This window comes from Nocardioides sp. LS1, assembly GCF_003865225.1.
Taxonomy (GTDB): Bacteria; Actinomycetota; Actinomycetes; order Propionibacteriales; family Nocardioidaceae; genus Nocardioides; species Nocardioides ginsengisegetis.
In genome coordinates this window covers 1,405,778-1,462,039 of the sequence record NZ_BIFF01000002.1, presented here as the reverse complement: position 1 = coordinate 1,462,039, position 56,262 = coordinate 1,405,778, and the positions used below count along the sequence as shown (strand labels likewise).

General features: G+C 72.6%; 51 protein-coding genes (2 of these 51 only partly in view). 20 read left to right on the top strand and 31 right to left on the bottom strand.

The genetic code is table 11. The features are described from left to right. From EJF31_RS11810 to EJF31_RS11775, 8 genes are all read left to right on the top strand, one after another. On the top strand, positions 1-42 hold the final stretch of the coding sequence (locus EJF31_RS11810; RefSeq protein WP_125037221.1) for a molybdopterin-dependent oxidoreductase. It extends 1,488 nt beyond the left edge of the window; 42 of the gene's 1,530 nt are visible here — the last part of the coding sequence; its start codon lies off the left edge, out of view; it ends in the stop codon at positions 40-42. 115 nt (positions 43-157) lie between these two features. Beyond that, on the top strand, positions 158-793 hold the full coding sequence (locus EJF31_RS11805; RefSeq protein WP_125037220.1) for a fasciclin domain-containing protein: 636 nt from the start codon (positions 158-160) through the stop codon (positions 791-793). A gap of 37 nt (positions 794-830) precedes the next feature. Then, positions 831-1,433 carry an ECF RNA polymerase sigma factor SigK gene (gene sigK / locus EJF31_RS11800; RefSeq protein ID WP_125037219.1) on the top strand — a complete coding sequence of 201 codons (603 nt, stop codon included), beginning with the start codon at positions 831-833 and terminating at the stop codon, positions 1,431-1,433. After that, entirely contained in the window at positions 1,430-2,221 is a 792-nt protein-coding gene (locus tag EJF31_RS11795) for an anti-sigma factor domain-containing protein (protein ID WP_125037218.1), read from the top strand. Before sigK ends, EJF31_RS11795 begins: the two co-directional genes overlap by 4 nt. Then, a complete protein-coding gene (locus tag EJF31_RS11790; protein ID WP_125037217.1) occupies positions 2,221-4,245 on the top strand; it encodes an FAD-dependent oxidoreductase in 2,025 nt (674 codons plus the stop codon). The genes EJF31_RS11795 and EJF31_RS11790 overlap by 1 nt, the downstream gene beginning before the upstream one ends. Continuing rightward, a complete protein-coding gene (locus EJF31_RS11785) occupies positions 4,242-5,555 on the top strand; it encodes a cyclopropane-fatty-acyl-phospholipid synthase family protein (RefSeq protein ID WP_125037216.1) in 1,314 nt (437 codons plus the stop codon). Before EJF31_RS11790 ends, EJF31_RS11785 begins: the two co-directional genes overlap by 4 nt. Then, positions 5,552-6,859 (top strand): cyclopropane-fatty-acyl-phospholipid synthase family protein, encoded by a 1,308-nt coding sequence (locus EJF31_RS11780; protein WP_125037215.1) that lies wholly within the window; start codon positions 5,552-5,554, stop codon positions 6,857-6,859. Before EJF31_RS11785 ends, EJF31_RS11780 begins: the two co-directional genes overlap by 4 nt. Before the next feature lie 19 nt (positions 6,860-6,878). Continuing rightward, entirely contained in the window at positions 6,879-7,667 is a 789-nt protein-coding gene (locus tag EJF31_RS11775) for a DUF1295 domain-containing protein (RefSeq protein WP_260430794.1), read from the top strand. On the opposite strand, the gene EJF31_RS11770 is transcribed toward EJF31_RS11775, so the two are convergent. Next, entirely contained in the window at positions 7,664-8,086 is a 423-nt protein-coding gene (locus EJF31_RS11770; RefSeq protein ID WP_260430793.1) for a PLD nuclease N-terminal domain-containing protein, read from the bottom strand. The two genes, EJF31_RS11775 and EJF31_RS11770, sit on opposite strands and share 4 nt — an antisense overlap. Before the next feature lie 87 nt (positions 8,087-8,173). Here EJF31_RS11770 and EJF31_RS11765 point away from each other — a divergent pair, with 87 nt between their 5' ends. Beyond that, the gene (locus tag EJF31_RS11765) at positions 8,174-8,980 is read left to right on the top strand and encodes a tyrosine-protein phosphatase (RefSeq protein ID WP_185736218.1); all 807 of its coding nucleotides are present in this window, start codon (positions 8,174-8,176) and stop codon (positions 8,978-8,980) included. Between the two features lies 1 nt (position 8,981). Here EJF31_RS11765 and EJF31_RS11760 read toward each other — a convergent pair whose 3' ends face one another. From EJF31_RS11760 to EJF31_RS11715, 10 genes are all read right to left on the bottom strand, one after another. Then, on the bottom strand, positions 8,982-10,145 hold the full coding sequence (locus tag EJF31_RS11760) for an acyl-CoA dehydrogenase family protein (RefSeq protein WP_125037212.1): 1,164 nt from the start codon (positions 10,143-10,145) through the stop codon (positions 8,982-8,984). After that, a complete protein-coding gene (locus EJF31_RS11755; RefSeq protein WP_125037211.1) occupies positions 10,142-12,127 on the bottom strand; it encodes a biotin carboxylase N-terminal domain-containing protein in 1,986 nt (661 codons plus the stop codon). The genes EJF31_RS11760 and EJF31_RS11755 overlap by 4 nt, the downstream gene beginning before the upstream one ends. Before the next feature lie 89 nt (positions 12,128-12,216). Then, entirely contained in the window at positions 12,217-13,824 is a 1,608-nt protein-coding gene (locus tag EJF31_RS11750; RefSeq protein WP_125037210.1) for an acyl-CoA carboxylase subunit beta, read from the bottom strand. Further along, complete coding sequence (locus EJF31_RS11745) at positions 13,821-14,939, bottom strand: acyl-CoA dehydrogenase family protein (protein WP_307718973.1); 1,119 nt, start codon at positions 14,937-14,939, stop codon at positions 13,821-13,823. The genes EJF31_RS11750 and EJF31_RS11745 overlap by 4 nt, the downstream gene beginning before the upstream one ends. Next, on the bottom strand, positions 14,936-16,684 hold the full coding sequence (locus EJF31_RS11740; protein ID WP_125037209.1) for an acyclic terpene utilization AtuA family protein: 1,749 nt from the start codon (positions 16,682-16,684) through the stop codon (positions 14,936-14,938). Before EJF31_RS11740 ends, EJF31_RS11745 begins: the two co-directional genes overlap by 4 nt. Then, positions 16,681-17,463: a TIGR03084 family metal-binding protein gene (locus EJF31_RS11735; protein ID WP_125037208.1), complete on the bottom strand. Its 783-nt coding sequence runs from the start codon at positions 17,461-17,463 to the stop codon at positions 16,681-16,683. The genes EJF31_RS11740 and EJF31_RS11735 overlap by 4 nt, the downstream gene beginning before the upstream one ends. After that, positions 17,460-18,083, bottom strand: coding sequence for a TetR/AcrR family transcriptional regulator (locus EJF31_RS11730; RefSeq protein ID WP_260430792.1), 624 nt, complete (start codon positions 18,081-18,083; stop codon positions 17,460-17,462). Before EJF31_RS11730 ends, EJF31_RS11735 begins: the two co-directional genes overlap by 4 nt. Before the next feature lie 139 nt (positions 18,084-18,222). Beyond that, a complete protein-coding gene (locus EJF31_RS11725; RefSeq protein WP_125037207.1) occupies positions 18,223-20,862 on the bottom strand; it encodes an FtsX-like permease family protein in 2,640 nt (879 codons plus the stop codon). Next, on the bottom strand, positions 20,859-21,578 hold the full coding sequence (locus EJF31_RS11720) for an ABC transporter ATP-binding protein (protein WP_125037206.1): 720 nt from the start codon (positions 21,576-21,578) through the stop codon (positions 20,859-20,861). Before EJF31_RS11720 ends, EJF31_RS11725 begins: the two co-directional genes overlap by 4 nt. Then, positions 21,575-22,168, bottom strand: coding sequence for a PadR family transcriptional regulator (locus tag EJF31_RS11715; protein ID WP_125037205.1), 594 nt, complete (start codon positions 22,166-22,168; stop codon positions 21,575-21,577). Before EJF31_RS11715 ends, EJF31_RS11720 begins: the two co-directional genes overlap by 4 nt. A 213-nt stretch (positions 22,169-22,381) precedes the next feature. On the opposite strand from EJF31_RS11715, the gene EJF31_RS11710 reads away from it, so the two are divergent. Further along, complete coding sequence (locus EJF31_RS11710) at positions 22,382-22,966, top strand: RDD family protein (protein WP_125037204.1); 585 nt, start codon at positions 22,382-22,384, stop codon at positions 22,964-22,966. Positions 22,967-22,981: 15 nt separating this feature from the next. Here EJF31_RS11710 and EJF31_RS11705 read toward each other — a convergent pair whose 3' ends face one another. After that, complete coding sequence (locus EJF31_RS11705; RefSeq protein ID WP_221767531.1) at positions 22,982-24,334, bottom strand: NAD(P)/FAD-dependent oxidoreductase; 1,353 nt, start codon at positions 24,332-24,334, stop codon at positions 22,982-22,984. Beyond that, the gene (locus EJF31_RS11700) at positions 24,319-24,693 is read right to left on the bottom strand and encodes a VOC family protein (RefSeq protein WP_125037203.1); all 375 of its coding nucleotides are present in this window, start codon (positions 24,691-24,693) and stop codon (positions 24,319-24,321) included. The genes EJF31_RS11705 and EJF31_RS11700 overlap by 16 nt, the downstream gene beginning before the upstream one ends. Positions 24,694-24,723: 30 nt before the next feature. Here EJF31_RS11700 and EJF31_RS11695 point away from each other — a divergent pair, with 30 nt between their 5' ends. Then, positions 24,724-25,485, top strand: coding sequence for an SDR family oxidoreductase (locus tag EJF31_RS11695; RefSeq protein ID WP_125037202.1), 762 nt, complete (start codon positions 24,724-24,726; stop codon positions 25,483-25,485). Between the two features lie 10 nt (positions 25,486-25,495). On the opposite strand, the gene EJF31_RS11690 is transcribed toward EJF31_RS11695, so the two are convergent. Genes EJF31_RS11690 through EJF31_RS11675 form a run of 4 tightly spaced genes read right to left on the bottom strand, consistent with a single transcriptional unit; the run spans position 25,496 to position 29,318 of the window. After that, positions 25,496-26,176, bottom strand: a complete 681-nt coding sequence (locus tag EJF31_RS11690) for a histidine phosphatase family protein (RefSeq protein ID WP_221767530.1) — start codon at positions 26,174-26,176, stop codon at positions 25,496-25,498. 5 nt (positions 26,177-26,181) lie between these two features. Beyond that, positions 26,182-27,291, bottom strand: a complete 1,110-nt coding sequence (locus tag EJF31_RS11685; RefSeq protein WP_125037200.1) for a phosphotransferase family protein — start codon at positions 27,289-27,291, stop codon at positions 26,182-26,184. Beyond that, entirely contained in the window at positions 27,292-28,065 is a 774-nt protein-coding gene (locus tag EJF31_RS11680) for an SDR family NAD(P)-dependent oxidoreductase (RefSeq protein WP_125037199.1), read from the bottom strand. Beyond that, positions 28,062-29,318, bottom strand: a complete 1,257-nt coding sequence (locus EJF31_RS11675) for an acyl-CoA dehydrogenase family protein (protein WP_125037198.1) — start codon at positions 29,316-29,318, stop codon at positions 28,062-28,064. Before EJF31_RS11675 ends, EJF31_RS11680 begins: the two co-directional genes overlap by 4 nt. Before the next feature lie 24 nt (positions 29,319-29,342). On the opposite strand from EJF31_RS11675, the gene EJF31_RS11670 reads away from it, so the two are divergent. Further along, a complete protein-coding gene (locus EJF31_RS11670; protein WP_125037197.1) occupies positions 29,343-29,885 on the top strand; it encodes a hypothetical protein in 543 nt (180 codons plus the stop codon). Positions 29,886-29,963: 78 nt separating this feature from the next. Next, a complete protein-coding gene (locus EJF31_RS11665) occupies positions 29,964-30,605 on the top strand; it encodes a hypothetical protein (protein WP_260430791.1) in 642 nt (213 codons plus the stop codon). Between the two features lie 24 nt (positions 30,606-30,629). Here EJF31_RS11665 and EJF31_RS11660 read toward each other — a convergent pair whose 3' ends face one another. The 4 genes from EJF31_RS11660 to EJF31_RS11645 form a co-directional block, all read right to left on the bottom strand. Next, complete coding sequence (locus tag EJF31_RS11660) at positions 30,630-32,177, bottom strand: hypothetical protein (protein ID WP_125037196.1); 1,548 nt, start codon at positions 32,175-32,177, stop codon at positions 30,630-30,632. After that, positions 32,152-32,865 (bottom strand): ABC transporter ATP-binding protein, encoded by a 714-nt coding sequence (locus EJF31_RS11655; protein WP_125037195.1) that lies wholly within the window; start codon positions 32,863-32,865, stop codon positions 32,152-32,154. Before EJF31_RS11655 ends, EJF31_RS11660 begins: the two co-directional genes overlap by 26 nt. A 127-nt stretch (positions 32,866-32,992) precedes the next feature. Then, positions 32,993-35,197, bottom strand: a complete 2,205-nt coding sequence (locus EJF31_RS11650; protein ID WP_125037194.1) for a 3-hydroxyacyl-CoA dehydrogenase NAD-binding domain-containing protein — start codon at positions 35,195-35,197, stop codon at positions 32,993-32,995. 35 nt (positions 35,198-35,232) lie between these two features. Beyond that, the gene (locus EJF31_RS11645) at positions 35,233-36,444 is read right to left on the bottom strand and encodes an acetyl-CoA C-acetyltransferase (RefSeq protein ID WP_125037193.1); all 1,212 of its coding nucleotides are present in this window, start codon (positions 36,442-36,444) and stop codon (positions 35,233-35,235) included. 150 nt (positions 36,445-36,594) lie between these two features. Between EJF31_RS11645 and EJF31_RS11640 the strand changes: the two genes are divergently transcribed. Beyond that, positions 36,595-37,320: a MerR family transcriptional regulator gene (locus EJF31_RS11640; RefSeq protein WP_260430789.1), complete on the top strand. Its 726-nt coding sequence runs from the start codon at positions 36,595-36,597 to the stop codon at positions 37,318-37,320. Here EJF31_RS11640 and EJF31_RS11635 read toward each other — a convergent pair. Further along, complete coding sequence (locus EJF31_RS11635) at positions 37,317-38,075, bottom strand: 2-keto-4-pentenoate hydratase (protein WP_125037191.1); 759 nt, start codon at positions 38,073-38,075, stop codon at positions 37,317-37,319. The two genes, EJF31_RS11640 and EJF31_RS11635, sit on opposite strands and share 4 nt — an antisense overlap. Before the next feature lie 115 nt (positions 38,076-38,190). Here EJF31_RS11635 and EJF31_RS11630 point away from each other — a divergent pair, with 115 nt between their 5' ends. Then, positions 38,191-39,090: an NAD(P)H-binding protein gene (locus tag EJF31_RS11630; protein ID WP_125037190.1), complete on the top strand. Its 900-nt coding sequence runs from the start codon at positions 38,191-38,193 to the stop codon at positions 39,088-39,090. A 6-nt stretch (positions 39,091-39,096) separates the two neighbouring features. On the opposite strand, the gene EJF31_RS11625 is transcribed toward EJF31_RS11630, so the two are convergent. From EJF31_RS11625 to EJF31_RS11600, 6 genes are all read right to left on the bottom strand, one after another. Then, the gene (locus EJF31_RS11625) at positions 39,097-39,783 is read right to left on the bottom strand and encodes a CPBP family intramembrane glutamic endopeptidase (RefSeq protein ID WP_125037189.1); all 687 of its coding nucleotides are present in this window, start codon (positions 39,781-39,783) and stop codon (positions 39,097-39,099) included. A gap of 101 nt (positions 39,784-39,884) precedes the next feature. Continuing rightward, a complete protein-coding gene (locus EJF31_RS11620) occupies positions 39,885-41,399 on the bottom strand; it encodes a DEAD/DEAH box helicase (protein ID WP_125037188.1) in 1,515 nt (504 codons plus the stop codon). A 233-nt stretch (positions 41,400-41,632) separates the two neighbouring features. Beyond that, positions 41,633-41,827 carry a CsbD family protein gene (locus EJF31_RS11615; RefSeq protein WP_125037187.1) on the bottom strand — a complete coding sequence of 65 codons (195 nt, stop codon included), beginning with the start codon at positions 41,825-41,827 and terminating at the stop codon, positions 41,633-41,635. Between the two features lie 99 nt (positions 41,828-41,926). Then, positions 41,927-43,375: an NAD(P)/FAD-dependent oxidoreductase gene (locus EJF31_RS11610; RefSeq protein ID WP_125037186.1), complete on the bottom strand. Its 1,449-nt coding sequence runs from the start codon at positions 43,373-43,375 to the stop codon at positions 41,927-41,929. An 84-nt stretch (positions 43,376-43,459) separates the two neighbouring features. Further along, positions 43,460-44,191: a glutamine amidotransferase gene (locus EJF31_RS11605; protein ID WP_125037185.1), complete on the bottom strand. Its 732-nt coding sequence runs from the start codon at positions 44,189-44,191 to the stop codon at positions 43,460-43,462. Beyond that, a complete protein-coding gene (locus tag EJF31_RS11600) occupies positions 44,188-45,351 on the bottom strand; it encodes a CaiB/BaiF CoA-transferase family protein (RefSeq protein WP_125037184.1) in 1,164 nt (387 codons plus the stop codon). Before EJF31_RS11600 ends, EJF31_RS11605 begins: the two co-directional genes overlap by 4 nt. 280 nt (positions 45,352-45,631) lie before the next feature. On the opposite strand from EJF31_RS11600, the gene EJF31_RS11595 reads away from it, so the two are divergent. Beyond that, entirely contained in the window at positions 45,632-46,579 is a 948-nt protein-coding gene (locus EJF31_RS11595) for a hypothetical protein (protein WP_125037183.1), read from the top strand. Positions 46,580-46,693: 114 nt separating this feature from the next. On the opposite strand, the gene EJF31_RS11590 is transcribed toward EJF31_RS11595, so the two are convergent. Then, positions 46,694-47,146, bottom strand: a complete 453-nt coding sequence (locus EJF31_RS11590; RefSeq protein ID WP_125037182.1) for a DUF4396 domain-containing protein — start codon at positions 47,144-47,146, stop codon at positions 46,694-46,696. Between the two features lie 93 nt (positions 47,147-47,239). Here EJF31_RS11590 and EJF31_RS11585 point away from each other — a divergent pair, with 93 nt between their 5' ends. The 3 genes from EJF31_RS11585 to EJF31_RS11575 are packed head-to-tail and all read left to right on the top strand — an operon-like array spanning position 47,240 to position 50,967. Next, positions 47,240-47,773, top strand: coding sequence for a PadR family transcriptional regulator (locus tag EJF31_RS11585; protein WP_125037181.1), 534 nt, complete (start codon positions 47,240-47,242; stop codon positions 47,771-47,773). Continuing rightward, positions 47,770-49,791, top strand: coding sequence for an FAD-dependent oxidoreductase (locus EJF31_RS11580; RefSeq protein ID WP_125037180.1), 2,022 nt, complete (start codon positions 47,770-47,772; stop codon positions 49,789-49,791). Before EJF31_RS11585 ends, EJF31_RS11580 begins: the two co-directional genes overlap by 4 nt. Positions 49,792-49,821: 30 nt before the next feature. Continuing rightward, positions 49,822-50,967, top strand: a complete 1,146-nt coding sequence (locus EJF31_RS11575) for a MalY/PatB family protein (RefSeq protein WP_125037179.1) — start codon at positions 49,822-49,824, stop codon at positions 50,965-50,967. Here the strand turns inward: EJF31_RS11575 and EJF31_RS21855 are convergent. Together EJF31_RS21855 and EJF31_RS11565 are read right to left on the bottom strand one after the other, a co-directional pair. Beyond that, the gene (locus EJF31_RS21855; RefSeq protein WP_185736217.1) at positions 50,964-53,942 is read right to left on the bottom strand and encodes a glycosyltransferase; all 2,979 of its coding nucleotides are present in this window, start codon (positions 53,940-53,942) and stop codon (positions 50,964-50,966) included. The two genes, EJF31_RS11575 and EJF31_RS21855, sit on opposite strands and share 4 nt — an antisense overlap. A 4-nt stretch (positions 53,943-53,946) precedes the next feature. After that, positions 53,947-55,053, bottom strand: a complete 1,107-nt coding sequence (locus EJF31_RS11565; protein ID WP_125037178.1) for a sulfotransferase family protein — start codon at positions 55,051-55,053, stop codon at positions 53,947-53,949. Between the two features lie 84 nt (positions 55,054-55,137). On the opposite strand from EJF31_RS11565, the gene EJF31_RS11560 reads away from it, so the two are divergent. Next, positions 55,138-56,262, top strand: the 5' portion of a protein-coding gene (locus EJF31_RS11560; protein ID WP_125037177.1) for a glycosyltransferase. 780 nt of this gene lie beyond the right edge of the window; the window shows 1,125 of its 1,905 coding nt (coding positions 1-1,125); it begins with the start codon at positions 55,138-55,140; its stop codon lies beyond the right edge, outside the window.

Here is a 56,262-nt window from a genome sequence, read left to right as displayed (position 1 = left end):
GGCTCGTCGGGCATCCAGGAGGTCGTCGTCACCGTCGCGTGACGCGGGTCACCAGAAGTTTCCGCAAATCGGGCACATCCGCCCAATCCGCCGGTCCCCCGGCACCGAAGACCAGATGTCACCAACACACCACCGCACCACAACGGAAGGTCCCACCATGAAGCGCACCAACCTCCGCAAGGCCACCGGCATCGCCGCCCTGGCGCTCACCGCTTCCTTCGGCCTCGCTGCCTGCGGTTCCGACAACTCGAGCGCCAAGGCCTCCGACGACTCGATGGGCAGCAGCACCTCGGCCTCCGCCGACGACGCGGGCTCGCAGACGTTCGGCCCCGGCTGCTCCGCCATCCCGGCCTCCGGTGACGGCTCCTTCAACGGCATGGCCACCGCTCCGGTCGCCTCCGCCGCGAGCGCCAACCCGCTCCTGAAGACCCTGGTCGCCGCGGTGACCAAGGCCGGCCTCGTCGACACCCTGAACTCCGCCGACGCGCTGACCGTGTTCGCGCCGACCGACGACGCGTTCGCGAAGATCCCGGCCGCCACCCTCAACAAGGTGCTCGCCGACAAGGCCACGCTGACCGCGATCCTCACGCACCACGTGCTCGCCGGCCAGCTCGACCCGTCCGCGGTCGTCGGCACGCACGACACGCTCAACAAGGACCAGGTCACCGTCGACGGCGACACGAACGGCATGACGGTCGAGAACGGCGACACCGCGGCCAACGTGCTCTGCGGCAACATCCCGACCTCGAACGCCACGGTCTACGTCATCGACTCCGTCCTGATGCCGTCCTGACGTTCCGATCCCGGGACAAACACGCAAGGATCACTCCGTGAACCAGATCCGGCCTGTGGCCTCCGGCGCTCCCTCCGAGGGGGGAGCGCCGGTGGCGCCCGACCTCGCCGAGCTGCTCAAGCTCTCCGGGCGGGGCGACGAGGCCGCCTTCGCCCAGCTGTACGACGCCACCTCCACGCGGGTCTTCGGGCTCGCGGTGCGCGTGGTCCGGGACCGGGCCCAGGCCGAGGAGGTCGCCCAGGAGGCCTTCACGGAGATCTGGCGTACGTCGGGCCGGTTCGACCCCGCCAAGGGCAGCCCGCTCGCGTGGATGCTCACGATCGTCCACCGCAAGGCGGTCGACCGGGTGAGGTCCGCCGAGGCGTCCACCCGACGCGACACGTCGTACCACCAGCAGAACCAGCCGGTCGACCACGACTCGACCGCCGAGGCCGCACACGCCTCGCTCGAGGCACACCGGGTCCGCAGCGCGCTGGCCACCCTCACCGAGGTCCAGCGCGAGGCACTGGAGCTGGCGTACTTCGGGGGATACACCCACACCGAGGTGGCGAGCATGCTCGACCTGCCGGTCGGCACCGCCAAGACCCGAATACGGGACGGCCTCATCAGACTCAGAGACACGATGGGAGTAGGAGCATGATCGACATCCACGCGCTGTCCGGCGCCTACGCCATCGACGCCCTCGACGACATCGAGCGCCCCCAGTTCGAGCGGCACCTCGCGGTGTGCGCCGACTGCCAGGCCGAGGTCGACAGCCTCCGCGAGGCCTCGGCACTGCTGCCCGAGACCACGATGGCTGCTCCGCCGGAGGGCCTCCGGGCCCGGGTCCTGGCCGACATCGCCGCGGTCCGCCCGCTGCCGCCGCTGACCGGCACCACCCTCCAGCCCGTCCCCGAGCCCGTCACCGGGCCGGTCGGCGAGGAGTCCGCCGCACCTTCGGCCCCCGGCACCGTCGTGCCGCTGCGCCGTCCGCTGCGCCGTCGCCTCACCGGCCTGGTCGCCGCCGCGGCCGCCGTGGCCGCGATCGGCACCGGCGCCGTCTGGCAGCCCTGGCACGACTCCAGCAGCCAGACCCAGCCCAGTGCCGCCGACCGGATCCGCAACGCTCCGGACGCGGTGACCGTGACCCAGCGCGTCGACGGCGGCCAGGCCACCGTGATCGCGTCCAAGTCGCTGAACCAGCTCCTCGTCAGCACCGAGGGCCTGCCCCCGCTGCCGGCGGGGAAGGTCTACGAGATGTGGCTCCAGGACGCCGACGAAGGCATGGTCCCGGTGCCCGGCGGGCTGATGACCGCGGCCGACGCGACCGTGGTGCTCGACGGCAACATCGCCAACGCGCTCGGGGCCGGCATCACCGTCGAGCCCGCCGGCGGCTCGCACGTCCCCACCACCGAGCCCGTGGCGCTCTTCGCCTTCGAGAACGCCTGATGCGCACGCCACCCAGCCGGGTCGCCGTCATCGGCTCCGGCGTCGCCGGGCTGACCGCTGCCTACGTCGCCTCCCGCACCGCCCACGTCACCCTCTTCGAGGCCGACGAGCGGCTCGGCGGTCACGCCGACACGCACCTCGTGCCGGAGGTCAGCAACGGGCAGAGCCGCGAGCTGGCCATCGACACCGGTTTCATCGTGCACAACCAGCGCACCTACCCGACCCTCCTCCGCCTGTTCGCCGAGCTCGGCGTGCAGACCCAGGAGTCGGAGATGTCGATGTCCATCCGCGACGACGAGACCGGCCTGGAGTGGGCCGGCGCGCTGGGTCGCAAGGGCGTCTTCCCGACGTCGGACAACCTGCGTCGTCCGGCGTACCTCCGGATGCTCACCGAGATCCCCCGCTTCCACCGCCGCGCCCGCGCGCTGCTGGCCGAGAGCCGCACCGACGCCGGCGACGACACCACGCTGCGCGAGTTCCTGCGCGCCGGCGGCTTCACCCCCTACTTCGCCCGCCACTTCATGGAGCCCGTCGTGGCCGCCGTGTGGTCGTGCGACCCCGAGGTCTCGCTGGACTACCCGGCCCGCTACCTCTTCTCCTTCCTCGAGCACCACGGCATGCTCTCGATCTACGGCTCGCCGACGTGGCGCACCGTCACCGGCGGCTCCCGCGAGTACGTCCGCCGCGTCGGCGCCGCCCTCCAGGAGGTCCGGCTCGGCGCCAAGGTCACCTCCGTGCTGGAGACCGCGACCGGGGTCGAGGTGACCGACGGCAACGGCGACACCACGACGTACGACGCCGTCGTGATCGCCACCCACCCGAGCCACGCGCTGACGATGCTGGCCGAGCCGACCCATGAGCAGCGGGAGGTGCTGGGCGCGATGCCCTACTCCCCCAACACCGCGCTGCTGCACACCGACACCTCGCTGCTGCCGCGGGCCGAGAACGCCCGCGCGTCGTGGAACTTCCGCCGCCCCCGGAGTGAGGGCGAGGGCGTCACGGTCACCTACGACCTGACCCGGCTCCAGCGCCTCGACACCGAGACCCACTACCTCGTGACGCTGGGTGGCGAGCACCTCGTCGACCCGACGACCGTGATCGACCGGATGGAGTACGAGCACCCGCTCTACAACCCCACCTCGGTCGCGGCCCAGCGACGCCTGCCCGCGCTGAACTCCGACCGGGTCGCCTTCGCCGGCGCCTACCACGGCTGGGGCTTCCACGAGGACGGTGCACGCTCCGGCCTGGCCGCGGTCGAGCACCTCGGACTCGCCTGGCCCGCCGCGCCGTCGGCACCCTCCGAGCGGGCCACGACCGGGGTCTACGAGACCACGATCCGGCACACCCGCCGGACGCCCTTCAGGCGCACGTTCACCCACCGCAGCCGCACCTGGGTCGTCGACCTCGACGCGCTGCCCGACCACGGGCCGCTCGCCCCGGTGCTGGGCAGCTTCGAGGCGCGCGACCACCTCGGGTCGCCCGACCGCACGATCCGCGAGAACCTCGAGGCGTTCCTCGCGCAGTCGGACATCGACCTGGCCGGCGGCCGGGTGCTGATGGCCGCGCAGCCGCGGGCGTTCGGCTACTGCTTCAACCCGATCAGCGTGTTCTGGTGCTTCGACGCCGACGGCCGGCAGGCCGCGACGGTCGTCGAGGTGCACAACACCTACGGCGACCGGCACGCCTACCTCGTCCACCCCGACGCCCAGGGCCGGGCCACGACGCCCAAGGCGATGTACGTCTCGCCGTTCCACGGCACCGACGGCACCTACGACCTCGCGGTCCCGGTGCCCGCCGGCCGCCTCCACGTGGCGGTCACGCTGCGCACGGAGGACGGCGCCCCGTTCAGCGCGTCCCTGACCGGGACGCCCCTCGGTCACCCCGACCGCACGACCGCCCTGCGCGCCGCACCCGCCGCGCTGGTCGGGTCGTTGTTGATCCGCGCCCACGGCATCTGGCTCTGGGCGCGCCGACTGCCGGTCCGCCCCCGACCGGCCCACCACCAGGAAGGCGTGACGAGATGACCCTCGCCCCCGCCCGCCAGGCGGCCAACTACTGGCCCGGCCTGGACGTGATCCCCTCCGGCCCCCGCTCCGCCGTCAGCTCGCGCGTGGCCCGCCGGCTCTTCCACGCCGCGGTCAACCGGCTCGACGTGACCGTGCACGTCGACGGCGAGACCATCGGCCGCGGTGGCCCCGAGGCCACCATCCACCGGTCCGAGGAGTTCTACGCCCGGATCGGCCGGCACCAGCTGATCGGCTTCGGCGAGGCCTACCTCACCGGGGCCTGGGACGCCGAGGACCTCGGCGCCTTCCTCACCGTGCTCGCGGCCGAGGTGCAGGACCTGGTCCCGCAGAACCTCCAGAAGCTCCGCGCCATGGTCGTGGCCCGCCCGCCGCGGATGCACCGCAACAGCACCAAGAACACCCGCGGCAACATCGCGCACCACTACGACCTCTCCAACGACCTCTTCGAGCTGTTCCTCGACGAGTCGCTGAGCTACTCCGCGGCGCTGTTCGAGTCCGACGTGACCACCGCCCACGACCACGTGGGCGACCACCTGGTCGCGGGGGCGCCGTACGCCGCGACGCACGAGCTGTTCGCCGAGGCGCAGGGCCGCAAGATCGAGCGCCTGCTCGACGAGGCCGGCGTCTGTCAGGGCTCGCGGGTCCTCGAGATCGGCTCCGGCTGGGGTGAGCTGGCCATCCGCGCCGCCCGCCGCGGTGCCCACGTCCACACCATCACTCTCTCGACCGAGCAGAAGGCCCTCGCCGACGCGCGGATCGCCGACGCCGGCTTCAGCGACCGCGTCGAGGTCGAGCTGTGCGACTACCGCGACGTGACCGGCTCCTACGACGCCGTCGTCTCGGTGGAGATGATCGAGGCGGTCGGCTGGCAGTACTGGCCGACGTACTTCGAGACGATCGACCGGGTGCTCGCGCCCGGCGGCAAGGTCGGCATCCAGGCGATCACCATGCCGCACGACCGGATGCGCGCCACCAAGAACACCTTCACGTGGATCAACAAGTACATCTTCCCCGGCGGCTTCCTCCCCTCCGTGCAGGTGATCGACGAGATCACCCGTGAGCACACCGACCTGCGCCTCACCGGCCGGCTGTCGATGGGCGCCCACTACGCCGAGACGCTGCGCCTGTGGGACGAGACGTTCCAGGCCGGTCACGACCGCGTGCTCGAGCTCGGCTTCGACGAGACGTTCCTGCGGATGTGGCACTTCTACCTGGAGTACAGCCGCGGCGGCTTCGCGTCGGGCTACATCGACGTCAACCAGCTGACCTTCACCCGCCCGACCGACCCGCAGGAGACCGCCCGATGACGCAGGTGCAGTACACGGTCTCGGCAGGCTCGACCAACGGCGGTGTCGACAGCGGGATCGCGCTCCGGCTCGCCGACGCCGTCCGCCCCTTCGTCGGTGGCGACCTGCCGGTGCGGCTCCGCGCCTGGGACGGCTCCGAGGCCGGCCCCGTCGACGCGCCGCTGGTCGAGCTGCGCTCGGTCGACGCCGTACGCCGCCTGCTGTGGCACCCGGGCGAGCTCGGCGCCGCCCAGGCCTACGTGACCGGCGAGCTCGAGGTGCACCACGACCTCGACCAGGCCCTCACCCACGCCTTCGCCGTGGCCCGCGAGCGGGGCCTCCCCGGTGGGCGGCCGTCGCCGGCAGCCCTCGCGCAGGCCGTCCGCACCGCCGTCGGCCTCGGAGCCCTCGGTCGCCCGCCGGCCGCCCCCGCCTCCCAGGCCAACATCAAGGGCCGGCTGCACAGCGCCCTGCGGGACCGGCGTGCGATCAGCCACCACTACGACCTCTCCAACGAGTTCTACTCATTGATCCTCGAGGAGTCGATGGCCTACTCCTGCGGCTACCACGCCACCCCGGACGTGTCCCTCGAGGAGGCGCAGCGCGCCAAGCTGTCGCTGGTCTGCACCAAGCTCGGCCTCGAGCCGGGGATGACGCTCCTCGACGTGGGCTGCGGCTGGGGGTCGCTCTCCCTGCACGCCGCTGAGCACTTCGGCGCCCGGGTCACCGGCGTCACGATCGCGGCCGAGCAGAAGAAGTTCATCGACGCCCGGATCGCCGAGCGGGGCCTCCAGGACCGGGTCGAGATCCGGCTCCAGGACTACCGCGAGGTGCCCGAGCGCGACCACTTCGACGCCGTGTCCTCCATCGAAATGGGCGAGCACGTCGGCGAGAAGAACTACCCGACGTACGCCGAGGTGCTGCGCCGCTCGGTCCGGCCCGGCGGCCGGGTGCTGATCCAGCAGATGTCGCGCACCGGCAAGTGGCCCGGCGGCGGCCCGTTCATCGAGTCGTTCATCGCCCCCGACATGTACATGCGGCCGGTCGGCGAGACCGTCGCCCACCTCGAGCGCGGCGGGCTCGAGGTCCGCGACGTGCACGGCCTGCGCGAGCACTACGTGCTGACGGTCGCCGGCTGGCTGGAGCGCTTCGAGGCCAACATCGAGCGGCTCACCGAGCTGGTCGGCGAGGAGGTCGTGCGCGTGTGGCGCCTCTACCTCGTCGGCGGCTCGATGTCCTTCCGCGACGGCCGGATGGGCGTCGACCAGATCCTCATGGTCCGCCCCGGCGCGCCGCACACGCTGCCGTCCCTCCGGACCTTCTGAACCACGGGATGATCGCCCGGTGAACCACTTCTGGACCGTCGTCGTCCTGTCGTTCCTCGCGGCCGCCCTCGTGATGACGGCGACCGCGCTCACCGCCCGCCGGGTCGGCCGCGTCGCCGTCGTCGACGTCGCGTGGGGCATCGGCCTCGTCGCGGTGGCGCTGGTCTGCGCGCTCGTGGCCGGCACCTGGCAGTCGTGGGTGCTGCTCGCGCTCGTCGCGGTGTGGGGCGCCCGGCTCTCGTGGCACATCTTCCGGCGCTCCAGCGGGGGCGGGCACCGCGAGGACCCGCGCTACGAGGCGATGCTCGGCGGCCCGCTGTCCGAGGTCGGCTTCGCGGTCGCGGTCCGCAAGGTGTTCCTCGTCCAGGGCGTGGCGATCTGGTTCGTCGGGCTGCCACTGCAGGCCGCGGCGATCTGGGGCGTCGCGTGGCCGGTCGTGGTCTGGGTCGGCGTGGCCGTCTGGCTGCTGGGCGTGGTGTTCGAGAGCGTCGGCGACGCCCAGCTGGCGGCGTACAAGGCGGACCCGCAGCGCGGACCGGTCATGGACCGCGGCCTGTGGGCGTGGACCCGGCACCCCAACTACTTCGGCGACGCGTGCGTCTGGTGGGGGCTCTGGGTCGCCGGCGGGCTGGCGTCCGGCTGGCTGCCGGCGGTGCTGACGATCATCGCGCCGGCGATGATGACCTACTTCCTCGTCTTCGCGACCGGGGCCCGGCTGCTCGAGCAGACGATGATGCGGCGACCGGGCTATCCGGAGTACGCCGCGCGGACGTCGATGTTCGTGCCCCTGCCGCCGAAGAAGCGCTAGGCCTCCTGGCCGTCCTGGTCCCTGCGCCTGCGCAGCCGCTCGCGCTCCTCCTCGGCGAGCCGCTCCCGCTCGCGCCGGGCCTGCTCGTGGCGGCGGCGCTGCTCCTCGGCCCGCTCGCGCACCTGCCGGAGGAACTCCTCGTCCTTGGCGGGATCGGCCGGCGCGGCACGACCGGGCCGGTCGTACTCCGGGAAGCCCGGCGCCTCCCGCTCGTGGGCCGACCGCCGCGCGTTGGTCTCCGCCCGCCCGGCGACCAGCCAGGCGATCGACCCCACCAGCGGGAAGATCAGCACGAGCAGCACCCACACCACCTTCGGCAGGTTGCGCATCCGCGCCTCGGGCGTGCTGATGACGTCGATGAGGCAGTAGACCCAGAGGGCGAAGGACACGACGGCCACGAGAAGGTCGAGCTTGATCACGCGCACAGTGTGGTCGACAGCACGCTCCCGAGGCACGCATTCCCGGCGTTTCCCCGGCCGCAACATCCGGCCCGTAGAGTCACGGAAGTGACCCGAGAGCCCGACGCCGAGCGCGAAGCCGGGTCCGACGCCGGGCTGGCCCGCGAGCTGTTCCGCCTGGCCTCGGCCGACAACTTCCGCGACGTGGCCGGCCCCGGCGCCGGCTATCCGACCGTCGACGGGGGCCGCGTGCGGCCCGGCGTGTTCTACCGGTCCAACGAGCTGCAGCTGACCGACGAGGACGTGCTGTCCCTGACCGGGCTCGGGCTGACCCGGATCCACGACCTGCGGGTCGCGGAGGAGACCGGCGCGCACCCCGACGCGGTCGTGCCCGGCGCGACCTGGCACGGCTTCCCGGTCCTCGGCATCCCGATGGAGGAGATCGCCTCGCTCGGCAGCCCCGAGGCGGCGATCGACATGATGGAGCGGATCTACGCCGGCTTCGTCGCGGACCCGGACTGCCGGGCGGCCTTCGGCGCGATGTTCGAGCAGCTCGCCGAGCCCGACGGGCCGCAGCTGTTCCACTGCACCGCCGGCAAGGACCGCACCGGCTGGGCCGCCGCGCTGCTGCTCCACCTCGCGGGCGTCCCCGAGGAGATCGTCCTCGCCGACTACCTCGCGACCAACGAGCTCGCGACGTCCAGCCGCGCGACGTACCTCGAGATCGTCTCCTCCGCCATGGGCGAGCACCTCGTCGAGACCTACGAGCGGGTGCTCGTCGCCGACGAGGCCTACCTCGGCCAGGCCTACTTCGCCGTCGCCGCGTCGTACGGGTCCCTGCACGCCTACCTCACCGAGGGACTCGGCCTCGGTGAGGGAGCGCTCGCGTCGCTGCGGGCCAAGCTGACCGGCTGACTCAGTAGGACTTCGGCAGCCCCAGCGAGTGCATGGCGACGAAGTTCAGGATCATCTCGCGGCTGACCGGCGCGATCCGGCCGGCGCGGGTGGCGACGAGGAGCCCGGCCATGCCGTACTCCTGCGTGATCCCGTTGCCGCCGTGGGTCTGCACGGCCCGGTCGGCGGCGTCGCAGGCGGCCTCGGCGGCGGCGTACTTCGCCATGTTCGCGGCCTCGCCGGCCCCCATGTCGTCGCCGGCGTCGTAGAGCGCGGCGGCCTTCTGGGTCATCAGCCGCGCCAGCTCGATCTCGATGTGCGACTGCGCGAGCGGGTGCGCGATGGCCTGGTGGGAGCCGATGGGCTCCTTGAAGACCGTGCGCTCCTTGGCGTACGCCGTGGCCTTGCCGAGCGCGAAGCGCGCCAGGCCGTTGGAGAACGACGCGGCCATGATCCGCTCGGGGTTGAGACCGGCGAACAGCTGCACCAGCCCGGCGTCCTCGTCGCCGACGAGCGCGTCGGCGGGCAGCCGGACGTCGTCGATGAAGACCTGGAACTGCGACTCGGGCGAGACGATCTCCATCGGGATGCGGGAGTACTCGAAGCCCTCGGCGTCGGTCGGGACCACGAACAGGCAGGGCTTGAGCTTCCCGGTCTTCGCGTCCTCGGTCCGCGCGACGACCAGCACGTTGTCGGCCTCGTCGACGCCGGAGATGTAGATCTTGCGGCCGTTGAGGACCCACCCGTCGCCGTCGCGGCGGCCGGTGGTGGTGATGTTGTGCGAGTTGGTGCCGGCGTCCGGCTCGGTGATCGCGAAGGCCATCGTGCTGGTGCCGTCGGCGATGCCGGGCAGCCAGCGGCGCTTCTGCTCGTCGGTGCCGTAGCGGCTGATCACGGTGCCGCAGATCGCCGGGCTCACGACCATCATCAGCAGCGGGCAGCCCTGGGCGGCGAGCTCCTCGCAGACGGCCGCGATGTCGCCGATGCCGCCGCCACCACCGCCGTACTCCTCGGGGATGTTGATCCCGAGGTAGCCGTTCTTGCCGATCTCCAGCCACAGGTCGGTGGTCTTGGCGCCCTTGCGGGCCTGCTCGGTGAAGTACTCGCGGCCGTACTTCGAGGCCAGCTTCGCGACCTGCTTGCGCAGCTCCTGGCGCTCCTCGGACTCACTGAACGCGATGGTCATGCTTCGTCTCCTTCGACAACGGCGAGCACGTCTCCGGCGGCGACCTGCGCGCCGGGCTGGACATCGATCTGGGTCACCGTGCCGGCCGTCGGGGCGCTCACGGTGTGCTGCATCTTCATGGCCTCCAGGACCAGCACGGCCTGGCCGGCCTCGACCTGCGCGCCGACCTCGACCGCGACCCGGACGACCGTGCCGGGCATCGGCGCGAGCAGGCTGCCGCTCGCCACGGCGTCGGCCGGGTCGGTGAAGCGGGGCACGAGCCTGAGCCGGACGTGGCCGGCCGGCGAGTCGACGTCGACGTCATGCGATCCGGTCGCCCCGACCGCCACGTCGTACGACGTCCGCACGCCGTCCTGCTCGAGCACCACCCGCTCGGGGCCGGCCGTCACGACGGTCAGGCCGTCGACCCGGTAGCCGTCGCGGCCGCCGAACCACTCGACCACCTCGGTGGTCGGCTCCCCTTCGGTGGTCGAGCTTGCCGAGACCACGAACTCGGTCCGCTGGGGATGGGCCACGACGTTGCGCCAGGCGACGGGGATGCCGCGCTGGACGGTGCGCTCCAGCCGGTCCCGCTCGGCCAGGGCGATCGCCGCGGCGACGGCGGCCCCGCGGTCGCCCTCGTCGGTCGAGCCTGTCGAGACCACGTCGGTCCGGTCGAAGAAGTCGGTGCTGACGTCGCCGGCGACGAACTCCGGCGACCGGAGGATCCGCACCAGCAGGTCGCGGTTGGTGACCAGCCCGTGCAGCCGCGCCTTGGCCAGCGCGTCGGCGAGCCGGCGGGCCGCCTGGTCGCGGGAGGTGCCCCACGCGATCACCTTGGCGAGCATCGCGTCGTAGTGAGTGGACACCTCGCTGCCGGACTCGAAGCCCGAGTCGAGCCGGATGCCCGGGCGGTTGAGGAGGTCGAACTCCCCGTCCACGCCGGGTACGTCGAACGTCGCCAGCGTCCCGCTCTGCGGCTGCCAGTCGGCGGCCGGGTCCTCGGCGTAGAGCCGGACCTCGATCGCGTGCCCGTAGGTCTCGCCGATCGCGCGCGCGTCGAGCGGCCGGTCCTCGGCCACGGTCAGCTGGAGGTCGACCAGGTCGACGCCGTGCACCAGCTCGGTGACCGGGTGCTCCACCTGGAGGCGGGTGTTCATCTCCAGGAACCAGAAGCGGCTGGTGTCCGCGGCGTCCACGAGGAACTCCACGGTGCCGGCGCCGCGGTAGTCGATCGCCGCGGCCGCGGCCCGGGCCGCCTCGTGCAGGGCGTGGCGGGTCGCGTCGGTGAGCCCGGGCGCCGGGGTCTCCTCGACCACCTTCTGGTGCCGACGCTGGAGGGAGCAGTCGCGCTCGCCGAGCACCAGCACCCCCTCGGCGTGGCCGACGACCTGGACCTCGACGTGCCGGCCGTGCTCGACGTAGGGCTCGACGAAGACCGTGCCGTCGCCGAACGCCGACTCGGCCTCGGCGGCCGCCTTCTCGATCTCACCGGGCAGGTGGCTGAGCGCCCGGACGATCCGCATGCCCCGGCCGCCACCGCCGGCGGACGCCTTGACCAGCAGCGGCAGGTCGGCCTCGGTGGCGGTGTCCGGCGTCAGGTTGGCCAGCACCGGCACCCCGGCGGCCTCCATCAGCTTCTTGGACTCCACCTTGGAGCCCATCTGCTCGATCGACTCCGGCGCGGGGCCGACCCAGGTCAGACCGGCGTCGACCACGGCCCGGGCGAAGTCGGCGTTCTCGGACAGGAAGCCGTAGCCGGGGTGGATCGCATCAGCGCCAGCCCGGCGGGCGGCGTCGAGGACGAGGTCCGCGCGCAGGTAGGTCTCCGCAGGGGTGGCGCCCGGCAGGCGCACGGCCACGTCGGCCTCGCGCACGAACGGCAGCCCCGCGTCGGCATCGGAGTGGACCGCGACGGTCTCGATGCCGAGGCGGCGGCAGGTCGCGAAGACCCGGCGGGCGATCTCGCCGCGGTTGGCGACGAGGAGTCTCTGGATGGTCATGCGGCCACATCCTGACCCGGGGTCGGGGTCCCCGTGGCGTTGTTCGTGGAGGAGCGAAGCGGGGGAACGAAGAACGTCATGGGGTGACCTCACATGCGGAAGACGCCGAAGCGGTCGGTGCCGCTGAACGCCTCGTTGTCGATCACGGACAGGCAGATGCCCAGGACGGTGCGGGTGTCCCGCGGGTCGATGACGCCGTCGTCGTAGAGCATCCCGGAGAGGAAGAACGGCAGGCTCTGCTCCTCCACGGACGCCTCGATGAAGGCGCGCATGCCGGCGTCGGCCTCCTCGTCGTACTCCTTGCCGCGCCCCTCCGCCGCCGCACGGGCGACGATCGACAGGACGCCCGCGAGCTGGGCCGGGCCCATCACGGCCGACTTGGCGGAGGGCCAGGTGAAGAGGAAGCGCGGGTCGTAGGCGCGGCCGTTCATGCCGTAGTTGCCGGCGCCGTACGACGCGCCCATGATCACCGTCAGGTGCGGGACCGTGGAGTTGCTGATCGCGTTGATCATCATCGCGCCGTGCTTGATGATGCCGCCCTGCTCGTACTCCTTGCCGACCATGTAGCCGGTCGTGTTGTGCAGGAACAGCAGCGGCGTGTCGGTCTGGTTGGCCAGCTGGACGAACTGCGTCGCCTTCTGGGCCTCCTCGCTGAACAGCACGCCCTGGGCGTTGGCGAGGATCCCCACCGGGCGGCCGTGGATCTTCGCCCAGCCGGTGACCAGCGACGTGCCGTAGAGCGGCTTGAACTCGTCGAAGACCGCGCCGTTGGTCGGGCTCACGCCGTCGCAGATCCGGGCGATCACCTCGCGCGGGTCGAACGGCTCCTTGAGGTCGGTGGGGATCAGGTCGAGCAGGCCGTCGGGGTCGGCGTCGGGCTCGGCGAAGTCCCCCTCCCCGGTGGTCGAGCCTGTCGAGACCCGAGCCTTGCGCCAGTTGAGCCGGGCGACGATCCGGCGCCCGATCCGGATCGCGTCGTGCTCGTCCTCGGCGAGGTAGTCGGCCAGGCCGGAGGTCCGGGCGTGCATCTCGGCGCCGCCGAGCGACTCGTCGTCGGACTCCTCGCCGGTGGCCATCTTCACCAGGGGCGGGCCGCCGAGGAAGACCTTGGCCTGCTCCTTGACCATCACCGTGTAGTCGCTCATGCCGGGCACGTAGGCGCCGCCGGCGGTCGAGTTGCCGAAGACCAGCGCGACCGTCGGCTTCTTGGCGGCGCTCGAGCGGGTGATGTCGCGGAAGAGCTTGCCGCCGGGGATGAAGATCTCCTTCTGCGTGGGCAGATCGGCGCCGCCGGACTCGACGAGCGCGACCGTTGGGAGACCGTTCTCCTCGGCGATCTGGCTGGCCCGGAAGATCTTGCGCACGGTCCACGGGTTGCTCGCGCCGCCCTTCACCGACGGGTCGTTGGCGGTGATCATGCACTCCACGCCCTCGATCACCCCGATGCCGGTGACCACGCTGGCGCCGACGGTGAAGTCCGAGCCCCAGCCGGCCAGCGGGCTCAGCTCGAGGAACGCGCTGCCGGGATCGACGAGCAGCTCGATCCGCTCGCGGGGCATCAGCTTGCCGCGGGCGTGGTGGCGGTCGACGTACTTCTCGCCCCCGCCGGCCACCGCCTTCGCGTGCTCGGCGTCGAGGTCGGCGAGCTTCTCGAGCATCGCCTCCCTGTTGGTCGAGCTCGTCGAGACCCCGCTCATGCGGTGTAGCCCAACAACTTGGCGGCCAGGTCGGTCAGCACCTCGGTCGCACCTCCTCCGATCGGCAGGATCCGGGCGTCGCGGTAGTGCCGCTCGACCTCGGTCCCGTGCATGTATCCCGTCCCGCCGTGCAGCTGGACGGCTTCGTTGCAGACGTACGTCGCGGCGTCGCAGGCGGTCTGCTTGGCCAGGCACGCCTCGGCGATCACGTTCTCTCCTGCCACATGGCGGGCGGCCACCTCACGCGTGTAGGTGCGGGCCACCTCCACCTGCCGGCGCATCTCGACGAGCTTGTGACGCACCACCTGGTTGGCGATGAGCGGCTTGCCGAAGGTCTCGCGCTCCCGGCAGTACGCCGCGGTGAGCCCGAGCGAGCGGGCCGCGATGCCGTAGGCGTGCACGGCCAGGCCGATCCGCTCGACGACGAACTGCTCGGCGATCTGGTAGAAGCCGGCGTTCTCCTGGCCGACCAGGTTGGCCACCGGGACGCGCACGTCGACGTAGGACAGCTCGGCGGTGTCGGAGCAGTGCCAGCCCATCTTGGACAGGGCCCGGTCGGCGGTGAAGCCGGGCGTGCCCTTCTCGACCACGAGCAGGCTCACCCCGGCGTGCCCGGGCTCCCCGGTGCGGACGGCCGTGGTCACGAAGTCGGCGCGGATGCCGCTGGTGATGAAGGTCTTGGAGCCGTTGACGACGTAGACGTCCCCGTCGCGCACGGCGGTCGTGCGGATCCCCGCGACGTCGGACCCGCCGCCCGGCTCGGTGACGGCGAGCGAGCCGATCGTCTCGCCGGCCAGCGTCGGGCGCACGAACCGGTCGATGAGGTCGGCGTTGCCCGACGCCGCGATGTGCGGCAGCGCGATGCCACCGGTGAACAGCGCCGCCATCAGCCCGCTGGACGCACCGGCCCCGAACATCCCCTCCTGCAGGTCGACCGAGTCCAGCAGGTCGCCGCCCTCGCCGCCGACGGACTCGGGGAAGGAGACACCGAGCAGTCCCTGCTTCGCGGCCGCGAGGTGGAGCGAGCGCGGGATCTGACCGGCGTCCTCCCACTCCTGCAGGTGCGGCGCCACCTCGCGCCGGGTGAACTCGGCCGCGATCTCACGCACGTTCACAGCAGCACCTCCTGGATGTGCACCGGCCGCGACCGCACCCACTCGCCGAGCCCCTTGGCCTGCGGGTCGAAGCGGGTCGAGGCCGCGACGCCCTGGCCGAGCAGCCCGCGGATCAGCACGTTGACCGCGCCGAGGTTGGGCAGCACGTAGACCTCGATCTCGAGGTCGGCCGCCTCCGGCACCAGCTCGCGCACCTTCTTGGGGGTGATCAGCTTGGTCAGCCAGGTGACGCGGGCGTCGTACTTGTCCGATCCGTCGTGAGTGATCCAGAGCCCGAGGTTGGCGTCGCCGCCCTTGTCGCCAGAGCGGGCGTGGACGAAGGTGCCGAGCGGCATCCGGCGGTTGAGGAGGTCGGCGGGGGCGGGGTAGGGCGAGGGCCGCAGCCCCTCGACCGGGTCCGGCTCGCTGAAGCCGGTGGGGTCGGCGACGCTCTCGCGGGTCCCGTCGGCGTGCACGACGGTGTGGGCGACCTGGTCACGGTCGACGTACTCGGGCCGGTAGACGCCGTACGGCGTGGGCGCGCTGGGCGGGGCGGTCATCGTGAAGCCGGGGTACGACGCGAGCGCGAGCTCGATCGCCGGGCCGGTGAACGCCTTGCCGACCGGGTCGGGCGAGGAGTCCATGACCGTGCAGCGCAGCAGGCAGGACGCGCCCTCCTCGGTGTCGGCGTCGGCCGGCGGGAGGGCGGTGCGGGTCCAGCTGACGGTGGCGGCCGTGAGCTGGGGGGTGAGCTGCTCGCGCACCCAGTCGGCCTTCGCCTCGATCTCGAGGCCGGTCAGCACGAACTCCGCGGTGTTGCGGAAGCCGCCGAGCTCGTTGACGCAGACCTTGAGCCGGGCGGGCGGCGGGCTGCCGACGACCCCGGAGACCGCCACCCGGTCGGTGTCCTGCTGCTCGAGCCGGATCGAGTCCAGGTGGGTGGTCACGTCGGGGCCGAGGTAGCGGGTCGACTGGATCTCGTAGACCAGCTGCGCGGTCACGGTGTCGACGGTGACGGCGCCGCCGGTGCCGGGGTGCTTGGTGACGACGAACGACCCGTCCGGGCCGATCTCGGCCAGCGGGAAGCCGAGCGGCGTGGGCCCCCCGGTGGTCGAGCTTGTCGAGACCGGCAGCGAGCGGAAGCCGGAGAAGTTGCCGCCCGTGGCCTGGGTGCCGCACTCGAGCACGTGGCCGGCGACGACCGCGCCGGCGAGCCGGTCGTGGTCCTCCGGTGACCAGCCGAAGCGAGCGACCGCCGGGCCGACGACGAGAGAGGCGTCGGTGACGCGCCCGGTGACCACGACGTCGGCGCCCTGCTCCAGCGCCCGGGCGATGCCGAAGCCGCCGAGGTAGGCGTTGGCCGTGAGCGCGCCCTCCCACAGGCCCAGCGGACGAAGGTCGTCGCCCTCGACGTGCGCGACCTTCGCGTCCAGGCCGAGGCCGGTCGCGACCTCGCGGAGGCGGTCGGCGAGCCCGGCGGGGTTGAGGCCCCCGGCGTTGGCGACGATCTTGACGCCGCGCTCGAGCGCGAGGCCGAGGCAGTCCTCGGCCTGCCGGACGAAGGTGCGGGCGTAGCCGAGGCTCGCGTCCTTCATCGTGTCCTTGCCGAGGATCAGCATGGTCAGCTCGGCGAGGTAGTCGCCGGTCAGCACGTCGAGCGGGCCGCCCTCGAGCATCTCGCGCATGGCCGAGAGCCGGTCGCCGTAGAAGCCGGAGCAGTTCCCGACGCGCAGCACGTCGCGGTGGTCGAGCTCGTCGAGACTCATCGGGGCGCCCGCCCCTCGCCCGCGGGGCCGGCGAAGGCCTGGGCGATCCCCAGCCAGCGCTCGGCGTCGTCCCCGACGGCGACCAGGTCGGTGTCGTCGCGGTGGACGCGCTGGGTGACGAGCAGGCAGAAGTCGTACGCCGATCCGCGCACCGACTGGGCGGCCTCCTCCGGGCCCCACGTCCAGATCTCGCCGCTCGGCGCCTTGAGCTCGATCCGGATCTCCTCCGCGGGCGGCTCGAGCTGGTGGACGGTGAACGCGAAGCCGCGGGTGCGCACCCCGAGGTGGGCGACGTTCCTGATCCGGTCGGTCGGCTCGGGCACGCAGTCGAGGGCCTCGTAGACGTCGAGCGAGTGCGCCCACGTCTCCATGAACCGCGCGGTGACCATCGAGGCCGGGCTCATCGGCGGGCCGAACCACGGCATCTTCTCGCCGGCCGGGAAGCCACGCAGGGCGTCGGTGAGCGCCGTACGCGCCTTGCCCCAGCGGGCCAGCAGGGCCGGGGGCGAGAGCCGGGCGACCTCGAGGGCGGCGGTGTCGACGAAGCCGGTCGGGTCCTCCATGGCCTGGAGCACGACCGCGTCCCACCCGGTCTTGTCGGTGGCCGCGAGCGTGGCCACCTCGTCGGTCCACAGCAGGTGGGCGACCTGGGTGGCGACGTCCCAGCCGGCGGCCGGGGTGGGCGTGCGCCACGCGGCCTCGTCGAGGCCGGCCACGGCGTTCCAGAGCTGGTCGCCCTCGGCCTTGAGGTCGGCGAGCAGGTCGTCGAGCAGCGTCATGCGGTCTCCGTCGTGGTCTGGTGGTGGATCTGTTGGTCGAGCACGTCGGCCCAGCGGTCGAGGATCCGGCCCCGGCGGCGACCGTCGTCGGTGATGGTGTCGGCGAGCCCGAGCCCGCGGACCAGGTCGAGCGTGGCCTGGACGAGCTCGCGTACGCCGGGCTGCTGCTCGTCGGCGCCCAGCGCCTCGACCGTGAGGCGGTGGGTCTCGCGACCGACCCGCTGCTCGAGCGGACCGACCGCGGCGAGCAGCTGCTCGTCGGTGCGGGCCGCGACCCAGAGCTCGAGCGCGGCGGTGAAGACGGGCGAGGAGAAGTGGTCGCCCAGCACGCGCAGCACCGCCCGGCTGCGGCCCTTGCCGCGGGGCAGGCCGGACAGCGCCTCGGCGAGCTCGGCGCCGCGCAGCTCGGTGAGGTGCTCGACGGCGGCGACCACGAGGTCGTTGCGGGTCGGGAAGTGGTGGAGCTGCGCCCCCCGGCTCACGCCGGCGCGCTCGGAGACGACGGTCGTCGTGGTGCCGGAGAAGCCCCGCTCGACGAGCACCTCGACGGTGGCCTCCAGCAGCCGCAGCCGCATCGCACGGCTCCGGTCCGCCTGGGGCACCCGGGTGGTCGTCGTCACCCGGCCATCGTGGCCGCGCACAAACAAACAGTCAAGACTGACTTTAAGTGGGTGAGACGGGGCGGAGGGATAGTCCGGCACGTTTCTGTCGCCCTCGGCCCGACAGAACAACGGAAAGGTGCCGGACTATCCCCTCGACTCAGTCCAGCCGGGCCACCAGCGGCAGCCCCGACCGGACCGACAGCCCGACCACGAGCGCGGTGAGCAGCGACAGCACGACGACCAGGCCCAGGATCAACGCCCACGGGACGGCCAGGTAGTGCGTGGGGGCGTCGGAGCCCGGCGGCATCCAGCCGTTGCCGGTGAGGGGGTAGGTGATGGCGACGCCGGGGATGAACCCCACCCCGACGCCCAGCAGCGCGCCGACCACGCCCACGACCACGGCGTACGCCGCCGCGACACCCCGTCGCATGCCCGGCGAGGCCCCGACCGCCGACAGGGTCGCCAGGTCGGGCCGGGCGTCGGAGAGGGCCAGGAAGGTCGCGGTGAGGGTGCCTCCCAGCATCAGCACGGCGCCGAGGGCGAAGAGCACCCACTGGATGATCCGGCTGGAGTCCGGCGCGACGTACCCTCGCTCGACGTAGAGCGCCGGGGCGTCCGAGATCGCCGCGAGCGCCTCGTCGACGTTGGTCTGCTGCTGCTCGGAGATGTCGGTGCCGCTCAGGACGAGACCCACGGTCGCGACGGGGATGCCGAGCCGCTGCGCCGCCGCGGCGGAGACCACCCCCTGCGGACCGGCGGTCGCGCCGGTGACCCGGACGATCGCGGCCGGAGCGGTGCCGGTGACGGCCGGTCGAGCCTTGCCGCGGTCGTCGTAGGTGCGGACCCGCACGGTGACCTCGCCGGTGGCCGGCGGGTGCTCGTCGAAGTAGCCGTCGGAGAAGGCCACGATCCCGCCCGCGGACAGCGCCGCGTCGGCACGGGCCCGGTCGGCGTCGCTGATGCCGATCAGCCCGGGCGGCAGGTGGTCCCCGGCCACGAGCAGGTCCGACCCGAGCGAGGACCCGTAGCTGCCCATGAGCCGGCGGTGCTGCGCCAGCCGCAGCTGGATGTCGGCGTAGCCGTTCGCGGGGACCGCGAGACCCCGCACGTCCTCGACGGTCGCGCCGGGCACCTCGCGCTCGACAGCACGGCGGTACGCCGGCCAGTCGCCGTCGTCCTGGCCGGGAGCGGTGACCAGGCCGATCCCGGACGCCAGGGTCGGCACGTACGTCGCCTCGTTCTGCGCCTCGTCGCTGGACGTGGCGATCCCGAGGGCCACCACCCCCGCGACCGTGGCGGCCACCGCCGCGACGGCCGGGACGGTCCGCGACCGGTGCCGGGCCGCGTCGCGGGCGGCGTAGCGCAGCGTCAGGGGCAGGCGGGCCGACAGCGCGGACACGGCGACCAGCACGACCGGGACGAGCAGGATCATGCCGAGCACGGAGACGATCGCGGCACCGGCGATGAAGTACTCGCCGTTGCCGCCCGCCCCGCGTGAGCCGTACGCCGCCCCCGCGACTCCCGCCCCGAGCAGCAGGAGTCCCAGGAGGGGCGAGCGCAGCGAGGGCCGCTTGTCGCTCCGCCGCCCGGCCAGCACCGCCACGACGTCCTGGCGGGAGGCGATCGTGGCCGGGACGACCGCCGCCAGGAACGCGCTGAGCAGGCCGAAGCCCGCGATCCCGAGCAGGTGCGGCCACGGCACCTCGAACGGGCCGAACCAGGTGCCGGAGTAGGCCTGGGCCACCGGCACGAGCGCCCGGCCCACCCCGATGCCCGCGGCCACACCGGCGAGGGCGGCGAGCCCGCCGAGCACCACCGCGCTGCCGAGGACGACGCGCCGGGCCTGGGCGGGCGTGCCCCCGGTGGCCGACATGAGGGCGAGGCTGCGCGACTGCCGGCGCGCGCCGACGGCGAACGCCGGGCCCGCGAGCAGCACGACCTCGATGAGCGCCATCACGATGACCAGCACCACGATCGCGACGAACGCGTTGCGGCCGGGGTCGATGTAGTCGCGCACCTCCGGAGGCAGCGGCGGCGGGTCGAGCACGACGGCCCGGGAGAGCACCGAGGCGCCCCGGGCGTTGAGGCCGAGCACCTGTGTCCAGCTCACCGGGTCGCCGTCGACGAGCCAGGAGGTGGCGCCGTACGTGTCGAGGTCCAGGCTGCCGATCGGGCCGGCGACCTCCGGGTAGTCGCGGTTGGTGGCCGACTCGGCGATGCCGACGATGGTGGGGTCGGGCGCCCCCTCGGTCGTCGTGTCCAGGGAGTCGCCGACGGCGTACCCCTTGGCGGCGAGCGCGGCGTTGACGACGACCTCCCCGGCCTTCTGCGGCAACCGACCGGAGGTCAGCCGGTAGAGCCCGGTGGTGAGCGGGTCGCCGAGGTCGACCTCGGTGCCGATCGCGTCGCCGTCGCCCTTGGCGGTGCGGAAGGACACCTGGCCCGAGCGCTCCTCGACCAGTCTGGCGCCGCCCAGAGCCCCGGCGACCTGCGCGGCCGTGAGCCGCGGGTCCTTCGCGTCGCCGCCGCTCATCATCGCCTGGTCCGGGTCGGGTCCCTGGTGGACGAAGCTGGTCCCCTGCTGGACGGTCACCTTGGCCTCGGCGGTGCCGAGGCGGCGGTCGAGCGACTCGGCGCTGTTGACGTCCTGGGTGCGGAGCACGACGTCGGCCGCGGTCACGCCGAGCACCGGCAGCGCGATCATCACCAGCACGAGGATGCTGCGCCCCCGTGCGCGCAGCCCCTCGCGCCGGGCCAGCCGCAGCGACAGTCGCCAGCCGGCCAGCCAGGCGTTCACCGGCTGCCCGACTCGAGCAGCACGTCGACCGGGTCGGCGCCGGACTCGTCGACGACGACGCCGTCGCGGAGGAAGACCACCCGGTCGGCCCAGGCGGCGTGCCGGGCCTCGTGGGTGACGAGCACCCCCGCGGCGCCGGCGTCGCAGCGGGCCCGCAACAGCCGCAGGATCTCCTCCCCGGTCTCGGTGTCGAGCGCGCCCGTGGGCTCGTCGGCCAGGATCAGCCGCCGCTCACCCACGATGGCGCGGGCGATCGCGACCCGCTGCTGCTGGCCGCCGGACATGTGGTCGGGGAACCGGTCCCAGAGGTGACCGATGCCGACCTCGTCGAGCGCGGCCCGGGCAGCCCTCCGCGCGGCGCCCGGGCGCTCGCCGTCCAGCTCCCGCGGGAGGGCGACGTTCTCGGCGGCGGTCAGGGCCGGGATCAGGTTGAAGTCCTGGAAGACGTAGCCCACCGACGTACGGCGCATCCGGGCGCGGCCCTTGGTGCCGAGCGTGGCCAGGTCGACCCCCTCGACCGCCACCGTGCCGGACGTGGGGGCGTCGAGCCCGCCGGCCAGGGTCAGCAGCGTCGACTTGCCCGAGCCGGACGGGCCCATGACCGCGACCAGCTCGCCGGGCCGGGCAGCGAAGGAGATGCCGCGGAGCGCCTGCACCGCCGTCTCGCCCTCGCCGTGGACGCGGGTGACGCCGGTGAGCTGCAGGACGGCGTTCATCGGACCGTCTCCTCGTCGCGCGCGAGGGCACCGGCGGGCGCAGGGGCGTCCGGGCGCTCGAGCGCGGCCCGCCGCAGCCGCGCCTCGCAGTGGTCCAGCCACCGGATCTCCGCCTCGGCGGCGAACACCAGGGAGTCGAGCACCAGCGACCAGGCCAGGTCGCTCGGGGCCGTGGGCGTCGCGGCGCGGCCGCTGCGCTTGAGCCGCGTGTAGTCCTGGAGCGCGGCCATCGTGGCGCTGCGCTGCTGCTGGATGACCCGGCCGACGTCGACGCCCGGCACGGTCACGGCCAGCGCCAGCTTGATCGCGAGCTCGTCGCGCGGCGGCTGGGTCCGGGCGACCGGCGTGGTGAACCAGGTCGAGACCTCGTCGCGGCCGGCGTCGGTGACCCGGTAGATGACGTGGCCCTCGTCGTCGGCCCCGGCCCCCTCGACCAGGCCGTCCCGCTCCAGCCGGGTGAGGGTGGTGTACACCTGCCCGACGTTGAGCGGCCAGGTCGACCCGGTCCGCTGCTCGAACTCCGCGCGGAGCTGGTAGCCGTACATCGGCCCCTGCTCCAACAGCGCCAGCAGTGCCTGCTTGACCGACATCCTCGTGCCTCCCGACGGGCCGCACCGGCCCCCGTGGCCGATGAATACCCGGTATGCATACCACGTAGGCACCTCGACGCGGAAGCATCCTGCCGATTTCCTGCGCGCGACACGTTTCCCCCACACGTCACGGGGCATGACCCGGGCCACACGCGTCACTACGCTGACGTCCACGAGCGCCCGGCCCGGGCGCCACTCTCGAGGGGGAACCACATGTCCGACTACGGCACCCCGCCGCAGGACCCCACCCAGCCCAACCCGTACGGCGAGCCGCCGGCCCAGACCAACCCCTACGGCCAGCCGCCGGCCTACGGCCAGCCCGCCTACGGCCAGCAGCCCGGCTACGGCATGCCCACGGCCCAGGCCTACGACTACGCGGGCTGGCCCAAGCGCGTCGGTGCCTACCTGATCGACGGCCTGATCCTGCTGCTCGCCTACATCCCGGCCTACGTCGGCACGGCGGTCAACGCGAACAGCTCCGACGGCGCCACGGCCGCGGGCCTGCTGCTGACCCTGGTCGGGATCGTGCTCTACATCGGCGTCTTCGTGTGGAACACCTGCATGAAGGCCGGCCGCACGGGCTACTCCATCGGCAAGGGCGTCCTCGGCATCAAGCTGGTCAACGAGGGCACGGGCCAGCCGATCGGCGCCGGCATGGCGTTCGTCCGCCAGCTCGCGCACATCATCGACGCGCTCCCCTGCTACCTCGGCTTCCTGTGGCCGCTGTGGGACTCCAAGCGCCAGACCTTCGCCGACAAGATCCTCAAGACCGTCGTCGTCAACCAGCCCAAGGGCTGACCCCGCCCCGAAGGATCAGCGGCGTCGCTCCTTGCGCTCCCTCTCCAGCTCGGCGCGGTAGGTGTGCGCGTCGACCTGGATGGTGTGGCGCTTGGAGGCGACGTAGCGCTTGCGGATCGCCTCGTCGTACGACGCGATCTGGGCGCGCATCTCGGCCACGGGCGGCAGGTGCACCTCGCCGGCGATCAGGTCGGCGACCCAGTGGGCCTGCTGCTCGGCCAGCGGCATCACCGCGCCGAGCGGCTGGATGAGGCCCACGAAGTAGAGCCCGGGGTGGTCCGGCGAGACCACCCGCCGGTAGAGGTCGACGTGGTTGTCCCGGGCCCGGACCACGGTGTCGTCGAGGAACGGGAACGTCACCTTGTAGCCCGTGCAGTAGACGACCACGTCGGCCTCGACCGCGGTGCCGTCGGTGAAGAACACCTTCGAGCCCTCGAAGCGGTCGAGGTTGGGCTTCACGCTGATGTCGCCGTGCCCGAGCCGGCTCAGCAGGTCGTCGCTGATCGTCGGGTGCGCCTCCAGCACGTCGTGGTCGGGCTGCGGCAGGCCGTAGTCGGTCATCTTCCCGACCGCCAGCCGCAGCATCGCCTTCATGCCGGCCTTCTGCAGCGCCAGCGGCCCGCGGGCCAGGGGCGAGTTCGTGAGGTGGTCGGTGGGGACGCCGAAGAGGTACTTCGGCAGCACGTAGGCGCCCCGGCGCATCGCGAGGTAGGTCTCGCGGGCCACCCGGGAGGACTCGACCGCGATGTCGGTGGCGGAGTTGCCGATGCCGAGCACCACGACCCGCTTGTCCTCGAAGAGGTCCGGGGTCCGGTAGTAGTGCGCGTGGACCTGCTCGCCGGGGAACGTCTCGGCGCCCGGGAAGCCCGGCTCCGGCCAGCGCGGGTCCCAGTGGTGGCCGTTGGCCACGATCACGTGGTCGTAGTGGCGGGTCTCGGACCCGCGGGCGGTGTCGCGGTGCCGGACGGTGACGTCGTAACCGCCCTCCCCGGCGGTCGAGCGGCCCCCGGTGGTCGAGCCTGCCGAGACCTTCACGACCTCGGTGCGGAACGTGATCCGCTCGCGCAGCCCGAAGGCGTCGACGAAGTCGTCGAAGTACGTCGCGATCTGCCAGTGGCTCGGGTAGTCGGGGTAGGTCTCGGGCATCGGGAAGGCGGCGTACTCCATCGCGGTCCGCGAGGTGTTGATGTGCAGCGACCGATAGGCCGAGCTGACGCCGTTGTCGTTGCCGTAGCGCCAGTTGCCGCCGACGCCGGAGCCCATCTCGAAGCAGTCGAAGTCGACGCCGCGCGCGGCCAGCACCTGGGCGGCGGTGATGCCCGACGAGCCGGCGCCGATGATGCAGGCGCGGGTCACGCCGACTGCCACAGGCCCATGCTGTTGCCCTCGACGTCCTTGAAGTAGGCCGCCCACCCCATGTCGCCGACCTGCTGGCGACCCAGCAGCGTCTGCCCGCCGAGCTCCTCGATCTTCGCCAGCGACGCGTCGATGTCCTCGACGTCGATGACGACGATCGGGCTCTCGTTGGGGCTCTCGCGACGCAGCATCCCGCCGTTGATGAAGCCGGGCTCGGTGGCGCCCTGGTCACCCGTCGGCCCCGTGGTCACCAGCGTGTAGGACATCTCCGGCATCTCGATGAGGTTCCAGCCGAAGACCTCGCGGTAGAACGCCTGTGCGCGCCCCGCCTCGTCGAAGGGAATCTCGAAGTGCACGACCCGTCCGCTCATGGCATCGGACACTACGCGAGACTCCCGGACATGAGCAGAGGTACAGCGAAGACCGTCCTGATCACCGGCGCCTCCAGCGGACTGGGCGCCGAGATGGCCCGCCAGTTCGCGGCGCTCGGCCACGACCTCGCGCTCTGCGCGCGACGCCTCGACCGCCTCGAGGAGCTGCGCGCGGAGATCCTGGCCGCCCATCCGGACCGCCGCGTCGAGATCCGCACGCTCGACGTGACCGACGACGACCAGGTCTTCGAGGTCTTCCGCGGGTTCGCCACCGACTTCGGCAGCATCGACCGGGTCGTCATCAACGCCGGGCTCGGCAAGGGCGCCCCGCTGGGCACCGGCGGCTACGCCGCCAACCGCGAGACCGCGATGACCAACTTCGTCGCCGCACTCGCCCAGAGCGAGGCCGCGATGGAGATCTTCCGCGCCCAGGGCGCCGGCCACTTCGTGATGATCTCGTCGATGTCGGCCATGCGCGGGCTGCCGAAGACGATGACGACGTACGCCGCCACCAAGGCCGGTGTCGCCCACCTCGCCGAGGGCCTGCGCAACGAGCTGCACGGCACGCCCATCAAGGTCACCGTGCTCTACCCCGGCTACATCGCCTCGGAGATGAACGAGCAGGTCGCCCAGAGCACCCCGATGATGGCGAGCACCGAGAAGGGCGTGCGGGCGATGGTCGACGCCATCGAGAAGGGGAAGGACTCCGCCTGCGTGCCCGCGCTCCCCTGGGCGCCACTGTCGCTGGTCATGAAGCACGCGCCACTGCCGGTGTTCAAGAAGCTGATGTAGCCGGAGCGCCTCAGCGGTAGGTCAGCAGGTCGCCCTCGAGGTGGCTGTGCTCGTTGAACGTCAGCAGCCGGGGGCCGGTCGAGCCGACGACCACCCGCGTCACCGACGTGTTGACGACGACGGTGTTGAAGCGGCCCCACAGCTCCCAGACCAGCGCGGGGTCGGCGGCGTCGGGCGCGACGAGCGAGCCGCACGCGGTCGCGATCGGGCCGCCCGAGCTGACCACCACCACGGTCGATCCGGACCCGGCCAGCGCCGTCGCACGGTCGACGGCCCCCGCGACGCGGGCGCGGAACGCCGGGAACGACTCGGGGTAGTCCTCGTCGTGGTCGCCGCCGGTCCAGCGCTGCGTGGCCCGTTCGAAGACCTGCTGGAACTCCCGGCGGTCGAGCTCGTGGTCGGGGGCGGCGTTCTCGGGGAGCGCGAGGTAGGCCGAGACCACGCCGAGGTGGTCGAACTCGTTCCAGCCCGGGTCCGCCTCCACCGAGGACGACCAGCCGGCACCCTCGACCATCCCCTCCACGGTCTCCCGGTGCCGGCGCATGTCGCCGCGCAGCACGACGTCGGGCACCACTCCGTGCGAGGCCAGCCACCGGCCGAGCACGCGCGACTGCGCCCAGCCGGTCTCGGACAGCACGTCGTAGTCGTCGGCGCCGAACGAGGCCTGGCCGTGCCGGACGAGCAGGACCATCCCCATCAGGGTGCTCCGGTGGTCGAGCCTGCCGAGACCAGCCGGCGGCAGCGCTGCTCGAGGTAGCCGACGGCCGGGCCGAAGACGGCGTACGCCTCGTTGGTGGTCTGTTTGTGGAAGTAGCGGTACCAGATCTGCTGGGCGATCACGGCCAGCCGGAACAGCCCGAAGACCTCGTAGAAGCGCCACTGAGCGGGCGTGACCGTGTAGCCCATCCGCTCGCAGTAGCGCTCCACGAACTCCTGCCGGGTCCACATGCCCGGCTCGGTCGTGGGCTGGCGGCGGAACATCAGGAAGAACTCGTCGTCGTCCGCCTGCACCCAGTAGGACAGCATCCCGCCGAGGTCCATCAGCGGGTCGCCGACGGTGGCCATCTCCCAGTCGAGGACACCGATGATCCGCAGCGAGCCGTCGGGCGCGAGGACCATGTTGTCGAGCCGGTAGTCGTTGTGGATCAGGGTCTGCGCGACGTCGGCCGGCTGGTGGGCCTCGAGCCAGGCCACGATGTCGGACCAGTCGCCGGTGTCGTCGGTGCGGGCCTTGCCGAAGCGGTGGATCCAGCCGGAGACCTGGCGCCCGACGTACCCGTCGCCGCGGCCGAGCTTCTCCAGCTCGGGCACGGACGCGACGTCGACGGAGTGCAGGTCGACCAGGACGTCGAGCGCGTGGGCGCAGAGCGTCGACGCCTCGTCCTCGGTCATCGGCGCGGGGAGGTCGCGGCGCAGGATGGTGCCGTCGAGCTTCTCCATGACGTAGAAGTCCGAACCGATGACCGACTCGTCCTGGCAGAACCCGACCATCCGCGGCACGTAGGGGAAGACCGGCGCCAGCGCCGACTGGATCCGGAACTCCCGGCCCATGTCGTGCGCCCCGGCGGCCTTGGCCCCGGTCGGCGGCCGGCGCAGGATCAGATCGCGCTGTGCCCGATTCTTCGGGGAGTAGCGCAGCAGGTAGGTCAGGTTGGACGCGCCGCCCGGGAACTGCCGCACCTCGGGCGTCCCCTCCAGGTCCTCGCGGAACGCCGTCGCGTGCTCACGCAGCCAGGCGGCCACCGCCTCGACGTCGAACGCGTCCTCCGCCCGGACCGGCTTGGCCGGGTTGCCCTCGTCCGTCACTCAGATCCCCTTCTCGAGCTTGGCGGCCTGCGCGCGCATCACCGCGTCGTACGCCGGCCGGTCGTGCAGCTTCAGGCCGTAGGCCTCGCGCGCCGGCCGGTCCGGCACGATCACCTCGTCACCCCGGTCGAGCCCCTCGAGCACCGCGGCCGCGATGTCGTCGGCCGAGATCGGCGAGTTGGCGACCAGCCCGGCGACGATCGCGCCGAGGTCCTCGTCGGCGCCGCGGAGGGAGTGCATCAGGTTGGTGCGGAAGTACGACGGGCACACGACGTGGGCGGTCACGCCGTAGGCCGCCAGCTCGTGGCCGGTCGTCTCGGTGAGCGCCACGACCGCGGCCTTGACCGCGTTGTAGGACGCCATCCCCGCCGGGTGGACGAGACCCGCGAGCGAGGCGACGTTGACGATCCGGCCGCTGCGCTGGCGCTTGAACGTCGGCACGAACGTGCGCGTGCCGCGGACCACCCCGAAGAGGTTGATGTTTGTGATCCACTCCCACTCGTCCATCGTCGCGACGTCGAGGCGGCCACCGCCCGCGACGCCGGCGTTGTTGACGAGGACGTCGAGCCCGCCCCACGTCGACTCGACGTGGGCGAGCGCCGCGGTCCAGTCGTCGTCGGAGGTGATGTCGAGGGTCAGGTCGACCTCGCCGGTCGAGCCTGCCGAGACCAGGTCGGTCCGCAGGACCTCGTCGCCCCGCGCCTCGAACGCGGTCGCCAGCGCGGCGCCGAGCCCGGAGGCGGCGCCGGTGATCAGGACCCGCTGCCCCGTCATCGTCGGGCTCCGTACTTGCCGAGCTCGAGCCGGGCGATCACCCCGCGGTGCACCTCGTCGGGCCCGTCGGCCAGCCGGAGCGCGCGGGCCTGGGTCCACGCGCCGGCGAGCGGGAAGTCGTCGGAGAGCCCGCCACCGCCGTGCAGCTGGATGGCCAGGTCGATCACCTGCTGGGCCATGTTGGGGACGGCCACCTTGATCTGGGAGACCTCGGACAGCGCGTTGAGCGGGCCGCCGACGTCGAGCTTCCAGGCCGCGTTGAGGACGAGCAGGCGCGCGGAGTCGATGGCGATCCGGGCGTCCGCGATCCGCTCGCGGTTGCCGCCGAGGTTGGCGATCGGCTTGCCGAAGGCCGCGCGCGACAGGGCCCGGGTGCAGGCCAGCTCGAGCGCCTTCTCGGCGAGCCCGACCAGCCGCATGCAGTGGTGGATCCGGCCGGGGCCGAGCCGGCCCTGGGCGATCTCGAAGGCCATCCCGGGCCCGCTGATCACGTTGGCCAGCGGCACCCGCACGTCGGTGAAGGACACCTCGCCGTGGCCCAGCGGCTCGTCGTAGAGGCCCATCGTGTTGAGCATCCGCTCGATCTTCACGCCGGGGGTGTCGCGCGGGACCAGCACCATCGAGTGCCGGTGGTGGCGGTCGGCGTCGGGATCGGTCAGCCCCATGAAGACGAAGATCCGGCAGTCCGGGTGGCCCACGCCGGTCGACCACCACTTGCGGCCGTTGATGACCATCTCGTCGCCGTCGACGATCGCGGTGGCCTCCATGTTGGTGGCGTCGGAGGACGCCACGCCGGGCTCGGTCATGGTGAACGCCGACCGGATCTTCCCGTCGAGGAGCGGCTCGAGCCAGTCACGCCGCTGCTGCTCCGAGCCGTAGCGCAGCAGCACCTCCATGTTGCCGGTGTCCGGGGCGTTGCAGTTGAGGACCAGCGGGGCGATCGCGGACCGGCCGGTGAGCTCGGCGATCGGGGCGTAGTCGACGTTGGTCAGCCCCTGGCCGCCGTCGGTGCCGAAGCGGGCGGCGTACTCGCCGGCGTGCTCGGCGGGCAGGAAGAGGTTCCACAGACCCTGTGCGCGGGCCTTCGCCTTGAGCTCCTCGAGGACCGGCAGCGGCTGCCACGGGTCGCCGCTGCGGCGCTGCTCGGCGAGGTCGCGGTGATAGCCCTCCTCGACCGGGTCGACCTCCTCGGCGATGAAGGCCGCCACGCGGGCGGTCAGGTCTGCGGCGCGTGGAGACGCGGAGAAGTCCATGCCGGGCACCCTAGTGTGAGCACCATGCGTCGTGCCCTCGCCCTCGTGGCGCTGCTGCTCGCCACCGGCTGCACCAGCGGGCACCACGACGGCCCGGACGGCCCCGACCCCGGCGCCGACCCCGACCGGGCCGCGATCCACGACGGCCTGGCAACGCTCTTCGCCGGCGACCACCCGACCGCCGCCGACGTCGCCGACGGCGACTGCTTCGCCCGCGAGCTGACCGCCCGGGTCACCCCCGCCCAGTTGCGGGCCGCCGGCGTCCTGGATGAGTCGTACGCCGTCGTCGCGGAGCTGCCCGTCCTCGACCAGCGCGTGGGCGAGGCGTGGGTGCAGGCGCAGTTCGCGTGCGTCGACTACGTCGAGGCGGCCGCACGGGCGGCGGTGTCGGTCAGCCACGGCGCCGTCGACCCCGGGGCCTACGCCGCGTGCCTGCGTGCCGCGCTCTCCGAGGACGAGCTGCACGACGCCGTCCTCGCCACCCTGACCGGGTCGGTCGACGGCCCGGAGGTGAAGGCGCTCAGCAGCGCCCAGTCGTCGTGCACAGAGCAGGCCAAGCGGAACTGAGCCGGACCGACGCAGGGCTGGCCGGGCCAGCCCGATCGCGTCATGGACGGGCTCCCGGTCGGGCCATAGCGTCCTTGGATGGGCACCCCGACCGCCCATCCCCCGGGCGGCCGACGACGAGGAGGCAACATGTTCATCCAGATCATCGAGGGCAAGTGCACCCGGCACGACGAGCTGCGCGAGCTGGCGTCCAAGTGGCGCGAGGAGGCGGGCCGCGGCGCGGTCGGCTGGCTCGGCGGGACCTACGGCTTCACCGACGACGACCGCTTCGTGGGCGTGGTCCGCTTCGAGTCCAGGGAGGCGGCGGAGGCCAACTCACGGCGGCCCGAGCAGAGCCAGTGGGCCGAGAAGATGATGGCCATCATGGACGGCCCGGTGGAGTTCCACGACTGCAACGACGTGACGCTGATGATGGACGGCGGCTCGGACTCGGCCGGCTTCGTCCAGATCATCCGGGGCCGGATCGACGACCCGTCGAAGCTCAAGGAGCTGATGGGCGACACCGACATGCTGCACGAGATGCGGCCCGAGATCCTCGGCGCGACGCTGGCGATCGAGGAGGACGGCACGTTCACCGAGACGATCGCGTTCACCGACGAGGCGAGCGCCCGCAAGGGTGAGCAGCTCGAGCCGCCGGAGGAGGTCCGCTCCGTGCTCGACTCGGTCATGGCGGGCGCGACGTTCTACGACCTGCACCACCCGTGGTTCGAGTCGGCCTGACTCGACACCGCCTGGGTCCACACCTCAGGCGGCCACCGCGGTGACCACTCGCGCCCGGTCGACGGGATCCAGCCACCGTCGCCGGGTGCGGGTGAGCCGCGCCAGCGACCAGCACAGGAACGGCACCGCGGAGAGCAGCGGCAGCCGCGGGTCGGGCGCGTGCGACAGGGCCGTGAACACCAGGCCGGTCACCGTCGTGCTCACCGCGAGCCGCACGGAGTAGCCGACCATGATCAGCGGCGGCGCCGGGGTGGCGCGCGCCGACCGCAGGTCCACGGCGAACGGGCGCAGCTGCGACCAGCGCATCGCCGCGGCCACCACCTGCACCAGCACGACCACCCAGGTGGCCAGGACCGCGACCACCTCGGACGCGGTCGGCTGCCCCGCGCGGAGCGAGGAGACGACCAGCGTCACCGCCGAGGCCAGTGCGAGGAACTCCGCCAGCACGACCACCCGCGCGTCGAACACCGTGGCGGGCGAGACCGGCATGCTCTCGCGCCACAGCCCGCCCCGGCCGTCGAGGCACCAGGCGTTGACACCGAAGAGCAGCGAGCCGCCCGACGCGACCAGCCCGGGCAGGATCGTCATGATGTCCCACGGCACGTCGCCCGCGAGCGCGATCACGCCCGGGCCGAGCGCCAGGACCGTGAGGCCGCGACGCATCGGGACCGCCCGCCACACCGACGCGCGGTCGGTGCGGACCAGGCCGGCGAGCGGAGTGCGTGGCATCGGCCGGGCCTCGTGGGCGTCGGTCTCGAGCCGCTGCTCGTCGTGGGGCGTACGGCGGGCCGCCAGGTGGGCGGGCACGGCGCCGACCACCACGGAGGCGACCAGCAGGGCGAGCTCGACCGCGATGCTCTGCACCCACTGCCCCGAGAAGCCGCCGAGCAGCCCCACCACGAGGGTCAGGGTCGGGACCTGGTCGAGGGCCCCGGTCAGCGTGCCGCTGAGCTGGAGCCCGACCACCGCGACGACGCCGACGACGGCGAGACTCCGGACCGCGCCGACGCCGTGCGGCTCGCGGCGCATCGCCTCCAGCGCCCAGGCGGCGACCTGGCCGAGGGCGGTCGCGGCGAGCAGCCAGGCCACCACACCGATCTGGATCGCAGCCAGCCGCTCGGGGTCGGGGCCGACGCCGTAGGCCGCCCCGCCGAGCAGCACCCACGCCTGGATCAGCCAGGAGATGTTGAGCGGGGCCATCAGCAGCGCCCCGAGGTGGTCGGTGGTGGGGCTGACCGGGTGGATGACCGCGTGCTCGCGGGCCAGCAGCTCGCGGCCGCCGCCCGAGGCGACGCCGGCCACGACGGCCAGGGCAATGAAGCCCGCGAAGCCGCTCGGCAGCAGCACCAGCGCGTCCTGGGCGTGCCGGCCGGAGCCGGCGCCGGGCAGGAGGGCGGGCAGCACGGCCGCCGCCGAGGTCAGGCCGATGAAGACGAGGGCGAGGGCGACGAGGACCCGGCGCCGGCGTACGCGGGCGCTGCGGAAGCGGAGCAGGTGGCCGACGTCGACGACGGCTCGGCGGGTGCCCCGGATGCCCTGGAGGAGCTCACTCGAGGAGGCTGCGATAGGCACGCGCCCCCTCCTCCCCCTGCATGTCGGCCGAGCCCATGGTCGCGACGCGGGAGCCGCCGCGGAGCACGGACACCGTGGTGCAGGCGCGGATCGCGAGCTCGCGCAGGTGGGTGGAGACGAGCACGCAGGCGCCGCGCGCACGGGCGTCGGCGATGACGTCCATGGTGGCGTCCACGCCGATCGGGTCGACGCCGTCGAAGGGCTCGTCGAGCAGCAGCACCTGCGGCTGGTGCATCGCGGCCAGCACGACCGAGAGCCGCCGGCCCATGCCGTGGGAGAAGCCGGCGGTCACCCGGTGGGCGACGTCGCCGAGCTCGAAGCGCTCGAGCAGGTCGCGGGCCGGCCGCTCCCAGTCGTCGAGGCGGCGCAGCCGCGCCGACAGCTGGAGGTGCTCCCACGGGGTCGCGCGCGGCACCAGCCCGCCGACGTCGGGGCAGTAGCCCGTGGCCTGCTTGGCCGCGAGGGTCGCGCGGCGCACGTCGTGGCCGGCGACCAGGACGGTGCCGGCCGTCGGCGGGACCACCCCGGCCAGCACGCGCATCGTCGTGGACTTGCCCGCGCCGTTGCGGCCGAGCAGGGCGGTGGCCTGCCCGGCGTACGCCGCCAGGTCGATGCCCGCGACCGCCTCGACCTCGCCGAAGCGCACGTGCAGGCCGCGTACGTCGACGACCGGATCCGAGTTCGTCATCCCGCCAGTGTCCGCCGACTCGACGCGTCGCACCGGGCAATCGCCGGAGTCACCGTGAAACTCCCGGCAAATCATCGAGTCGGCGCACCTGCCGGGAGTCCCCCGGCAGGTGCGCCGACTCGAGTGGTCAGGCCGGGAAGGAGCCGCCGGTCTCGGCCAGGTTGCGCAGCCAGGGGGTGGGCTCGAAGCGGGCGCCGTACTTGGCGGCCAGCTCGTCGGCCCGGGCCACGAAGGCCGCGAGGCCGATCGGGGCGTCCTGGTCGTTGGGGTCCTGGTAGCCGGTCATGAACTGCGCCGCACCGCCGGTGTTGGGCGGGAAGCCGATGCCCATGATCGAGCCGATGTTCGCGGCGGCCGCCGAGGTGATGACGTCCTCCTCGAAGCACTTGGCCGTCTCGAGCGCCTCGACGAACAGCAGGCGGTCCTTGACGTCCTGGAACGGCACGGCGTCGGGGTCGACGGGGAAGGTCTCGGCAAGGCCCTTCCAGATGCCCTGGCGGGCGCCGTTCTCGTCGTACTCGTAGAAGCCGGCACCCTTCAGGCGCGAGGGACGACCGCCCTCGACCATCGTGCGCACGACCTCCTCGGCGGGGTGCGGCGTGTAGGTGCCGCCGTCGCGCTCGACCGCGTCCTTGGTCGCCTTGGCGATCTTCTGGAACAGCTCCATGTTGAGCTCGTCGGCGAGCTGCAGGACGCCCACGGGGTAGCCGTCCTGCGTGGTCGCGCGCTCCAGCGAGACCGGGTGCACACCCTCGGCCAGCATCGCCAGGCCCTCGTTGACCATCGTGCCGATGACCCGCGAGGTGTAGAAGCCACGCGAGTCGTTGACCACGATCGGGGTCTTGCGGATCTGCTGCACCACGTCGTAGGCCTTGGCCAGCGCCTCGTCGGAGGTGTCGCGGCCGCGGATGATCTCCACCAGCGGCATCTTGTCGACGGGGCTGAAGAAGTGCAGGCCGATGAAGTCGGCCGGACGGTCCACGCCGGTGGACAGCTCCGTGATCGGCAGCGTCGAGGTGTTGGAGCAGAGCAGCGCGTCCTTGTTGACGTACGGCGCGATCTCGGCGAACACCTGGTGCTTGAGGGCCGGGTCCTCGAAGACCGCCTCGATGACCAGGTCGCAGCCGGTCAGGTCGGCGGGGTCGGCCGTGGGCGTGATCCGGGCCAGCAGCTCGGCCTTCTTCTCCTCCGTCGACCGGCCGCGCTCGACGGCCTTGGTCATCAGCTTCTCGGAGTAGGCCTTGCCGCGCTCGGCGCTCTCGGCGGCGACGTCCTTGAGCACGACCTCCATGCCCGCGCGGGCGCAGGAGTAGGCGATGCCGGCGCCCATCATGCCGGCGCCGAGGACGCCCACCTTGACCGCCTTGTACGGCGGGATGCCGTCGGGCCGCAGCGAGCCGGAGTTGATCGCCTGCAGGTCGAAGAAGAACGCCTGGATCATGTTCTTCGACTGCTGGTTGACGATCAGGTTGGTCAGGTAGCGCGACTCGATCCGCGACGCGGTCTCGAAGTCGGTCGACGCACCCTCGACCGCGGCCGAGAGGATCGCGCGCTGGGCGGGGTAGACCGCGCCCTTGGTCTGCTGGCGCAGCAGCGCGGGGAAGGCCGGCAGGAACGCCGCGAGCTTGGGGTTGCTCGGCGTGCCGCCGGGCATCCGGTAGTCCGGCTTGTCCCACGGGTTCTGCGATGCGTCGGGGTTGGCCTTGATCCACGCCTTCGCGGCGGGCACGAGGTCCTCGCGGGTCGGGACGAGCTCGTCGACCAGGCCCTTCTCGAGCGCCTTGCCCGGCTTGAAGCGGGTGCCCTGGAGGAGCACGTCCATCAGGCCGGACTGGATGCCGAGCATCCGGACGATGCGGGTCACGCCGCCGCCGCCCGGGAGCAGGCCGAGCGAGGCCTCGGGCAGGCCGATCTCGACCTTGTCGTCGTCGACGATCACGCGGTGGTTGCAGGCCAGGCAGATCTCGAAGCCGCCGCCGAGCGCGGCGCCGTTGATGGCGGCGACGACGGGACGGGGGAACTGCTCGAGGCGGCGCAGGCCGGCCTTGACGCCCTCGCCCATCGCGAAGATCTGGGCGGTGTCGTCCTTGGTCGCCTGGACCATGCCCTTGAGGTTGCCGCCGGCGAAGAAGGTCTTCTTGGCGCTGGCCACGACGACGCCGGTCACGCTGTCGACCTCGTCGTACAGGCGATCCACGGCCGCCTTCATGGAGTCGAGGTAGAGCTCGTTCATGGTGTTGGCGCTGGACGTGGGGTCGTCCAGCGTGAGGGTGACGATGCCGTCGGCGTCCTTGTCGTAGCGCACAGCCGACTGGGTCTGGGTCTCGGTCATTCTGGTGAAGTCCTTTGTCAGTTCCGGTCGGGCGCTCAGACGAGCTCGACGATGGTGGCGATGCCCATGCCGCCGCCGACGCAGAGCGTGGCGAGGCCGCGGCGCAGGTCGCGTCGCTGGAGCTCGTCGACCAGGGTGCCGAGGATCATCGCGCCGGTGGCGCCGAGCGGGTGGCCCATCGCGATGGCGCCGCCGTTGACGTTGGTGATCTCGTGGCTGATGCCCATGTCCTGCATGAAGCGCATCGGCACGGCCGCGAAGGCCTCGTTGATCTCGAACAGGTCGATGTCGTCGACCGTCAGGCCGGCCTTGGCCAGCGCCTTGCGGGCAGCCGGGGCCGGGCCGGTCAGCATGATCGTCGGGTCCGCGCCGGAGACGGCGGTGGCGATGATCCGCGCCCGCGGGGTCAGGCCGAGGTCGGCGCCGACCTGCTCGGTGCCGATCGCCACGATCGCGGCGCCGTCCACGATGCCCGAGGAGTTACCGGCGTGGTGGACGTGGTCGATCTTCTCGACCCAGTGGTACTTCTCCAGCGCCACGTCGTCGAAGCCGGCGTTCTTGCCGATGTCGGCGAAGGACGGCTTGAGCCCGGCCAGGCCCTCGGGGCTGGTGTCGGGGCGGATCGTCTCGTCGTGGTCGAGGATGGTCAGGCCGTTGATGTCCTTGACCGGGATGACCGCGTTGGCGAAGTAGCCGTTGGCCCAGGCCTTGGCGGCGCGGTGGTGCGACTCGGCCGCGTAGGCGTCCACGTCGGCGCGGGTCCAGCCGCCGAGGGTCGCGATCAGGTCGGCGCCGATGCCCTGCGGGACGAAGCCGGTCTGCAGCGCGGTGGCCGGGTCGGCCGCCCAGGCGCCGCCGTCGGAGCCCATCGGCACGCGGCTCATCGACTCGACGCCGCCGGCGAGGATCAGGTCCTCGAAGCCACCGCGGACGCGCGACGCAGCCTGGTTGACGGCCTCGAGACCGGAGGCGCAGAAGCGGTTGAGCTGGACGCCGGCGACGGTCTCGGGGAGGCCGGCCTTGAGCGCGGCGGTCTTGGCGATGTCGCTGCCCTGCTCGCCGATCGGGGAGACCACGCCGAGGACGACGTCGTCGATGCGGTTCGGGTCCAGGGTGGGGTTGCGCCTCTGGACCTCCTCGAGGAGCCCGACCACCAGGTCGATCGGCTTGACCTCGTGCAGGGTGCCGACCTTCTTGCCCTTGCCACGCGGCGTACGAATGTGGTCGTACACGAATGCTTCTGCCATGACCGTCCTTGCTGTTTGCGGCTGCTTGCGGTTCAGCTGATGTCCCGATTGTGACACTATTGGTGTCACGGTCAAGGTCGGGTGGACTGTGGTCTGGCTCACCCGGCGCCCGTGGGAGATCGATCCGAGATGACGACCCGAGGAGTGTCGATGGAGGAGAGCGTCGAAGCGCTCCGGGAGCTGCTCACCCTCGACGAGCTGACCAACCGGGTCGGCATGAGCGTGCGCAACGTCCGCTTCTACACGACCAAGGGGCTCGTCCCGCCGCCGATCCGGCGCGGCCGCTCGGGCTACTACACCCCCGACCACGTGGCTCGCCTCGAGCTCGTCCAGGAGCTGCAGAGCCACGGGTTCACGCTCTCGGCGATCTCGACGTACGTCGCCAACATCCCGCGCGACGCGACGCCCGAGGACATCGCCCTGCAGCGGGCCATGCTCGCGCCGTGGCAGCACGAGTCCCCGATCGAGATGTCCCGGGCCGAGCTCGACAAGCGCGCCGGCCGCGAGCTGACCGACGACGACCTCACCACCCTCGCCGCGCTCGGCGTGGTCCACCCGGGCCGTCGCGGCAAGCACCAGGTCGCCGTCTCGCAGCTCTCGGTCGGGCTGGGCCTGCTCGACCTCGGCTTCCCGACCGAGGCGGCGCTCGCCGCGGCCGACGTCTACGCCGCGCACGGCCGGCAGATCGCCGAGGAGCTCTACGAGGTGTTCCGCACCAAGGCGTGGCCCGTCTACAAGGAGTCCGGCACGTCGCCGGAGCGGGTGCGCGAGGTCGTGGAGCGGCTCAAGCCGCTCTCGATCGCCAGCCTCGTGCAGGCCTACGAGGCCGCGATGGACGAGACCAAGCGCGAGGGCATCGCCCAGCGGGTGCGTTAGTCGCCTGCGGGGCGCGTCCAGGTGAGCGGCTCCAGGCCGTCGACCTCGATGCGCACCGACGTGCCGGGCAGCAGCGGGACCGCGTCGGTCATCGCCCCGGCCAGCACCACCGAGCCGGCGGGCAGCACCTCGCCGCGACGCCCGAGGTGGGTGGCGAGGTGCGCGAGCGCGGCGAGCGGGTCGCCGAGGATCGCGGCGGGGGTCGTGGTCGACCGGAGCTTCCCGTCGACGTACCACCGGGCTTCCCGTCCCCGCAGGTCGGCCGGCCGGGGTGCGGGGGCACCGAGCAGGTAGCCGGCCGCACTCGTGTTGTCGGCGAGCACGTCGGCCAGCCCGAAGCGGTAGCCGGTCCAGCGGGAGTCCAGCACCTCCAGGGCCACGCACACCGAGGCCACGACGTCGCGGACGTCGGCGACGGGTCCGGCCAGGTCCGTGGCCAGGACGAACGCGACCTCCGGCTCGATCCGGGGCTGGGCCAGGGCGTCGACGTCGAAGGCGCCCTCGGCCATCGCGTCGGTGAGGAAGCCGACGATCGGCTGGTGCACGCCCATCGTCCGCTGCTTGGGCGTGCTGGTGAGGCCGAGCTTCGCGCCGGTCACCCTCTGCCCCGCGGCCAACCGGGCCGCTCGGTCGAGGTCCTGGACGGCCAGGCCCCACGCCTCGTCGAGGTCGGGCTCCGTGGCGGTGAACCGCTCGAGCGTCCGGCGCTCGCCGCGCGCCGACGCGAGCGCGCGGGCGGCGTCCTCGGGCCTCATCCGGCTGCAGGGGCGAGCATGGGGTCTCCTTGGTTCAACTTTCAACGACACGGTACGCCGCCGCCGATCGATCCACAAGGCGCGCTCGTTCGGGCCTCCTCTCTAGGGTGGGCCCATGACCGACGCCCCGACCGTCCTCGTCACCGGCGCCACCGGGTTCGTCGGCCGCCGCCTCGTCCCCGAGCTCGTCGCGCGCGGGCTCGACGTGCGGGCGATGACCCGCCGCCCCGAGCAGTACGACGGACCCGGCGTGGCCGTGGGCGGCGACGTCACCGACCGCGCCTCGCTGAGCGACGCGCTCGCGGGCGCCGACGTCGCGATCTACCTCGTGCACTCGCTCGACGACCCGGACTTCGAGCGCAAGGACGCCGAGGCGGCGCGGACGTTCGGCCGGGCGGCCAAGGCGGCGGGCGTGCGGCAGATCGTCTACCTCGGCGGGCTCGGCGAGGAGGGCAGCGACCTGTCGCCGCACCTGCGCTCGCGGCGCGAGGTCGAGGGGCTGCTCGGCGAGGCCGGCGTGCCGGTGACCGTGCTGCGCGCGGCGATCGTGGTCGGCGCGGGCGGCATCTCGTGGGAGCTGACCCGCCAGCTGGTCAAGAACCTCCCCGCGATGATCGTGCCGCGCTGGGTCTCCACCCGCACCCAGCCGATCGCGCTCGACGACGTCGTCCGCTACCTCGCCGGCGTCATCGGCCAGGACGCCGCGCTCGACCGGGTCTTCGAGATCGGCGGCCCCGAGCAGCTGACCTACCTCGAGATGCTCCAGGTCGCCGCCGAGATCTCCTCGGGCCACCGCGTGCCGATCGTGCGGGTGCCCGTCCTGACGCCCCGGCTGTCGTCGTACTGGCTGGCGCTGGTGACCGACGTCGACGTCACCACCGGCCGCAACCTGATCGACTCGATGGGCACCGAGGTCGTCGTCACCGACCGGTCTATCCTCGACATCGTGCCGGGTGAGCCGATCCCCTACGCCGAGGCCGTGCGCCGCGCGCTGGACGAGAGCGGCCGCTCGTAGCGGTCGTCAGCCGAACAGCGCCGGCAGCGCGAACAGCATCGAGACCGACCAGGTGACGTGGGTCAGGATCGGCCCGAGGATCCCGCCGGACGCGCGGCGCTGCAGGCCGACCAGCGCGCCGAGCAGCACGGCCGCGAACGACAGCATCACGTTGCCGGTGGCCAGGGTCGCGACGGCGTACGCCACGGTCGTCCAGACGACCGGGTGCCGGGTGATGGCGGCGTACGCCGCGCCGCGGAAGAACAGCTCCTCCGCGACCCCGTTGACGGCCGTGATCAGGACCAGCAGCGGCCACGAGCCCTGGTCGGCGTGGTCGAGCACGGAGCTCACCTGGTGCTCGAGGAACGGCACCTCGCGCACCACGAGCCCGCCCGCGGCGAAGACCGCGGCCAGGCCGAGGCCGAGCAGGATCGGCGCGACGACGGGGCGCCGATCGCCCTTGGCGTGGGCGATCCGGCCGAGGTGAAGCGGCCCGGACGCGAACGCGCCGACCGTCCAGACGCCGGCGAGCACGAGGGTCGCGGGGTAGAACCAGGCGCTGCCGGGCTGGATCCTCAGCGACAGGCCGAGGACCACGCCGCCGATCACCACGAAGGTCGCCGTCACGAGCTGCCGTCGGCGCAGCGCGTCCGGGGACTCCCGGTGGTCGCGCGGGACGACGTCCCACAACGCGCGTTGCAGCCAGGTCCGCACACCGACCCCCTTCCGTCCGGCGAGCCTACGGGGGGCCTCGCCACGCGCGTGTGCCCCACGTCGCGCGCTGGCGCGTCGTGGGGCACACGGGACGGGATCGGTCAGCGGCGGCCGGAGCTGAAGCTGGCCGGGCTGTGCTGGCCCGGGCGACCCGAGCCGGCGGCGGGGCCGCGGTTCGAGCGGCTGCGGTTGCCGCCGCCGCCGTTGCCACCGGAGCCCTGCTTGGCGGCCGGCTTGGCGGCCGGCTGCTTGGTGCCCTGCTGGCGGCCGCCCTGGGACTTGGCGCCCTGGCCGGAGCCCTGGCCGCCACCCTGACCGCCACCGCCACCGCGGCGACGACGCGGACGACCCGAGGCAGAGCCCGAGCCCGCGGGACGGTTGCCCGAGGACTGCTCGGGCACGTCGACGACGAGACCGCCGGGGACGTGCACCCGCTTGCCGGGCGCGAGCTCGGCGAGCAGCGGGTGCGAGGCACCGTGGATCTTGGTGGTGGTCGGCTTGATGCCGGCCGCACGGGTCAGGTCGCGCACGTCGCGCACCTGGTCGTCGGTCATCAGCGTGACGACGGTGCCGGCGGCACCGGCGCGCGCCGTACGGCCCGAGCGGTGCAGGTAGGCCTTGTGCTCGACCGGCGGGTCGGCGTGCACGACCAGCGCGACGTCGTCGACGTGGATGCCGCGGGCGGCGATGTCGGTGGCGACGAGGGTGCTCGCCTTGCCGGAGTGGAACGCCTCCATGTTGCGGGTGCGGGCGTTCTGGCTCAGGTTGCCGTGCAGCTCGACGGTCGGGACACCGCTCTTGTTCAGCTGGCGGGTCAGCGCCTTGGCGCCGTGCTTGGTGCGCGTGAAGACGACCGTGCGGCCCGGCGCGCTGGTCAGGTCGACCAGCACGGGGACGCGGTTCTCCCGCGACAGGTGCAGGACGTGGTGGTCCATCGTGGAGATCGGGGACTGCGCCGAGTCGGCCTCGTGGGTCACCGGCTGGGACAGGAACCGCTTGACCAGCACGTTGATCGCGTTGTCGAGCGTCGCCGAGAACAGGAGCCGCTGGCCGTCGGCCGGGGTCTTGTCCATGATGCGGCGTACGGCGGGGAGGAAGCCCAGGTCGGCCATGTGGTCGGCCTCGTCGAGGATCGTGATCTCGATGGCACCCAGGTCGCAGTGCCCCTGCTGGATGAGGTCCTCGAGGCGGCCGGGGCAGGCGAGCACGATGTCGGCGCCGCGGCGCAGGGCGTTGACCTGCGGGGTCTGGCCCACGCCACCGAAGATCGTCATGGTGGTGAGGCCGGCGGACTCCGCGAGCGGCTTGAGCGACTCGTGGATCTGGCCGACGAGCTCACGCGTCGGCGCCAGGATCAGCGCGCGCGGCTCGCCCTTGCGGGCCGGGCGGCCGGACGCCGTGAGGCGCGCGACGAGCGGCAGCAGGAAGGCGAAGGTCTTGCCGGAGCCGGTGCGGCCACGGCCCAGGACGTCGCGTCCGGCCATGGAGTCCGGCAGCGTCGCGGCCTGGATGGGGGTCGGGGAGGTGATGCCCTGCGCGGCCAGGATGGCGGCAAGCGGGGCGGGGACGCCGAGGTCCACGAAGGACGGCGCGGCAGTGGAAGAAGCAGCAGACATGCGGGAATCACTCACGTTTCGTGGTGTCTCACCACGCTGGTCACACCGGCGGCGTGACTGGAGAAGCGAACCTCACGAGGAGGGGCGCGGGCTGCGGGTCGAGAAGACCGAGCCGGATCGCGCGGGAGTCCGAGGCAAGACTGGACGAACTCGTGGCTCCACCCTAGGGGAGTCGGCCGGTACGGCGACAATCCGCGCCGCCGTACCGGCCTGTGATCCTGATCAAGCAGGCGCTACTTGGTGAGGCCGTCCTTGAGGTCCTTGGCGGCGTCCTTGACGTGCTCGCCGGCGTTCTTCACCGACGCCGAGGTCTGGTCGGCCTTGCCCTCGGCCTCGAGGCTCTCGTTGCCGGTCGCCTTGCCGGTGGCCTCCTTGGCCTTGCCGCCGAGGTCCTCGGCCTTGTTCTCCGCCTTGTCACCGATGCCCATGGTGTCCTCCGTAGGTCGGGCGCGCCGCGGGTGCGACGCAGGTTGCCGCCCGGTTCGTGCCCGATCGGGGCGCCGCCAAACCACCTGTCCGGGTGGTGGTCAGCTGAACTGCAGGACGCCGTCCTCGAGGTCGCCGCGACGGATCGTGCGCAGGTCGGTGATGTAGTTCTGCTGGAGCATCCACGGCGCCCGGTCACCCTGGACCGGGAGGTCGTCGAGCGCGCGCAGGATGTAGCCGGACTGGAAGTCCATCAGCGGCCGCTCCCCCACCTCGGGGTCGCGCTCGGCCACGACGCGGGTCGTGCCGGTCCGGTCGAGGTGCTCGAGGAGCCGGACGACGTAGTCGGAGACGAGGTCGGCCTTGAGCGTCCACGAGGCGTTGGTGTAGCCGATCGTGAAGGCGAAGTTGGGCACCCCGCTGAGCATCAACGCCTTGTAGGCCATGGTCTCGTGGGCCTTGACCGCGGCGCCGTCGACGGTGAGGTCGAAGCCGCCGAAGGGCTTCAGCTTCAGCCCGGTGGCGGTCACGATGATGTCGGCCTCGAGCTCCTCGCCGGAGGTCAGCCGGATGCCCGTCTCCGTGAACGTCTCGATCGTGTCCGTGACCACCGAGGCCTCGCCGCGGCGGATCGCCTTGAACAGGTCGCCGTCGGGCACCAGGCAGAGCCGCTGGTCCCAGGGGTTGTACGTCGGCCTGAAGTGCCGGTCGACGTCGTAGCCCTCGGGGAGCTGGCGGATCGCCGCGTCGCGCAGCGCCTTCTTGACGATCGCCGGCCGCACCCGCGCGAGCTTGAACGTGGCGGCGGCGTAGAGGATGTTCTTCCAGCGGATCACCGGGTAGGCAACGGCGCGCGGCAACTTCTCCAGGCGCCGGGCGAGCGGGTCGCGGCCCGGCCGCGTGGCGACGTACGACGGGGAGCGCTGCAGCATGGTCACGTGCTCGGCCGTCCCGGCCATCGCCGGGACCAGCGTGACCGCGGTGGCGCCGCTGCCGATGACGACGACCTTCTTGCCCGCGTGGTCGAGGTCCTCGGGCCAGAACTGCGGGTGCACGACCTCTCCCCGGAAGTCCCCGGCACCCGGGAACTCCGGCGCGTGGCCCTGCTCGTAGTCGTAGTAGCCGCCGCACGACCAGAGGAAGCTCGTGGTCAGGACGCGGCGCTCGCCGGCGACGTCCACCTCGACCGTCCAGCGGCTGGTGGCGGAGTCCCAGGAGGCGCCGACGACCCGGTGCCGGTAGCGGATCTTCTCGTCGACGCCGTACTCCCGGGCGACGGTGCGCAGGTAGTCCAGGATCAGCGGACCGTCGGCCAGCGCGGTGTCGGAGGGCCACGGGCGCCACCGGTAGCCGAAGGTGAACATGTCGGAGTCCGAGCGGATGCCGGGGTAGCGGAACAGGTCCCACGTGCCGCCGCTGGCCTCGCGGGCCTCGAGCACGGCCACGGACTTCCCGGGGTGCCGCTCGGTCAGCTGGCAGGCCGCACCGATGCCGGACAGGCCGGCGCCGACGACGATCACGTCCACGTGCTCGGGGTGCTCGGGAGTCATGGTCCGACGGTAGCCCTCCCACGGTTTTATTGACAGATGTTCAACAGTGGAAGTGGCGCAGGTCACTCGGGTCGCGCAAGGCCGTCAGTGCGCGTGGAGCTCCACGAAGCGCGCCAGCAGGAGCGGCGGTTCGGTGACGACCCCGGCGCGGGCCCGGGCCAGGACCTGCTCGAGCTCGGTCGGGTCGAAGTAGCCGTGGTCGCGGTAGGCCTCGACCCGGCGGACCAGGCCCGGCACGTCCAGCTCGGGGTGGAACTGCGTGGCGTAGACGTGGCTGCCGAGCCGGAACGCCTGGACCGGGCAGGCCTGCGACGAGGCGAGCAGCACCGCCCCCTCCGGCAGCCGGGTCACCGCCTCCTTGTGGCCCAGGAACGCCGCGAACTCGTCGGACACGCCCGCGAAGAGCGGGTCGGCGCGGCCGGCTTCGGTCAGGCGGATCGAGGTCGCGCCGATCGGCTCGCCGTAGGTCCGGTCGACCAGGCCGCCGCGGAGGTTGCCCAGCGTGCCGATGCCGTAGCAGGCGCCGAAGAACGGGAAGTCCGCCTCCACCACGCGCAGGGCCAGCTCGCGGAGGTCGGCCTCGGCGCGGCGTTGGGCCGGCGACTTGCCCGCCTCGGGGTCGCTGACGTTGAACGGTCCACCCCCGAGCACGATCCCCGACCAGTCGTCGAGGTCCACGGGGTCCAGGCCGTCCTGCTCGACGCGCACCCGTCGTACGTCGCCCTCGTCGAGGCCGCAGCAGCGCAGCACCGAGGCGTACTCGTCGTCGGCGACGTCGTCCTCGGCGCGGGTCCCGAGGAAGAGGAAGGGCTTCACGGGTCGACCTGGACGGCGATCCCGGCCTCGAGCAGCTTGTCGACGTCCGCGATCCCCCAGGCGTTCAGCGCCTCGCGGGTGTCCGAGCCGGCCGCCGGCGTCGGCGGGGTGGTCAGGCTCGGCCGGGTGCGGGAGAAGCGCGGCGCGGGGCTCGGCTGCACCAGGCCGTCGCGCTCGACGAAGACCTCGCGGGCGGCCATGTGCGGGTGGTGGGCCGCCTCGCTGAGCGGGATGATCCCGGCGACGCAGGCGTCGGTGCCCTCGAAGACCTCGATCCACTCGGCCTGGGTGCGGCTCGCGAAGCGCTCGGTGATCAGCGCGCGGAGCTCGTCGTACCGGTCGAGGTCGGTCTGGCCGGGCGCGTCGTCGGGCAGCCCGAGCAGCTCCACGAACGTCGCGAAGAACTGCGGCTCCAGCGCCCCGACCGACACGTGGCGGCCGTCGGAGGTGGCGTAGACGTCGTAGAACGGCACGCCGCCGTCGAGCAGGTTGGCGGCCCGCTCCTCGCGGTAGCCGCCGCCGGCGAGGAAGGCCGAGGTCATGGCGTTGAGGTGGGCGGTGCCGTCGACGATGGCGGCGTCCACGACCTGCCCCTCGCCGCTGACGCGGGCCTCGAGGAGGGCGGCGAGCAGGCCGATGACGAGGTACGTCGACCCCCCGCCGAAGTCGCCGACCAGGTTGCTCGGGAAGTGCGGCCGCGTCTTGTCCTGGCCGAGGCCGAAGAGCGCGCCGGTGATCGAGATGTAGTTCATGTCGTGGCCGGCGGCGCTGGCGAGCGGACCGTCCTGCCCCCAGCCGGTCATCCGCCCGTAGACCAGCCGCGGGTTGACCGCCCGGCAGTCCTCCGGGCCGAAGCCGAGCCGCTCCGCGACACCGGGCCGCATCCCCTCGACGAGCAGGTCGGCGTCCCGGACCAGCTCGAGCACGGTCGCGACCGCCTCGGGCTTCTTGAGGTCCAGCGCGACGCTCGGCCGGCCGCGGTTGAGCAGGTTGTGCGGACCACCCGCCAGCAACTGGCCGCCGGGCCGCTCGACCCGGATCACGTCCGCGCCGAGGTCGGCCAGGATCATGCAGGCGTGCGGCCCCGGGCCGATGCCCGCGATCTCGACGACCTTGACGCCCTTCAGCGGACCCGTGCCCTGACCGAGTTCGTAGCTCATGCCGGCGATCATGACAGGTTCACTGTCACGGTCGCGAGGGTCTCGGCTGGCGCCTGGGGCGGTGAGCTGCGAACCGTTTCTGTTGCGGAATGGGTTCATGGCTCACCGCTGGGCGCGTGGAGCGGTGAGTGGTGAACCGAATCGGCCGAGCATTCGGTTCACAGGTCACCGCTCGGGCGCCCGCCGCGAACCCTCCACAGAGCTGCGCTCGTGCATGGCCTTCCACTGGCTGCCCCGCAGCCGCCTGGCATCGGGGATCCGTCGCTGTTCGATCCGGGACATGCACTCCCTTCCTCCCGAACTCCTGACCGGGCCCTTCCTGCGTGGGACCGCCCGGGACCTCGGCATCACCGACCGGATGCTGCAGGGTTCCCGCTTCGTGCGCATCCATCCCCGCGTCTGGCGCCATCGCGACCTCGAGGTGACCGAGGTCGACCGGGTCGCGGCGGCGATGCTCGCGATGCCGGACCGGGCACTCCTGACCGGCATCAGCCGGATCCGCGCGCTGGGTCTGGACTTCGGCGCCCGGCAACCGCTTCGCTTCGTCATCGAGGGGGACCACCACCTCGCCCTCGACGGCATCTTCCTGCACCGGACGAAGAAGCTGCCGCCGGCCGATGGACGCATGGTCACCCCCGCCGCTGCGTACCTCTCCTACGTGGCGCGTGCACGCGTCATCGATGCGATCAAGGTCGGGGACTGGCTGCTCCACCACGGCCACATGACCCGGGCCGAGCTGAGGGACCTGGCCCTGGGCGCGCTCTGGCGAGACGGCGCACACGAGGCGATCTGGCTCCTCGACCACCTCGACGAACGCAGCCGGTCCCTCAAGGAGAGCGAGACGCGGGCGATGTTGACGTTCTCGGGCCTCGACCGTCCGGAGTCCAACGGCGCCCTCGACGTCGGCGGCGTGATCCTGACCCCCGACCTGCTGTATCGAAAGTGGGGCCCGCTCGCCCTGGAGTACGAAGGCACCCAGCACCAGCTCGACCGCACGCAGTACGTCTCGGACATTGACCGTTACGAGCTCTACCGCAACGCCGCGATCCCCTACGTCCAGATCACCAACGAGAAGCTGGCCCAGCCGCGGCGCCTCGTCCTCGACGTCCACCGAGCCCTGGCTGCACGGGGATACGACGGCCCCGCCCCGACCTTCGGCGAGCGGTGGCTGCTGCTGTTCGCGCGGGTGTCCACGGCGGTTGGTCCGCGACAGCCCGTCCAGCGGTGAGCGGTGAACCGAATGGGCCGCAGCAATGGTTCATGGCTCACCGCTGGACGCGACCAGCGGTGAGCCATGAACCATCGCGAGTCGGGAAAGGGTTCACAGGTCACCGCTCGGGCGTCAGTGGTGCGCGTGGCCGTGCATCTCGTGCACGACGGCGTGCCCGCGGCCACGCCCGATCATCCAGCGGTTGACCGGGACGGTGACGACGAAGGCGATCGCCAGCGACGCGACGAGCGAGACCCAGAACAGCGCGTCGGCCAGGGTCGCGGCCATCGCGGACGGCCAGACCACGAGCGTGCCGTTGTCGACGAGCTCCATGACCAGGATCGAGACGGTGTCCGCAGCGAGGGCCGTGCGGACGGCCGTGGGGACGTCGAGGCCGGCGCGTCGCACGCCGGTGAAGGTCAGGAGGTAGCCGAAGAAGAACGCGAGCACGACCGACAGCACGATGCTCGCGCCGTTGCCCCAGCCCCACCAGGTGGCCAGGACCATGCCGAGCACCTCGCCGATCGCACAGCCCGTGAGGCAGTGCAGGGTCGCGGTGGCTGCCATCCTCCAGGAGGTTTCCATGGTGCGACCATATACCCCCTAGGGGTATCTATCAAGGGGTGTGACGCGACCGACCCTTGCAACTAGTTGCATAGGTCCGGCACGATGTCCGCCATGGCCCTCGAACACGCCCTCCTCGTCGCGCTGCGCGAGCAGCCGGCGTCCGGGCTCGAGCTCGCCAAGCGCTTCGGTCGCTCGATCGGCTTCTTCTGGCACGCCACCCACCAGCAGATCTACAAGGTCCTGGCCCGGATGGACGCCGACGGCTGGGTCGAGGTCACCGAGGTGGCGCAGACCGGCAAGCCCGACAAGAAGGTGTACGCCGTCTCGCCGGCCGGCGAGCGCGTGCTCGCCGACTGGCTGGCCGCACCCACCCCGATGGAGCCGCTGCGCAGCGAGCTGGCCGTGAAGATGCGCGGGGCGTCGTACGCCGATCCCGGCGCGGTGCTCGAGGTCGTCCGCGCCAACCTGGCCGACCACCAGCTCCGGCTGGCGCACTACGAGCAGCTCGAGAAGCGCGACCACCCCCACCCCGAGACCCTGACCGGACCCGAGCTCGACCAGTACCTCGTCCTGCGCGGAGGCATCCGCACGGAGCGGTTCTGGGTCGAGTGGCTCACCGAGTACCTGGAGGCACACGAGCGATGAACTACCCCCACCTGCTCACCCCGATCACGCTGGGCAACCTCACGATCCGCAACCGGGTCGTGATGGGCTCGATGCACACCGGGCTCGAGGACAGCGTCCGCGACCTGCCCGCGCTGGCGGCGTACTTCGCCGAGCGCGCCCGCGGCGAGGTCGGCCTGATCGTGACCGGCGGCTACGCCCCCAACAAGCGCGGCTGGCTCAAGCCGCTCGCGTCCGAGCTGACCACCCGCCTGCAGGCGATGCGGCACCGCGAGGTCACCGGCGCGGTGCACGCCGAGGGCGGCGCGATCGCGCTGCAGGTGCTGCACGCCGGCCGCTACGGCTACCACCCATTGAGCGTGAGCGCGTCGAACAAGAAGTCGCCGATCACGCCGTTCCGCCCCAGCGCCCTGTCCACGAAGGCCGTCGACCGCACCGCGACCGACTTCGCGAAGACCGTCGCGCTCGCGGTGAAGGCGGGGTACGACGCCGTCGAGGTGATGGGGTCCGAGGGCTACCTCATCAACCAGTTCCTCGCCGCACGCACCAACGACCGCACCGACGAGTGGGGCGGCACCGCGCAGAAGCGGATGCGCTTCCCGCTCGAGGTCGTCCGGCGGGCGCGTGACCTGGTGGGTGACGACTTCCCGATCATGTACCGGATCTCGCTGCTCGACCTCGTCGAGGGCGGCCAGACCTGGGACGAGGTCGTGGAGCTCGCGCACGGTCTCGAGCAGGCCGGCGTCACCGTCCTCAACACCGGCATCGGCTGGCACGAGGCGCGCGTCCCCACGATCATCACCCAGGTCCCGCAGGGCGCCTGGCGCTCCGCGACCGCGCGGCTGAAGGCCGAGGTGTCGGTGCCGGTCTGCGCGTCCAACCGGATCAACAGCCCCGCGATGGCCGAGGAGATCCTCGCGTCGGGCGAGGCCGACCTGGTCTCGATGGCGCGGCCGCTGCTGGCCGACCCGGAGATCGTGGCCAAGGCGCGCGCCGGCCGGGCCGACGAGATCAACACCTGCATCGCCTGCAACCAGGCGTGCCTGGACCACGTGTTCAAGAACCAGAAGGCCTCCTGCCTGGTCAACCCGCGGGCCTGCCGCGAGACCACGCTGGTCCTGTCCCCCACCGTCCGGAAGAAGACCGTCGCCGTCGTCGGCGCCGGCCCCGCCGGGCTGTCGGCCGCGGTCTCGGCCGCCGAGCGCGGGCTGGCGGTCACGCTCTTCGAGAAGTCCGGGTCGGTCGGCGGCCAGTTCCGGCTCGCCATGGCCGTGCCGGGCAAGGAGGACTTCGCCGAGACGCTGCGCTACTACACCCGCCGCCTCGAGGTCCTCGGCGTCGACGTGCGGCTCGGCACCGAGGCGACGGCGGCCGACCTCGCGACGTACGACGAGGTGGTCGTGGCCACCGGCGTCCGGCCGCGGGTCCCGGAGCTGGTGGGGATCGACCACGACAAGGTGGTGTCGTACGCCGACGTCCTCTCCGGCGCCGTCGTGCCCGGGCGGCGCGTGGCCGTGATCGGCGCGGGCGGGATCGGCGTCGACGTCAGCCACTTCCTGACCCACGACCCCGCCGACGACCTCGACGACTGGATGGCGCACTGGGGCGTCGGCGACCCGTCGGTGCACCCCGGAGGCCTGACCGAGCGCAAGCCGCGCACCCCGGTCCGCGAGGTCACGCTCCTGCAGCGCAAGACCACGCCGATCGGCATCGGCCTGGGCAAGACCTCGGGCTGGGCACACCGCGCCGTGCTCAAGCAGTCGGGTGTCGTGCAGGTCAGCGGCGTCACCTACGACCGCGTCGACGACGACGGGCTGCACGTGACCGTCGACGGCGAGCCGCGCGTCCTCGACGTCGACCACGTCGTCCTCTGCGCCGGCCAGGAGTCCGTGCGCTGCCTCTACGACGAGGTGCTCACCGCCGGCTCGTCCGACGGTCGCGACCGCCGCGCACACCTGATCGGCGGGGCCGACTTCGCCGCCGAGCTGGACGCGAAGCGGGCGATCGAGCAGGGCACCCGGGTGGCGGCCGCGCTCTGAGGAGATTCGTCGGCTGGCTAGGGTCGCCGCATGATCGTCGACCTCACCGATGAACAGGCCCGCGAGGCCCTGCCCTGCAAGTGGGGCGCCGTCGAGCCGGGCGTGGTGCCGGCCTGGGTGGCGGAGATGGACTTCGCGCTGGCGGAGCCGGTCGTCGAGGCGGTCACGGACGCCGTACGCCGCGGCACGGCCGGCTACCCGCCGTTCGGCGACCTCGGGGTGGGCGCGGCGCTGACCGGGTTCGCCGACCGGCACTGGTCGTGGAGCCCGCCGGCCGACGCGAGCGTCGTGGTCGGCGACGTGATCGCCGGCATCCGGATCGCGCTCGAGGTGCTCTGCCCGCCGGGACCGGTCGTGGTGCCGCTGCCGTGCTATCCGCCGTTCCGCGACATCGTCACCCTCACCGGCCGCGAGCTCGTCCACGTCACGGTCGACCCGGACGCGGAGGACCAGGACGCCGCCGCGCTCGACCTCCGGCAGGTCGAGGACGCGTTCGCCGCCGGCGCCCGCACGCTGCTGCTCTGCAACCCGCACAACCCCCTCGGCCGGGTGCCGCGACGCGACGAGCTCGAGGACCTCGGCAGGCTCGCCCGGCAGTACGGCGCCCGCGTCGTCGCCGACGAGATCCACGGCCCGCTGGTCCTGCCGGGGGCGACGTTCACGCCCTACCTGGAGGTCGACCCCACCGGCATCCTCGTCACCAGCCACTCCAAGACGTTCAACACCGCCGGCCTGCACACCGCCCAGGTCGTGGTGCTCGACGAGGCCGAGCAGGCAGCCCTCCGGGCGATCCCGCTGCCCCAGAACCACGCCTACTCCCCGCTCGGGATGATCGCCGCCGTCACCGCGTGGACCGACTGCGACGACTGGCACGGCGCGCTCGTCACCCGGCTCGCCGAGCAGCGGACGCTCCTGACGGACCTGCTCGAGACGCACCTGCCCAAGGCGCGGATGCGGCCGCTGGAGGCGACGTACCTCCCGTGGGTCGACCTGCGCGACTACGGCCTCGACGACCCGGCGGCCGCCGGGCTGGAGCACGGCGTGCGGGTCGCGGCCGGGCAGGCCTACCAGCCCGGGCTGGCCGGGCACGTCCGCCTCAACACTGCGACCACACCGCTCCGGCTGGAGCAGATGGTCGAGCGCCTCGCCGCCGCCGTCGCGGGACGCCGTCCCTAGAGGTCGGCGGGGTCGAGCTCCAGCAGCCGCGAGGGCCGCAGGCCGTCCCACTTCGCCTGGATCCGGTCGGGGTCGAGGAAGAAGTCGACCGACGCCTCCCACGTGTGCCCGGAGTCGCCGCGACGGAAGACGTAGCCCAGTCCCTGGGTGCGGTAGAGCGACAGCCCCGCGCCGAGCACGTCGGAGAGCAGGGTCGCGTCGACGTACTTGCGGACCTGGCGGAAGCCGCCGAGGCTGCGCAGCGTCCCCTTCTCCATCATCATCGTGCCGCCGGCGACGAACTTGGCGTACATCTCCGAGGGGTCGTTGCGCCGGATCGTGAGGTCGCGCGGCTCGAGGTAGACGAACTCCGCGGGCGTGCCGACCAGGTCGGCGCCGCTGTAGGTGCGGGCGAGGAGCAGGTCGGCCACGAGGTCGGGGCCGTACCAGTCGTCGTCGTCCATCTTCAGCACCACGTCGCCCGAGGCCGCGTTGGTCGCGGCGGCGAGCACGTCGCCGAACATCGTGTCCGCCGACTGCGGCAGCAGCGTGAGCTGTTTGTCCTCGCCGAGGATCTTGCGGGCGTGGGCCTCGTCGACGTCGAAGCCGTGCGGCGCGAGGATGAGCTCGAGCCCGTCGAGGCCGCGCTGGCGCGCCACCTGGCGCAGCGCGAAGTCGAGGCGGTCGGGGCGCTTGGTGGCGAGCACGACCGAGACCGACGGCTGGCTGGCGACGCGTACGCCGACGGCCGCACCGATCCGGCTGCGCCAGCCGAACGACGCGAACTCCCGCAGCGCGGCACGCCGCTGGACGATGCTGTGCTCCTCGCGGGCCAGCCGGTCGGCGAGGTCGACCTCGGCGGTGATCGCCGCGGACACGGCCGGACCCAGCAGGTCGGTCGCCCACGTCGGGACCGTGGCGGAGACGAGCGGGACACCGGTCATGGCCAGGCCGGCGACGGCGCGGGCCAGGCCGCGGTCCTCGGTCTCGGGCCAGGTCAGCTCGACGCCGCGGGCCGGCCGCAGCGAGCGGACGAGCGCCTCGGTGGCGCCGCGGCCCAGCTCGACGCGGTGCGGCTGGCCGTCGATCACGAGCGAGGTGGCGCCGTCCTCCTGCACACCGAGGGTGGCGTTGGTGGCGTCGTCCTCGACCGGCCCGAAGCCGATCGGGTTGAGGATCCGCTCGTCGAGCGGGCCCAGCGCGAGCGGGCCGGACGTGTCGTCGACGACGACCGGGGCCCGGCCGAGCACGGGGTGCTCGGGCAGCACGATGTCGCGCGGCCCGTCGGTGAGCACCACGTCGGGCGGCACGTCGCGCTCGGGGTCGGCGGCGCTGAGCACCTCGTCGATGCGCACGGCGTTGACGTCGCCCGGGGGCGCGATCGCATCGCCGTGGACCGCGACGCGGAGGCCGCGGTTGCCGACGTCGTGCGGCACGGACTGGCGGGCGATCTCGGCGAGCGCGGCGTGCCCGGAGACCGGGTCGCCGAAGATCGCCATCGTCAGGGCCGCGGTGCGGCTGATGCGGCGCGCGTGCAGGTGGGTCATCACCGGCCAGTCGGAGCGCGGGTCGAGCGTGATCGCCCGGTCGGACTCGTCGAGCCACAGCGCGATCCGCTGCGAGCCGCGGGTCGGCGGCAACGCGGGGCAGGTGCGGCGCAGGGCGTCGCGGTCGGGCGCGACGAGCATGATCATCCCCCAGCGGCCCCCCTCCGGGACCTCGTGGGCCGGCAGCACCAGCAGGTCGCAGGCCTCGGGGAAGATCGGGCGGAGGTACTCCAGGTCGGGGTGCAGCATCACCAGGGCCGGCGCCGGGGAGTTGCGCACGAACTGGCGCAGTCGCTCGACGTGGGGGCTGCGGGCCAGGATGGCGTCGGTCAGCTCGCCGGTGCCGCCCGGCAGGTCCTTGATCTTGGCCTCGCGGCGACCACCGCCCTGACCGCGCTGGGCCGGGGTGTCGTCATCGTCGTCGCCGTCGTCATCGGCGTCAGCTGCGGCCTGGTCGGCGGCCTTCACGGCCGACGCGGCGGCGGCCTGCGTCGCCTGCACGGACTCCGCGGCGGACCGGGAGATCCCGCCCGCGCCGCGCCCGCGGCGTACGAGCGGTCGCTCGGCCTCGGGCAGCCAGGTGTCGGTGACGTGGTCGACGACGTGGACGCCCGGGGGCGCGACGATCCGGACCAGCCCGGGCACGGCGTTGGCGCGGCCCTCGCGGATGGCCTGGTCGACCTCCCACTCGCGCTGCTTGCGCGGCGCGCGCGCCTTGCCGAAGTCGGTGTCGGTCCAGTGGGCGAACTCGTCCTGGTCGAGCCACTTCAGCTCCACGCACAGGCCGTCGTTGAGCACGATCCGCTCGGAGGTCTCGGGGAACTCCCGCACCTCCCACTCGAAGGCCTTCACGAACGTGAACTCCGGGCCCATGGGATAGACCCACGGCTCGAGGAACTTCATGCCGAGGTCGATCCACGCCTCGGACTCGTTGACGACCGTGAGCGGGTGGCGCGGCACGGCCACGACGGCCTGGGAGTTCTCCAGCTGCCAGCTCAGGTCGGACAGCGCGGCGACGCCCTCGCGGGTCAGCACCATGTCGCCGTCCCACTTCATGGAGTAGGCGGTCTTCACGTGCGAGAACGACCAGTTGTAGAAGTGCGTCAGCGAGTGCACCGAGTCGGCCGGCGTGCGCAGGTGCTCCGCGCCGGCGCGGCTGACGTTGAAGGGGTACGTCGCGAGCGTGAACCGGTCCTCGGCGCCGACCGATCGGGCCACCTCGAGCGCCACCTCGCCGGTGCCGTCGTCGGACATGTTGTCGACGAGGACGACGTGCTGGACCGCCTCGAGCATCGGCGGCAGCACCCACGGGAGGTTGCGGGCCTCGTTGCGGACCCGGAAGACGCAGGTCAGGCCGGGCTTGAGCGGCCCCTCCTGCCAGGGCCAGACGACGTCGAAGCCCTCGTGGCCCTCGCGGTTGGGGATGTCGGCGGTGATCTCGGCGGCCACGCGGTCAGCGCTCCTTGCCCAGGGCCTTGCGGGCCCCGCGGCGGACGCTGGCGGGGATCATCGCGCGCACCTTGTGCGGGACGACGTCGACCCGGCTCGGCTCCGGCTCGGGCGGCTTGGGCCCGCCATTACCCGGACCGCCCGGACCACCGGGGCCACCGCCGGCGGCGCGGCGTACGGCGGCGACCGTCGACTGGGTGACCGCCTCGGCCTCCTCGTAGAACTCCGAGTAGGCGGCGCGCAGCTCGTCGAGCGTGGCGTGCACCTCGGGGATGTCGCCGTCCTCGTCGGCCAGGCGGCTGAGCGCCTGGGAGGACTCCTCGGCGATCTCCTGCAGGCGGGCCGGCACCTCCATGTCGTCCCACGTCAGCTGCACGCGGCGCAGCGAGGGGTCGATGAACTGGTGGACCGCGCGGATGTCGTTGGCCGACGCCCGCTGGACGGCGTCGAGGTGCAGCCGCTCGCCGAGCTGGAAGACCGGGACCGTCCAGTCCGTCAGCAGGTCGTGGTATCGGACGAAGGCCCGCGTCGAGCCGCGGGTGGCGCGCTCGGTGTGCAGCATCATGTTGACCCACGCGGCGGTCCGGTTGACCTCGCCGAAGCGGGAGTTGTAGTGCCGCTGCTTGCTGCCGACGACCTCGGTCACCGGACGCAGCATGGTGATGTACGTCGGCTCGGCACCGGCCCGGATCGCGGCGGCGCGCCACAGGCCCATGAACCACGCCAGCCGCGGGTCCTTGATGACGAGGGCGTCGCCGCCCTCCTCGAACTGCTGCTCCAGCCAGGTGTGCAGGCGGTCGCGCAGCGGGTCGACGGTGGCGAGCTTGCCGGCCTCGAGCCAGGCGCCGGGTCGGGCGTCGGAGACGGCCACGTTGCTGCGCTTGAGCAGCTCGTCGTGGAGGTCCACGACCCACTGCGGCTCGCCGAAGCCCTTGGGGTTGGTCTCGTCGGGGGTCACCTCGGGCTGGGGCACGTGCATCCCGAGCGTCTGGAGGATCCCCGACATCGTGCTGGTGCCGCTGCGGCCGGAGCCGACGACGAACACGATGCGACGGGAGGATGCGGGGGCTGGCTGCCGGGACGCGGGGCGGTCCGCCGAGGGGCTCGACATGGCGGTCAGCCTACGGCAACGCCGGGGCCGCCCCGTGTGGTGCAGGCTGGGCCCTGCCAGCACCCCCGGGAGAGGAGTCGAGCGATGCCCAGCGCCGCCGAAGATGCCGCGATCGCGCTCGTCGTGGAGTCGCGTCTCTTCGACCCCGACTGGTACGCCGCGCAGGCCGGGCGCACCTTCGGCTCCCGCGCCGAGGCGGCCGTCCACTGGGTGACCGAGCAGGACGCGGAGCTCTCGCCGCACCCGCTCTTCGAGCCGCGCTGGATCTACCCCGGCGGGAAGTGGCGCAAGAAGGCACCCGACCCGCTGAGCTTCTACCTCGGCTCGCCGCACGAGCGGACCCGCTCGCCACATCCGCTCGTGGACATCGAGGAGACCGGCCCGCTCGAGGAGTGGCTGGCCGACCACGACCCGGCCGAGCTGCTCCCCGACCTGCCGCGGTCCCCGGTCGCCGACGTCGTCGTCCGCGTCGAGGTGGCCGACCCGGCACGCGCCGTCGGCTGGGCCCGGCACCTCGCCCGCTTCCATCCCGACGCCACCGCGCTGCTCGTCACCGACGGGGTGGCCGCGACACGAGTGCTGCGGTCGGTCGCGGGCGGGCTGCCGTCGGTGCGGGTCGTCGCGCCGACCGAGCTTGTCCCGGCGCCCGTCGTCGTCGACGTCCGGCCGTCGGTCAACGCCCCGCGCTGGCCCTGGCTCGACGACCTCGTCGCCGCGCTGGACCGCGACGGGGTCGCGGCCGCCCAGCCCCTGCTGCTCGCGCCCGACTTCACGGTCGCGGCCGCGGGGGCGGCGTACACCTCCAAGGGCGTTGCCCCGCTGCTGGCGGGGCACCCGACCGGCGACGCCGAACGGCTCGACGGCCTCGCGCTGCCCGCGCCCTGGCCGGGCGTCCTCGCCCGCCGCGAGGGTGCCGACGGCGACACGGTCCTCGTGGCGTCCAGCCGGGTCGTCCAGCCGCGCGAGGACGGGCCGCCGTCCGAGCAGGCGACCGCCGCCCGGGTGTCCTCGACCCAGCAACTGCTGGGTCGTGCCGGGTACGACGCTTCCGGCGAGCCGATCCGGGTGGTCGAGGGACGCCCCGCCCTGCGCTGGGCGCTCGACATCGCCGCCCCGGCCGGCATCGGCGGGCACTGGGGCGACCTGCACTTCGCCCGGTCCCTGGGCGACGCGCTGGGCCGGCTCGGCCAGTGGGTCACCGTCGACCAC

What these genes read in the sequence shown, in the direction of transcription:
- EJF31_RS11590 (WP_125037182.1), bottom strand. Translation starts at nt 47,146, where the DNA reads ATGGAAACCTCCTGGAGGATGGCAGCCACCGCGACCCTGCACTGCCTC.
- EJF31_RS11715 (WP_125037205.1), bottom strand. Translation starts at nt 22,168, where the DNA reads ATGTCGGTCAAGCAGGCACTGCTGGCGCTGTTGGAGCAGGGGCCGATG.
- EJF31_RS11755 (WP_125037211.1), bottom strand. Translation starts at nt 12,127, where the DNA reads ATGACCATCCAGAGACTCCTCGTCGCCAACCGCGGCGAGATCGCCCGC.
- EJF31_RS11630 (WP_125037190.1), top strand. Translation starts at nt 38,191, where the DNA reads ATGACCGACGCCCCGACCGTCCTCGTCACCGGCGCCACCGGGTTCGTC.
- EJF31_RS11750 (WP_125037210.1), bottom strand. Translation starts at nt 13,824, where the DNA reads ATGAGCGGGGTCTCGACGAGCTCGACCAACAGGGAGGCGATGCTCGAG.
- EJF31_RS11610 (WP_125037186.1), bottom strand. Translation starts at nt 43,375, where the DNA reads ATGACTCCCGAGCACCCCGAGCACGTGGACGTGATCGTCGTCGGCGCC.
- EJF31_RS11760 (WP_125037212.1), bottom strand. Translation starts at nt 10,145, where the DNA reads ATGACCATCGCGTTCAGTGAGTCCGAGGAGCGCCAGGAGCTGCGCAAG.
- EJF31_RS11740 (WP_125037209.1), bottom strand. Translation starts at nt 16,684, where the DNA reads ATGAGTCTCGACGAGCTCGACCACCGCGACGTGCTGCGCGTCGGGAAC.
- EJF31_RS11805 (WP_125037220.1), top strand. Translation starts at nt 158, where the DNA reads ATGAAGCGCACCAACCTCCGCAAGGCCACCGGCATCGCCGCCCTGGCG.
- EJF31_RS11780 (WP_125037215.1), top strand. Translation starts at nt 5,552, where the DNA reads ATGACGCAGGTGCAGTACACGGTCTCGGCAGGCTCGACCAACGGCGGT.
- EJF31_RS11795 (WP_125037218.1), top strand. Translation starts at nt 1,430, where the DNA reads ATGATCGACATCCACGCGCTGTCCGGCGCCTACGCCATCGACGCCCTC.
- EJF31_RS11690 (WP_221767530.1), bottom strand. Translation starts at nt 26,176, where the DNA reads ATGGTCCTGCTCGTCCGGCACGGCCAGGCCTCGTTCGGCGCCGACGAC.
- EJF31_RS11790 (WP_125037217.1), top strand. Translation starts at nt 2,221, where the DNA reads ATGCGCACGCCACCCAGCCGGGTCGCCGTCATCGGCTCCGGCGTCGCC.
- EJF31_RS11595 (WP_125037183.1), top strand. Translation starts at nt 45,632, where the DNA reads ATGCACTCCCTTCCTCCCGAACTCCTGACCGGGCCCTTCCTGCGTGGG.
- EJF31_RS11575 (WP_125037179.1), top strand. Translation starts at nt 49,822, where the DNA reads ATGATCGTCGACCTCACCGATGAACAGGCCCGCGAGGCCCTGCCCTGC.
- EJF31_RS11670 (WP_125037197.1), top strand. Translation starts at nt 29,343, where the DNA reads ATGCGTCGTGCCCTCGCCCTCGTGGCGCTGCTGCTCGCCACCGGCTGC.
- EJF31_RS11675 (WP_125037198.1), bottom strand. Translation starts at nt 29,318, where the DNA reads ATGGACTTCTCCGCGTCTCCACGCGCCGCAGACCTGACCGCCCGCGTG.
- EJF31_RS11600 (WP_125037184.1), bottom strand. Translation starts at nt 45,351, where the DNA reads ATGAGCTACGAACTCGGTCAGGGCACGGGTCCGCTGAAGGGCGTCAAG.
- EJF31_RS11645 (WP_125037193.1), bottom strand. Translation starts at nt 36,444, where the DNA reads ATGGCAGAAGCATTCGTGTACGACCACATTCGTACGCCGCGTGGCAAG.
- EJF31_RS11650 (WP_125037194.1), bottom strand. Translation starts at nt 35,197, where the DNA reads ATGACCGAGACCCAGACCCAGTCGGCTGTGCGCTACGACAAGGACGCC.
- EJF31_RS11620 (WP_125037188.1), bottom strand. Translation starts at nt 41,399, where the DNA reads ATGTCTGCTGCTTCTTCCACTGCCGCGCCGTCCTTCGTGGACCTCGGC.
- EJF31_RS11565 (WP_125037178.1), bottom strand. Translation starts at nt 55,053, where the DNA reads ATGTCGAGCCCCTCGGCGGACCGCCCCGCGTCCCGGCAGCCAGCCCCC.
- EJF31_RS11720 (WP_125037206.1), bottom strand. Translation starts at nt 21,578, where the DNA reads ATGAACGCCGTCCTGCAGCTCACCGGCGTCACCCGCGTCCACGGCGAG.
- EJF31_RS11695 (WP_125037202.1), top strand. Translation starts at nt 24,724, where the DNA reads ATGAGCAGAGGTACAGCGAAGACCGTCCTGATCACCGGCGCCTCCAGC.
- EJF31_RS11585 (WP_125037181.1), top strand. Translation starts at nt 47,240, where the DNA reads ATGGCCCTCGAACACGCCCTCCTCGTCGCGCTGCGCGAGCAGCCGGCG.
- EJF31_RS11640 (WP_260430789.1), top strand. Translation starts at nt 36,595, where the DNA reads ATGGAGGAGAGCGTCGAAGCGCTCCGGGAGCTGCTCACCCTCGACGAG.
- EJF31_RS11615 (WP_125037187.1), bottom strand. Translation starts at nt 41,827, where the DNA reads ATGGGCATCGGTGACAAGGCGGAGAACAAGGCCGAGGACCTCGGCGGC.
- EJF31_RS11710 (WP_125037204.1), top strand. Translation starts at nt 22,382, where the DNA reads ATGTCCGACTACGGCACCCCGCCGCAGGACCCCACCCAGCCCAACCCG.
- EJF31_RS11700 (WP_125037203.1), bottom strand. Translation starts at nt 24,693, where the DNA reads ATGAGCGGACGGGTCGTGCACTTCGAGATTCCCTTCGACGAGGCGGGG.
- EJF31_RS11635 (WP_125037191.1), bottom strand. Translation starts at nt 38,075, where the DNA reads ATGAGGCCCGAGGACGCCGCCCGCGCGCTCGCGTCGGCGCGCGGCGAG.
- EJF31_RS11680 (WP_125037199.1), bottom strand. Translation starts at nt 28,065, where the DNA reads ATGACGGGGCAGCGGGTCCTGATCACCGGCGCCGCCTCCGGGCTCGGC.
- EJF31_RS11655 (WP_125037195.1), bottom strand. Translation starts at nt 32,865, where the DNA reads ATGACGAACTCGGATCCGGTCGTCGACGTACGCGGCCTGCACGTGCGC.
- EJF31_RS11785 (WP_125037216.1), top strand. Translation starts at nt 4,242, where the DNA reads ATGACCCTCGCCCCCGCCCGCCAGGCGGCCAACTACTGGCCCGGCCTG.
- EJF31_RS11580 (WP_125037180.1), top strand. Translation starts at nt 47,770, where the DNA reads ATGAACTACCCCCACCTGCTCACCCCGATCACGCTGGGCAACCTCACG.
- EJF31_RS11665 (WP_260430791.1), top strand. Translation starts at nt 29,964, where the DNA reads ATGGGCACCCCGACCGCCCATCCCCCGGGCGGCCGACGACGAGGAGGC.
- EJF31_RS11735 (WP_125037208.1), bottom strand. Translation starts at nt 17,463, where the DNA reads ATGACGCTGCTCGACGACCTGCTCGCCGACCTCAAGGCCGAGGGCGAC.